The 57,503-nt window shown below is 28.4% G+C and carries 65 protein-coding genes and 3 pseudogenes (1 of these 68 running past the window's edge); 61 read left to right on the top strand and 7 right to left on the bottom strand.

Annotated elements, in window-relative coordinates; genetic code table 11:
* From clpX to IBJ83_RS08415, 4 genes and pseudogenes are all read left to right on the top strand, one after another.
* A protein-coding gene (gene clpX, locus IBJ83_RS05265; protein WP_201275645.1) for an ATP-dependent Clp protease ATP-binding subunit ClpX crosses the window boundary here: on the top strand, positions 1-269 show its 3' end. The gene continues 955 nt to the left of window position 1, outside the view; 269 of the gene's 1,224 nt are visible here — the last part of the coding sequence; the start codon falls outside the window, past its left edge; the stop codon is at positions 267-269.
* A 12-nt stretch (positions 270-281) separates the two neighbouring features.
* The gene (gene lon / locus IBJ83_RS05260) at positions 282-2,627 is read left to right on the top strand and encodes an endopeptidase La (protein WP_201275644.1); all 2,346 of its coding nucleotides are present in this window, start codon (positions 282-284) and stop codon (positions 2,625-2,627) included.
* A 1-nt stretch (position 2,628) separates the two neighbouring features.
* Positions 2,629-3,219, top strand: a complete 591-nt coding sequence (yihA, locus tag IBJ83_RS05255) for a ribosome biogenesis GTP-binding protein YihA/YsxC (RefSeq protein ID WP_068473783.1) — start codon at positions 2,629-2,631, stop codon at positions 3,217-3,219.
* 52 nt (positions 3,220-3,271) lie between these two features.
* Positions 3,272-3,466 (top strand): annotated as a pseudogene (locus IBJ83_RS08415) (transposase); the annotation flags it as partial.
* 96 nt (positions 3,467-3,562) lie between these two features.
* Here the strand turns inward: IBJ83_RS08415 and IBJ83_RS05245 are convergent.
* The 3 genes from IBJ83_RS05245 to IBJ83_RS05235 form a co-directional block, all read right to left on the bottom strand.
* Positions 3,563-4,087, bottom strand: a complete 525-nt coding sequence (locus IBJ83_RS05245; protein ID WP_201275642.1) for a hypothetical protein — start codon at positions 4,085-4,087, stop codon at positions 3,563-3,565.
* A gap of 432 nt (positions 4,088-4,519) precedes the next feature.
* Positions 4,520-4,687, bottom strand: coding sequence for a hypothetical protein (locus tag IBJ83_RS05240; protein WP_201275641.1), 168 nt, complete (start codon positions 4,685-4,687; stop codon positions 4,520-4,522).
* Between the two features lie 584 nt (positions 4,688-5,271).
* The gene (locus IBJ83_RS05235) at positions 5,272-5,637 is read right to left on the bottom strand and encodes a hypothetical protein (protein WP_068473776.1); all 366 of its coding nucleotides are present in this window, start codon (positions 5,635-5,637) and stop codon (positions 5,272-5,274) included.
* Between the two features lie 247 nt (positions 5,638-5,884).
* On the opposite strand from IBJ83_RS05235, the gene IBJ83_RS05230 reads away from it, so the two are divergent.
* Together IBJ83_RS05230 and IBJ83_RS05225 are read left to right on the top strand one after the other, a co-directional pair.
* A complete protein-coding gene (locus tag IBJ83_RS05230) occupies positions 5,885-7,216 on the top strand; it encodes a C1 family peptidase (protein WP_068473773.1) in 1,332 nt (443 codons plus the stop codon).
* 115 nt (positions 7,217-7,331) lie between these two features.
* Positions 7,332-9,044, top strand: a complete 1,713-nt coding sequence (locus tag IBJ83_RS05225) for a M3 family oligoendopeptidase (RefSeq protein ID WP_201275640.1) — start codon at positions 7,332-7,334, stop codon at positions 9,042-9,044.
* 42 nt (positions 9,045-9,086) lie between these two features.
* Here the strand turns inward: IBJ83_RS05225 and purB are convergent, their stop codons facing one another.
* Positions 9,087-10,517, bottom strand: coding sequence for an adenylosuccinate lyase (gene purB / locus IBJ83_RS05220; RefSeq protein ID WP_068473767.1), 1,431 nt, complete (start codon positions 10,515-10,517; stop codon positions 9,087-9,089).
* 175 nt (positions 10,518-10,692) lie between these two features.
* On the opposite strand from purB, the gene IBJ83_RS05215 reads away from it, so the two are divergent.
* The 36 genes from IBJ83_RS05215 (at position 10,693) to IBJ83_RS05040 (ending at position 30,856) form a co-directional block, all read left to right on the top strand.
* Positions 10,693-11,685, top strand: a complete 993-nt coding sequence (locus tag IBJ83_RS05215; protein ID WP_201275639.1) for a polysaccharide deacetylase family protein — start codon at positions 10,693-10,695, stop codon at positions 11,683-11,685.
* Positions 11,686-11,692: 7 nt separating this feature from the next.
* Positions 11,693-12,904 (top strand): DNA recombination protein RmuC, encoded by a 1,212-nt coding sequence (locus IBJ83_RS05210; RefSeq protein WP_201275638.1) that lies wholly within the window; start codon positions 11,693-11,695, stop codon positions 12,902-12,904.
* A gap of 419 nt (positions 12,905-13,323) precedes the next feature.
* A complete protein-coding gene (rpsJ, locus tag IBJ83_RS05205) occupies positions 13,324-13,635 on the top strand; it encodes a 30S ribosomal protein S10 (protein WP_269902522.1) in 312 nt (103 codons plus the stop codon).
* Positions 13,636-13,687: 52 nt separating this feature from the next.
* A complete protein-coding gene (gene rplC, locus IBJ83_RS05200; protein ID WP_068473758.1) occupies positions 13,688-14,314 on the top strand; it encodes a 50S ribosomal protein L3 in 627 nt (208 codons plus the stop codon).
* A gap of 17 nt (positions 14,315-14,331) precedes the next feature.
* Positions 14,332-14,955: a 50S ribosomal protein L4 gene (gene rplD / locus IBJ83_RS05195; RefSeq protein WP_068473755.1), complete on the top strand. Its 624-nt coding sequence runs from the start codon at positions 14,332-14,334 to the stop codon at positions 14,953-14,955.
* Positions 14,952-15,242: a 50S ribosomal protein L23 gene (gene rplW, locus IBJ83_RS05190; protein WP_197415927.1), complete on the top strand. Its 291-nt coding sequence runs from the start codon at positions 14,952-14,954 to the stop codon at positions 15,240-15,242. Before rplD ends, rplW begins: the two co-directional genes overlap by 4 nt.
* Positions 15,243-15,259: 17 nt before the next feature.
* Positions 15,260-16,093, top strand: a complete 834-nt coding sequence (gene rplB, locus IBJ83_RS05185) for a 50S ribosomal protein L2 (protein WP_068473749.1) — start codon at positions 15,260-15,262, stop codon at positions 16,091-16,093.
* 16 nt (positions 16,094-16,109) lie between these two features.
* Positions 16,110-16,394, top strand: coding sequence for a 30S ribosomal protein S19 (rpsS, locus tag IBJ83_RS05180; RefSeq protein WP_009372520.1), 285 nt, complete (start codon positions 16,110-16,112; stop codon positions 16,392-16,394).
* A 19-nt stretch (positions 16,395-16,413) separates the two neighbouring features.
* A complete protein-coding gene (gene rplV / locus IBJ83_RS05175; RefSeq protein WP_068473746.1) occupies positions 16,414-16,746 on the top strand; it encodes a 50S ribosomal protein L22 in 333 nt (110 codons plus the stop codon).
* A gap of 17 nt (positions 16,747-16,763) precedes the next feature.
* Entirely contained in the window at positions 16,764-17,498 is a 735-nt protein-coding gene (gene rpsC, locus IBJ83_RS05170) for a 30S ribosomal protein S3 (RefSeq protein WP_068473744.1), read from the top strand.
* A 23-nt stretch (positions 17,499-17,521) separates the two neighbouring features.
* On the top strand, positions 17,522-17,956 hold the full coding sequence (gene rplP, locus IBJ83_RS05165) for a 50S ribosomal protein L16 (protein WP_004833615.1): 435 nt from the start codon (positions 17,522-17,524) through the stop codon (positions 17,954-17,956).
* A complete protein-coding gene (gene rpmC, locus IBJ83_RS05160; RefSeq protein WP_009448199.1) occupies positions 17,946-18,152 on the top strand; it encodes a 50S ribosomal protein L29 in 207 nt (68 codons plus the stop codon). The genes rplP and rpmC overlap by 11 nt, the downstream gene beginning before the upstream one ends.
* Positions 18,153-18,158: 6 nt before the next feature.
* Complete coding sequence (gene rpsQ / locus IBJ83_RS05155; RefSeq protein WP_004833613.1) at positions 18,159-18,413, top strand: 30S ribosomal protein S17; 255 nt, start codon at positions 18,159-18,161, stop codon at positions 18,411-18,413.
* A 24-nt stretch (positions 18,414-18,437) separates the two neighbouring features.
* Positions 18,438-18,806 (top strand): 50S ribosomal protein L14, encoded by a 369-nt coding sequence (gene rplN, locus IBJ83_RS05150; RefSeq protein WP_068473741.1) that lies wholly within the window; start codon positions 18,438-18,440, stop codon positions 18,804-18,806.
* Between the two features lie 14 nt (positions 18,807-18,820).
* On the top strand, positions 18,821-19,132 hold the full coding sequence (rplX, locus tag IBJ83_RS05145; RefSeq protein WP_068473735.1) for a 50S ribosomal protein L24: 312 nt from the start codon (positions 18,821-18,823) through the stop codon (positions 19,130-19,132).
* Between the two features lie 19 nt (positions 19,133-19,151).
* On the top strand, positions 19,152-19,694 hold the full coding sequence (gene rplE, locus IBJ83_RS05140; RefSeq protein WP_082713912.1) for a 50S ribosomal protein L5: 543 nt from the start codon (positions 19,152-19,154) through the stop codon (positions 19,692-19,694).
* Positions 19,695-19,709: 15 nt separating this feature from the next.
* The gene (gene rpsN, locus IBJ83_RS05135; protein WP_004833609.1) at positions 19,710-19,979 is read left to right on the top strand and encodes a 30S ribosomal protein S14; all 270 of its coding nucleotides are present in this window, start codon (positions 19,710-19,712) and stop codon (positions 19,977-19,979) included.
* Positions 19,980-20,004: 25 nt separating this feature from the next.
* The gene (gene rpsH / locus IBJ83_RS05130) at positions 20,005-20,400 is read left to right on the top strand and encodes a 30S ribosomal protein S8 (RefSeq protein ID WP_068473732.1); all 396 of its coding nucleotides are present in this window, start codon (positions 20,005-20,007) and stop codon (positions 20,398-20,400) included.
* 34 nt (positions 20,401-20,434) lie between these two features.
* Positions 20,435-20,974 carry a 50S ribosomal protein L6 gene (gene rplF / locus IBJ83_RS05125; RefSeq protein ID WP_068473728.1) on the top strand — a complete coding sequence of 180 codons (540 nt, stop codon included), beginning with the start codon at positions 20,435-20,437 and terminating at the stop codon, positions 20,972-20,974.
* Positions 20,975-20,990: 16 nt separating this feature from the next.
* Positions 20,991-21,356 (top strand): 50S ribosomal protein L18, encoded by a 366-nt coding sequence (gene rplR, locus IBJ83_RS05120; RefSeq protein WP_068473725.1) that lies wholly within the window; start codon positions 20,991-20,993, stop codon positions 21,354-21,356.
* A 17-nt stretch (positions 21,357-21,373) separates the two neighbouring features.
* A complete protein-coding gene (rpsE, locus tag IBJ83_RS05115; protein ID WP_068473721.1) occupies positions 21,374-21,880 on the top strand; it encodes a 30S ribosomal protein S5 in 507 nt (168 codons plus the stop codon).
* Positions 21,881-21,894: 14 nt separating this feature from the next.
* Positions 21,895-22,074, top strand: a complete 180-nt coding sequence (rpmD, locus tag IBJ83_RS05110; RefSeq protein ID WP_068473718.1) for a 50S ribosomal protein L30 — start codon at positions 21,895-21,897, stop codon at positions 22,072-22,074.
* 13 nt (positions 22,075-22,087) lie between these two features.
* On the top strand, positions 22,088-22,537 hold the full coding sequence (rplO, locus tag IBJ83_RS05105; RefSeq protein ID WP_068473713.1) for a 50S ribosomal protein L15: 450 nt from the start codon (positions 22,088-22,090) through the stop codon (positions 22,535-22,537).
* Between the two features lies 1 nt (position 22,538).
* Entirely contained in the window at positions 22,539-23,816 is a 1,278-nt protein-coding gene (gene secY, locus IBJ83_RS05100; RefSeq protein WP_201275636.1) for a preprotein translocase subunit SecY, read from the top strand.
* A 17-nt stretch (positions 23,817-23,833) separates the two neighbouring features.
* Positions 23,834-24,475: an adenylate kinase gene (locus IBJ83_RS05095; protein WP_201275635.1), complete on the top strand. Its 642-nt coding sequence runs from the start codon at positions 23,834-23,836 to the stop codon at positions 24,473-24,475.
* A 27-nt stretch (positions 24,476-24,502) separates the two neighbouring features.
* Positions 24,503-24,784 carry a KOW domain-containing RNA-binding protein gene (locus IBJ83_RS05090; RefSeq protein WP_068473705.1) on the top strand — a complete coding sequence of 94 codons (282 nt, stop codon included), beginning with the start codon at positions 24,503-24,505 and terminating at the stop codon, positions 24,782-24,784.
* A 12-nt stretch (positions 24,785-24,796) separates the two neighbouring features.
* A complete protein-coding gene (gene infA, locus IBJ83_RS05085; RefSeq protein WP_004833593.1) occupies positions 24,797-25,015 on the top strand; it encodes a translation initiation factor IF-1 in 219 nt (72 codons plus the stop codon).
* 16 nt (positions 25,016-25,031) lie between these two features.
* The gene (rpmJ, locus tag IBJ83_RS05080) at positions 25,032-25,145 is read left to right on the top strand and encodes a 50S ribosomal protein L36 (RefSeq protein WP_011026314.1); all 114 of its coding nucleotides are present in this window, start codon (positions 25,032-25,034) and stop codon (positions 25,143-25,145) included.
* Positions 25,146-25,168: 23 nt separating this feature from the next.
* On the top strand, positions 25,169-25,537 hold the full coding sequence (gene rpsM / locus IBJ83_RS05075; RefSeq protein ID WP_068473703.1) for a 30S ribosomal protein S13: 369 nt from the start codon (positions 25,169-25,171) through the stop codon (positions 25,535-25,537).
* Between the two features lie 13 nt (positions 25,538-25,550).
* Entirely contained in the window at positions 25,551-25,946 is a 396-nt protein-coding gene (rpsK, locus tag IBJ83_RS05070) for a 30S ribosomal protein S11 (RefSeq protein WP_068473700.1), read from the top strand.
* Between the two features lie 62 nt (positions 25,947-26,008).
* On the top strand, positions 26,009-26,950 hold the full coding sequence (locus tag IBJ83_RS05065) for a DNA-directed RNA polymerase subunit alpha (protein ID WP_201275634.1): 942 nt from the start codon (positions 26,009-26,011) through the stop codon (positions 26,948-26,950).
* 17 nt (positions 26,951-26,967) lie between these two features.
* Positions 26,968-27,312 (top strand): 50S ribosomal protein L17, encoded by a 345-nt coding sequence (rplQ, locus tag IBJ83_RS05060; RefSeq protein ID WP_009372580.1) that lies wholly within the window; start codon positions 26,968-26,970, stop codon positions 27,310-27,312.
* 166 nt (positions 27,313-27,478) lie between these two features.
* On the top strand, positions 27,479-28,411 hold the full coding sequence (locus tag IBJ83_RS05055; RefSeq protein WP_201275633.1) for a phosphate ABC transporter substrate-binding protein: 933 nt from the start codon (positions 27,479-27,481) through the stop codon (positions 28,409-28,411).
* Positions 28,412-28,511: 100 nt separating this feature from the next.
* On the top strand, positions 28,512-29,375 hold the full coding sequence (gene pstC, locus IBJ83_RS05050) for a phosphate ABC transporter permease subunit PstC (protein WP_201275632.1): 864 nt from the start codon (positions 28,512-28,514) through the stop codon (positions 29,373-29,375).
* Positions 29,362-30,219: a PstA family ABC transporter permease gene (locus tag IBJ83_RS05045; protein WP_201275631.1), complete on the top strand. Its 858-nt coding sequence runs from the start codon at positions 29,362-29,364 to the stop codon at positions 30,217-30,219. Before pstC ends, IBJ83_RS05045 begins: the two co-directional genes overlap by 14 nt.
* Positions 30,191-30,856 (top strand): phosphate ABC transporter ATP-binding protein, encoded by a 666-nt coding sequence (locus IBJ83_RS05040; RefSeq protein WP_201275630.1) that lies wholly within the window; start codon positions 30,191-30,193, stop codon positions 30,854-30,856. Before IBJ83_RS05045 ends, IBJ83_RS05040 begins: the two co-directional genes overlap by 29 nt.
* A gap of 1 nt (position 30,857) precedes the next feature.
* Here IBJ83_RS05040 and IBJ83_RS05035 read toward each other — a convergent pair whose 3' ends face one another.
* A complete protein-coding gene (locus tag IBJ83_RS05035; protein WP_201275629.1) occupies positions 30,858-31,298 on the bottom strand; it encodes a helix-turn-helix domain-containing protein in 441 nt (146 codons plus the stop codon).
* A gap of 252 nt (positions 31,299-31,550) precedes the next feature.
* On the opposite strand from IBJ83_RS05035, the gene IBJ83_RS05030 reads away from it, so the two are divergent.
* From IBJ83_RS05030 to IBJ83_RS04990, 9 genes are all read left to right on the top strand, one after another.
* Complete coding sequence (locus IBJ83_RS05030) at positions 31,551-34,538, top strand: DUF1542 domain-containing protein (RefSeq protein WP_201275628.1); 2,988 nt, start codon at positions 31,551-31,553, stop codon at positions 34,536-34,538.
* A gap of 101 nt (positions 34,539-34,639) precedes the next feature.
* On the top strand, positions 34,640-34,789 hold the full coding sequence (locus tag IBJ83_RS05025) for a hypothetical protein (protein WP_201275627.1): 150 nt from the start codon (positions 34,640-34,642) through the stop codon (positions 34,787-34,789).
* 104 nt (positions 34,790-34,893) lie between these two features.
* Positions 34,894-36,024, top strand: coding sequence for an N-acetylmuramoyl-L-alanine amidase family protein (locus IBJ83_RS05020; RefSeq protein WP_201275626.1), 1,131 nt, complete (start codon positions 34,894-34,896; stop codon positions 36,022-36,024).
* Complete coding sequence (locus IBJ83_RS05015) at positions 36,011-36,910, top strand: hypothetical protein (protein WP_201275625.1); 900 nt, start codon at positions 36,011-36,013, stop codon at positions 36,908-36,910. Before IBJ83_RS05020 ends, IBJ83_RS05015 begins: the two co-directional genes overlap by 14 nt.
* A 57-nt stretch (positions 36,911-36,967) precedes the next feature.
* Positions 36,968-37,282, top strand: coding sequence for a hypothetical protein (locus IBJ83_RS05010; RefSeq protein WP_201275624.1), 315 nt, complete (start codon positions 36,968-36,970; stop codon positions 37,280-37,282).
* A 90-nt stretch (positions 37,283-37,372) separates the two neighbouring features.
* Positions 37,373-40,831: a helicase-exonuclease AddAB subunit AddB gene (gene addB / locus IBJ83_RS05005; protein WP_201275623.1), complete on the top strand. Its 3,459-nt coding sequence runs from the start codon at positions 37,373-37,375 to the stop codon at positions 40,829-40,831.
* Positions 40,831-44,616, top strand: coding sequence for a helicase-exonuclease AddAB subunit AddA (addA, locus tag IBJ83_RS05000; protein ID WP_201275622.1), 3,786 nt, complete (start codon positions 40,831-40,833; stop codon positions 44,614-44,616). Before addB ends, addA begins: the two co-directional genes overlap by 1 nt.
* Before the next feature lie 106 nt (positions 44,617-44,722).
* Positions 44,723-46,279: an N-acetylmuramoyl-L-alanine amidase family protein gene (locus IBJ83_RS04995; RefSeq protein ID WP_201275621.1), complete on the top strand. Its 1,557-nt coding sequence runs from the start codon at positions 44,723-44,725 to the stop codon at positions 46,277-46,279.
* Positions 46,257-46,739, top strand: coding sequence for a hypothetical protein (locus IBJ83_RS04990; protein ID WP_231698873.1), 483 nt, complete (start codon positions 46,257-46,259; stop codon positions 46,737-46,739). The genes IBJ83_RS04995 and IBJ83_RS04990 overlap by 23 nt, the downstream gene beginning before the upstream one ends.
* A 35-nt stretch (positions 46,740-46,774) precedes the next feature.
* Here IBJ83_RS04990 and IBJ83_RS08615 read toward each other — a convergent pair.
* Positions 46,775-46,936, bottom strand: a pseudogene (locus tag IBJ83_RS08615) (IS30 family transposase); the annotation flags it as partial.
* 5 nt (positions 46,937-46,941) lie between these two features.
* Positions 46,942-47,112, bottom strand: a pseudogene (locus IBJ83_RS04985) (helix-turn-helix domain-containing protein); the annotation flags it as partial.
* A gap of 404 nt (positions 47,113-47,516) precedes the next feature.
* On the opposite strand from IBJ83_RS04985, the gene IBJ83_RS04980 reads away from it, so the two are divergent.
* The 10 genes from IBJ83_RS04980 to IBJ83_RS04935 all read left to right on the top strand — a co-directional run bounded on the left by IBJ83_RS04980 (position 47,517) and on the right by IBJ83_RS04935 (position 57,004).
* On the top strand, positions 47,517-47,843 hold the full coding sequence (locus IBJ83_RS04980) for a hypothetical protein (RefSeq protein ID WP_068473665.1): 327 nt from the start codon (positions 47,517-47,519) through the stop codon (positions 47,841-47,843).
* Entirely contained in the window at positions 47,833-48,873 is a 1,041-nt protein-coding gene (locus tag IBJ83_RS04975) for a V-type ATPase subunit (protein ID WP_201275619.1), read from the top strand. Before IBJ83_RS04980 ends, IBJ83_RS04975 begins: the two co-directional genes overlap by 11 nt.
* A gap of 18 nt (positions 48,874-48,891) precedes the next feature.
* Entirely contained in the window at positions 48,892-50,877 is a 1,986-nt protein-coding gene (locus IBJ83_RS04970) for a V-type ATP synthase subunit I (protein ID WP_201275618.1), read from the top strand.
* Positions 50,878-50,887: 10 nt separating this feature from the next.
* Positions 50,888-51,310: an ATP synthase subunit C gene (locus IBJ83_RS04965; protein WP_068473656.1), complete on the top strand. Its 423-nt coding sequence runs from the start codon at positions 50,888-50,890 to the stop codon at positions 51,308-51,310.
* A gap of 9 nt (positions 51,311-51,319) precedes the next feature.
* On the top strand, positions 51,320-51,628 hold the full coding sequence (locus IBJ83_RS04960; protein ID WP_068473652.1) for a V-type ATP synthase subunit F: 309 nt from the start codon (positions 51,320-51,322) through the stop codon (positions 51,626-51,628).
* Between the two features lie 10 nt (positions 51,629-51,638).
* A complete protein-coding gene (locus IBJ83_RS04955; protein WP_201275617.1) occupies positions 51,639-52,241 on the top strand; it encodes a V-type ATP synthase subunit E in 603 nt (200 codons plus the stop codon).
* 18 nt (positions 52,242-52,259) lie between these two features.
* Entirely contained in the window at positions 52,260-54,035 is a 1,776-nt protein-coding gene (locus IBJ83_RS04950; RefSeq protein WP_068473647.1) for a V-type ATP synthase subunit A, read from the top strand.
* A gap of 9 nt (positions 54,036-54,044) precedes the next feature.
* Positions 54,045-55,415: a V-type ATP synthase subunit B gene (locus IBJ83_RS04945; RefSeq protein ID WP_068474027.1), complete on the top strand. Its 1,371-nt coding sequence runs from the start codon at positions 54,045-54,047 to the stop codon at positions 55,413-55,415.
* 1 nt (position 55,416) lies between these two features.
* Positions 55,417-56,034 carry a V-type ATP synthase subunit D gene (locus IBJ83_RS04940; RefSeq protein WP_201275616.1) on the top strand — a complete coding sequence of 206 codons (618 nt, stop codon included), beginning with the start codon at positions 55,417-55,419 and terminating at the stop codon, positions 56,032-56,034.
* 169 nt (positions 56,035-56,203) lie between these two features.
* Positions 56,204-57,004 (top strand): NAD(+)/NADH kinase, encoded by an 801-nt coding sequence (locus IBJ83_RS04935; protein ID WP_068473640.1) that lies wholly within the window; start codon positions 56,204-56,206, stop codon positions 57,002-57,004.
* The last annotated feature ends 499 nt before the right edge of the window (positions 57,005-57,503 follow it).

Raw genomic sequence — 57,503 nt, 5'->3', positions numbered from 1 at the left:
AAAATGCGCTTATTAAACAATATAAAGAGCTTTTCTCAATGGACAATGTAAAACTTGATTTTGAACAAGAGGCTATAAAAGAGATTGCAAGGATTGCTCTTGAAAGAAAAACAGGAGCAAGAGGACTTCGTGCTGTTATAGAAAATTCTCTTTTAGATACTATGTTCAACTTGCCTTCTGAAAAAGATGTTGAGAAATGTACTGTTACAAAAGAAGTTATTTTAGGAGAATCAAAGCCTGTTTTAGCTTTTAAAGAAAGTAAAGAATAAAGGAAAATATTTATGAGCAATATAAATTTTAATATTGAAGAAAAATTAAATAGACCTGTACTTGCACTTAGAGGTCTTTGGATTTACCCATATTCTGTTGTTCATTTTGATGCTGGAAGAAAAAAATCTATTGATGCGATAGAAACTGCATTGAAAAAAGATTCTATTCTAGTTGTTTTTACTCAAAAAGATATTAGAACTGAGGACCCTAAAGCTGAAGATTTATATGAAATGGGAACAGTTGTTATCGTTAAGCAAATTTTGAAGATGAATAACGGTGTTACTAGAGTCTTAGCTGAGGGTATTTGCAGATGTAAGGCAAAGAAAATTTATGATGACGGTAGATTTTTAAGAGCAGATGTTGAAGAATATTATTACAATGAAGTTGAGAGTGAAGATGCTGAATTATTAACTCTTAGAAATATGGTTGAAGGTGCTTTTGAAGACTACACAACTAAGAAAAGACATTTAGATGTTGATACGGAAGTTAGTGTTCAAGTTTCTTTAAATATGGATAAATTCACAAATAATGTTGCAAGTTATATAATGGGATTGTCTGATGATGAGCATTTTGAAAATTTCAAAATTTTTGATATGCGTCAAAGGCTTGAAAAACTTTATGAAATTTTACAAAATTCAATAGAGTTATCTTTCCTTGAAGAAAAATTGTCAAGAAAGGTTTCATCAAGACTTAATAAAAATCAAAGGGAATATTATTTAAGAGAACAACTAAATGTAATAAAAGAAGAACTTGGGGATGGAGAAGATTTAAGCTCAGAGCTTGATGAATATGCAAATGCAATAATGAGCTTTGGTTTTGACGAAAATATTGAGGAAATGTTATTTAAAGAAATTAGAAAACTTTCAGAAATTCCGTCAGGTTCTCCCGAAGGAAATGTAATTAGAAATTATCTTGATAAGATAGTGGCGCTTCCTTGGAAAAAATCAAAAAAAGAAAAATTAGATGTTAATTATACTAGAAAAATTTTAGATAAGGAACATTTTGGACTTAAAGATGTTAAGGATAGAATTGTTGAGTCGATAGCTTTAAGACAGATTTCAAACAATCAAAAAGGTTCAATTATTTGTTTAGTTGGCCCTCCGGGAGTTGGTAAAACTTCTATCGCAAAATCCATTGCAAAGTCTTTGAATAGAGAATTTGTTTCTATGAGGCTTGGTGGACTGCATGATGAAAGTGAGATAAGAGGTCATAGAAGAACTTATGTCGGAGCAATGCCGGGCAAAATTTTGAATTTGTTAGAACAATGTAAAGTAAATAATCCTGTATTGTTGCTTGATGAAATAGACAAAGTTTCAAATGATTTTAGAGGCGACCCTTCAAGCGCATTACTTGAAGTTCTTGACCCTGAGCAAAATAATAAATTTACAGATAACTATATAAATATTCCTTTTGATTTGTCAAAAGTTATGTTCATTACTACTGCAAATACAACTTCTACAATTCCATCACCATTGCTTGATAGAATGGAAGTTATACCCGTTTCAAGTTACACTTATGACGAAAAGGAAAAAATTGCTATCGACCATTTAATTCCGAAGGCATTTAAAAACTTTTCTATAACTAAGAGAATGCTTGATATAAAAGTTGATGCAGTTAGAGATATGATTCGTTATTATACTAGGGAATCAGGAGTTAGAAACTTAGAAAGACTGATAGAAAAAGTTATAAGAAAATCGGCTGTACTTTTGGTTTCAGAGAAGACTAAAAAAGTTACAGTGAATTCTAAAAATCTTGTTGATTTCTTAGGAAAGAAAAAATATCACGATGACGTTTTGGAAAAAGAAGATAAAGTTGGACTTGTAAATGGTTTAGCTTGGACAGAAGTCGGAGGAGAACTTTTAACAATAGAAACAGATATTGTTAAAGGCACCGGAAAGATACAACTTACCGGACAACTTGGTGATGTTATGAAAGAATCAGCGATGACTGCAATTTCATTTGTAAGAAGTAAAGCTGATAAATTTAATATCAATGAGGACTTTTATAAAGAAAAAGACATTCACATTCACGTTCCTGAAGGTGCTGTACCGAAAGACGGTCCATCTGCAGGGATAACAATGACAACTGCAATCGTAAGTGCTCTTACAAACAGAAAAGTTAATAGACAATTTGCGATGACAGGAGAAGTTACTTTAAGAGGTAGAGTTCTTGCTATTGGTGGTCTTAAAGAAAAAATTCTTGCTGGAAATAGATATGGAATAAAAAATATAATTATTCCAAAGGAAAATGAAGTAGATATCGAAGAAATTCCTGAAGATATTAGAGAAACTTTAAATATCTATCCTGTTTCTGATGTTTGTGAAGTGTTAGACTTAGTTTTAGAAAAAGAGGTGTAAAGTGAAAATAATTTCAAGTGAATTAGAACAAATAGCTGCGATTATTTCACAATATCCTAACTCTGATTTGAAAGAAGTCGCATTTGCCGGAAGAAGTAATGTAGGAAAATCAAGTTTTATAAATGCTTTTATAAATAGAAAAAACTTAGCTAGAACAAGTTCTAAGCCCGGAAAAACAAGAACGGTAAATTTTTACAAAATAAATGATGAGTTTAGATTGGTCGATTTACCCGGTTATGGATATGCACAAGTTTCAAAAAGTGAAAAGGAAAAATGGGGAACAATTATTGAAACTTATCTTTCAAACAGAGAAAATTTGTGTGAAGTTATACTTGTTGTAGATATCAGACATGCACCGAGCAAGGAAGATGTAATGATGTATAATTGGCTTTTAGAATATGGTTTCAGTGGTTATGTTATTGCGACAAAAGCCGATAAGATTTCAAGAGGTCAATGGAATAAACATTTAAAAATTGTTAGAGAAACTTTAGGTGTAAAAGATATGAATCTGGTTATACCTTTTAGTTCTGATTCTAAAGCTAATTTAGATTTAGTTCATAACAAAATAGAAGAAATACTAAGCTGTGAGTAATCACAGCTTCAGACTGATGACAAAGGTGTCAATGAGAAATCATTGGCGCTTTTTTAGTTATGATTTAATAGAAGATAAATATTGTTTAGATAATGAGACCAAGTATGACCCAATAGTGCTTTTTAAAATAATATTTTTAAAATATATTTTTGAAATAAAAAGTATGTGTCAAACAATAAGAAAAATAGAGGTAAATGTAGCATACAGATGGTTTTTAGGATATGATTTTTATGATAAGATACCACATTCGGAAAAGAAATAATAAAAAAAGCACAGACAAAACTAATGCTTTGTCTGCGCTCTGAAATGATGTTCTATGTGAACATCGTTTTTTTTAAAAAAACTAATTTTTTATTTTTTTTATTGAGTTTTTTATATTATATATAATTTTATTTTTTGGAATTGTATCGTGTTTTTTAAATATTGGTTTTGAACGTTCCCATTCTTCTTCTTTTTCAAAACTTAATTCATATATACCATTTTTTAATAACATATTATTTAATTCGTCATCAAAATATCCTTGTGAAATTTGGTATGTCAATTTATTTTCTTTTTTTATAATTAAAATTTTTCCAATACTTTTTCCATTTTGTAAAATTAAAAACGAAAAATGTTTTTCTTTTATAGAATAAGGTTCAGATAATATTAAATCGCTATTATTGTCTTTTTTTATTGTATCAAGATTTTCTTTAGTAAACAAATCTTTTGCATAATCTACCACTTTTTTTGGAACCGGATTACTTATAATATAAAATCCGGTTTCATTTAAATTTTTATCAGATATAAATGTTTTATCATTTTTTATACTACTACAAGAACATAGAATTAAAATAGAAAACAAGAATATCCTTTTGAATGGACTTTTCATAATAAAACCCTCCTAACTAAATTTATTTAGTTTAATAAAGTGTATCAAAAAAATAGTTTAATGTCAACATAAAAACGTTGTATATTTTAAAATTTTTTAAATTTATTTTCCTTTTGTACATTTGTAAAATTAAGTTAGGTATAAAAATTTTTTTAAATTATATTTTTTCATTTTATTACTTGCTCTTAAATGTATTTTTAGAAAAAGGAATATTTACAATAAGTGTTAGACATAAAGTTTCTATCAAAGAGTATTTTAAACTATTACACAATACAAAATAATTAAATACAAACACCATTGAACTTGACGCTATTATAATTTTAATAGGATTTGTTATCAGCTTAAATTTTCTGATTAATAATAACATAACAATGATGTAAATTATACTTAATTTTGGTAGTATAAAGTTTTTTAAAAATTCTATATCCATAATTAATCATCACCCCAATCAGATTCTCTAAGCATAATAATATGTTTTTGCTTATTTTTTTCTAAAACGATTTCTTCTTTGGTTAAATTTGTCTCTTTTGCTAAGATTAAGCTTGAACTTGTAGCAAAAGTTGATGCAATTAACAATGGTGCTATGAATTTCTTTTTCATAGTAAATCTCCTAAAATAAAATATTATAAGAAAAAATTAGTTAATAAAATTTCTTACGATAGAATTGTAACATACAAAACGGGATTAGTAAATATTTTTTTTGATATTTGTACTAGTATAAAAATATAATTTTTTCTAATAATACAAACGATTGATAAAAAATATCAATTAATTCTATTAACTTGTTTACAGATATTTTTTGTATATATAAATTTTCTTTTTGATTTTGTTGAGTATTTTGTGTTTCGTGATTTTTACAACTTGAAATACAAAATAAAAATAAAAAGCAAACTAATATAGTATTAAAAGTTTTAATTATCTTCTTTATTCTTTTCATTTTTACTTGACTTTTCACATATATATCTAACAGCGAAAAACAGAACGGTAGAGTATATATAATATATAATTAATGATTTTAAAGTCATAAATTTACCAAAATAATTAATTGTAAAACAAAATATTGAAAAAATTAAGTATTTAATATAGATATTTTTAATATTATTTTTTTTTCTGATTATAAATGCTAGAAATAATGTTATACAGATAATACATATTCTTTTTAAAATTAAATAGTCCATATTAATTTACCCAAATAAGCATGAGCCTAAAGCTATAACAGCTTTAATTCCTAAATAATATATTGCTGAACCTGTAGCTAACATTCCTAACACTTCTTGAACAGAAAAGTCTATTCCCAAAAGTGCCATTTTTTTTAACATACAAGCTGTTACTTTTTTGTAATTTTCAGGGTGTTTTGCTATTTCTTTCCAATTTCCATAATTTTCTTCACCCCAATCGGATTCTCTTCTCAACACAATTACTGGTTCTTTGTTTTCTTTTTCTACAACAGTTTCTTCTTTGACTAGATTGACTTCGTTGGCTGAAGTTAAATTTGTACTTACAGCGATGCTAGATACAACTAATAATAGTGCTATGAATTTCTTTTTCATAGTAAACCTCCTAAAATAAAATATTATAAGAAAAAATTAGTTAATAAAATTTCTTACGATAGAATTGTAACATATAAAACGACATTAGTAAATATTTTTTTTGATATTTGTATTATAAAAATATAATTTTTTCTAATAATACAAATAATCGATAAAAAATATCAATTAATTCTAGAAATCTATTGAAATAATGATTTTGTTGTGCTATTATAGTTGTGTTAAAAATATAAAATATGGAGGGAATAAAATGGTAACAAATGAAATGATGAAAAATTTTAAAAATCGTTTTGAAAATGATGCTACAAGTAGAGTTATTTCAAATGCGATTGCTAGAACTGGAATTCAAGAAAGTTCTCTTAATAATGACGTTTTAAGATTTCATAATTTTAAATTTTCAGATAGTGTAAAGAAAGCTGAAATAACAAATCAAAAGAAATCAGGCCGTTGTTGGATGTTCTCAGGACTTAATGTTTTGAGATTAAAAGTTATGGAAAAATTAAATTTAAAAACTTTTGAATTTTCACAAGTTTATCTTTTCTTTATGGATAAAATGGAAAAATCAAACAACTTCTTAGAACTTATGATTGAACATATAGATGAACCACTTGGAACAAGACTTATGGATTGTTTGTTAGACCTTGGTGCAGATGATGGAAACTTTTTTGAATGTTTTGATGATTTAATTTCAAAATATGGTATTGTTCCTAAATCAGTTATGCCTGAAACTTTCAGCTCATCAAATTCAGAGGCTTTTGTTGAACAAATCAATGTTAGACTAAAGAGAACTGCTATGAATATGAGAAAAGCTCATTTAAATGGTGCAACTGTTGAGGAGTTAAGAAAATTAAAAGAAGAAACTCTTTATGAAGTTTATAACATTTGTACAAAAGTTTTAGGGAAATTACCGGAAACTTTTGACTTTGAATATATGGATAAAGATGATAAATTCCAAAAGATTACAAATCTTACTGCGATGAAATTTTATGAAGAATATGTTGGTGATTACTTTGCAACTAAGGTTGACTTAATCGAAGACCCAAGAGGAAAATATCCATTTGGTAAAAAGATTGAGTTAAAATATTTCAAATCAGTTAGGGAAGGAAATCCTGTTGCATCACTAAATGTTCCACAAGAAGAAATTAAAAAAGCAATTATAGCATCACTTAAAGCTGGAGAGGCTGTTTGGTTTGCTTGTGATGTTATGAAAAATTGTGATAGAAAATTAGGAATAATGGATAAAGACTTATTCAACTATGATGAAACTTTAACAGAACTTGGAGAGTTTTCAAAAGCAGACAGAATTGATTACAGATATACAGATTTAACTCATGCAATGACTTTTGTTGGAGTTGATTTAGACGAAAATGGAAATCCAATAAAATGGCAAGTTGAAAACTCTTGGGGAGATGAAATTGGAGATAAAGGAATTTTCTCAATGAGCGACTCTTGGTTTACAAATGAAAATATTTCAGCAATAGTTGATAAAAAATTCGTTGATGAAAAATGGTTAAAAGGCTTAGAAGAAGAATCAATCAAAATTGACCCTTGGGAACCATACGCAATGATGTTAAAAAGATAAATTTAAAAGGAATTACGCTTGTAATTCCTTTTTTAATTTAAATCTTTATGAGACTATTTTTTATACTTAAAATGTGTTAGAATATTATTGTTGATTAATTATTTAGGAGGGAAGTATGAATAAAGAAAATTTAGATTTAAAATTTGGCGATTATAATTATGTTCGTCCTGATTTTGAAAAGCTTATAGCTGATATTAGAGCTTTGACTCAAAGACTTGTAAATGCTAATACAAGTGAGCAAGCTGTTGCAACTTATAATGAACTTAATGAAGTTAGCGGAACTACTGATAGTATGATGACTTTAGCAAATATAAAAAATTCTATTGATACTAAAGATGAATTTTTTGATAAGGAAATGCAATTTATTCAAGAAAATTATCCAAGAGTTCAAGAGGCTGAAGTTGAATATGTTAGAGCTTTTGTTAATAGTAAATTTAGAAAAGAATTAGAAGAAGAGTTTGGTGTTTATTTATTCCAAAAATATGAAAATTATTTATTAACTTTTAATCCTTCAATTATGGAAGATTTAGTTGAAGAATCAAAAGTTGTTATGGAATATCAAAAACTTTTATCTGCTTGTTCAAAAGAATGGAATGGAGAACAATTAAATATTGTTCAACTTAGCAAATATTCTCAAGATTCAGATGCTGAAACTAGAAGAAAAGCTACAAATCTTATTTCAGAAATTTATGAAGAACAAACTGAAAAGTTAGACGAAATTTATGATAAGATTGTTAAGATAAGAGATAGAATGGCTAAAAAACTTGGCTATAAAAACTTTATCGAGCTTGGTTACAAAAAAATGGGAAGAGTTGACTATAATGCTAAAGATGTTGAAGGTTATAGAAAACAAATTTTAGAAACTATTGTTCCTATTTGTAATAAGTTAAGAGAAGAACAAAGCAAGAGAATTGGTGTTGATAAGTTGACTTTCTATGATGAACCAATTTTCTTTAAAACAGGAAATCCTGCTCCACATGGGGAAGAAAAATGGTTAGTTGAAAGAGCAGAAAAAATGTATAGTGAACTTTCTCCTGAAACAAAAGAATTTTTTGACTTTATGAAAACAAAAGATTTATTTGACTTGGATTCAAAGGGAACAAAGGCTGCTGGTGGATATTGTACTTACTTAAGAAATTGGAGAAGTCCTTTTATCTTTGCTAATTTCAATGGTACAACTCATGATGTTGAAGTTTTGACTCACGAGGCAGGACATGCTTTCCAAGTTTTTTCATCAAGGGATTATATTCCTGAATATACTTGGCCAGGAATGGAATCAGCTGAAATTCATTCAATGAGTATGGAATTTTTTACTTGGCCTTGGATGGATTTATTCTTTGAAGAAGAGGCTGACAAGTTTAGATATAATCATATTGCTCATTGTCTAATGTTCTTACCTTATGGTGCGTTAGTTGATGAATTCCAACATATCGTTTATGAAAACCCTGAACTTTCTCCAAAGGAAAGACGTGAAAAATATAGAGAATTGGAAAAGAAATATCTACCATATAGAGATTATGCAGGAATAAAAGTTCTTGAAGAAGGTGGATTCTGGTTTAGACAAAGACATATTTACCAAATGCCATTTTACTATATAGATTATACTTTGGCTCAAGTTTGTGCTTTCCAATTCTGGAATAAGGATAGAAAAGACCACAAATTTGCTTTTGCTGATTATTTAAGACTTTGCAAAACAGGTGGAACAAAACCATTCTTACAATTACTTGAAGTTGCAAACTTAGAAAACCCATTTATTGACGGAACTATCAAAAAAGCTGTTGAACCAATAGAAGAATACTTAAATTCTGTTGATGCAAGTAAGTTTTAGAGATATTATTGAAAATTAAAAACGCTCCGAGTGGAGCGTTTTTTAAATTTCTATTTCTTTTATTTCTTCAATTAAATTTTTGTTGTTTTCTAATACGGGATTGACTTCATTTTCTATAAATTCATCAACTTGTGATGGGCATCTTCCGATGTATTTTGAAGGGTCTAAGACTTCTTCAAGTTCATCTTCGTTTATGTCAAAAAATTCATCATCTTTTATTAATTCTAATAAATTATTTTCAAGTCCTTTTTCTTTTACATTTTTACCTGCTATTTGTGAAAGTTCTCTAATTCTTTCGTGAAGTTCTTGTCTGTCTCCACCTTTTTTAACTTGGTTCATCATTATGTTTTCACTTGCCATAAAAGGTAATTCAGCCATTAAATGTTTTTCGATTACTTTTTCATAAACTACCATTCCGTCAACTACATTTGCATAGAGTTCTAATATTCCGTCTATCGCTAAGAATCCTTGAGAGATTGAAAGTCTTTTGTTTGCACTGTCGTCTAAAGTCCTTTCAAACCATTGTGTAGCGAAAGTCATAGAAGGGTTTATTACATTTGAAATTACAAAGTTTGATAATGCACCGATTCTTTCTGATTTCATTGGATTTCTTTTATAAGGCATAGCTGATGAGCCGATTTGATTTTTTCCAAAAGGTTCTTCTATTTCTTTTAAATGTTGTAAAAGTCTTAAATCGTTTGAAAATTTGTGAGCAGATTGTGCTATATTTGATAGTAAAAATAAAATTTTACTGTCGATTTTTCTTGTGTATGTTTGACTTGAAACTGCAAAAACTCCTTTGAAATTCATTTCTTGTGCTATGAAATTATCAAGTTTTTTAACTTTTTCTTCGTCATTATCGAAAAGTTCCATAAAAGATGCTTGACTTCCTGTTGTTCCTTTTGCTCCACGAAGTTTTAGATTTTCTAAGATGAAATTCAATTCTTCAAGGTCTATAAGTAAATCTTGCATATATAATGTTAATCTTTTTCCAACTGTTGTAGGTTGTGCAGGTTGAAAGTGAGTATATGCTAGAGTAGGAATTTTTTTATATTTTAAGGCATTTGTTTTTAATAAATTTAAAACATTTATAATTTTTTTCTTAACAACCAAAAGAGCCTCTTTCATAACAATAAGTTCTGTATTATCTCCAACGAAACAACTTGTTGCTCCAAGGTGGATAATTCCTTTTGCATTAGGGCATTGAACTCCATAAGCATAAACATGACTCATAACATCGTGCTTTACAATTTTTTCTCTTTCTAAAGCAACTTCAAAATTTATATCATCTTTAAAAGATTCAAGTTCTTTGATTTGCTCATCTGTAATATTTAATCCTAAGCTCTTTTCTCCTTTTGCAAGAGTTATCCATAATTTTCTCCAAGTTTTAAATTTGAATTCATCTGAAAAGATATAACTCATTTCTTTGCTTGCGTATCTGTTTGTAAGTGGATTTGAATAAATGTTTCTCATAAAAACTCCTTTAATTTATTTTTTTAAACTAAATTTTTAGTTCGTCATATATTTTATTATATCATAATTTCATTCTGAAAAAAACTGTTAAACAATGTTAATTGAGTTTACAACTTAATTGTAAATGTGATATACTTATAGATAATAACAATATGGCGGTTAGGAGGTAATTTTAATGATAGATAATGAAGAAAGAACAAGAAGAATGAGAGAGAGAAAGAAGAGAAAGAGAAGAAAAGAAAATTTTGTAATTATATGTGCAGTTTTCTTGGCTCTTTTTTCTTTTTTAGGTGGTAAATATGTTTTAGGAGTTTTAAATCAAAATAAAACACAAAATCAGATTAAAAAAGACGATACTAAAAAATCAGATGATAATGCTACTGAAAAGAAAACTGAAGTTGAAAAAGAACAAGAAAAATCTAATCCAAGTGGAATTGACTTTGCAGAATCTGGAAATCATATAAAATCTGCAGACGCTTATGCTTATGATACTGCTGAAATTAGAGATTATATTATGAGTAAAAAAGAATATACCGGAAAGAAAGTTGTATTCTTGACTTTTGATGATGGTGTAACTCCGGGAATTACTGATAAAGCGTTAGATATATTAAAAGAAAAACAAGTTCCTGCTACATTTTTTATAGTAGGTAAGACTTTGAACGACCAAGCTAAACCATATTTGGAAAGAGAATTAAATGAGGGACATGGAATAGCTATCCATAGTTTTACTCATGACTATAATAAATTATATCCAAAAAGAGTTCCAAATCCTGCTGTAATAAAAGAAGAGGCTGAAAAGACTATGGCAAGATTAAAAGAACTTTTAGGAGATAAGTTCAATACAGGTGTTTGGAGATATCCTGGTGGACATATGTCTTGGAAAGGGCTTGAATCCGGTGGTAATGGAGATGAAACTTTAAAGAGTTTAGGACTTGAATGGATTGACTGGAACAGTTTGTCCGGTGATGCTGAGCCTTTAAAAGTTAGACCTACTAACGAGGCTGAAATGTTAAAATATGTTAAGACATCTTTGAGTTATTGGAAACAACAAAATATTGTAGTTGTTTTAATGCATGATTCTCAAGGAAAAGACTTAACATTAAGAACATTACCTAGTATAATTGACCACTTCAAATCAAATGGTTATGAATTCGGCATTTTGAAATAGGTGAGATATGATTTATTTTTTAATAGGTATTTTAATTATATTAGTTGTTGTTGCAATTGTTTTGATTTTACAAATTTCAAAAAAATCTAATGATGAAGTTATAAAAGATGAAGATATTTTAAAATTAAAACTTAGCTTTTCTGATGAATTCAATAGACTGAATGATAAGCTAAATGTAAATAACGAAAAGATTACTAGTCAACTACTTGAATTTAAAAATTCTACTAATGATAATATTATAAAAGCAGGAAAAGAAAATATTGATTCGATTTTTAATTTTAACGACAAATTAAAATCTGAACTTAAAAGGGATTTTTTGAATCTTACAACTGTTGTTGAGGGAAGACTTGACAAGATAAATGAAAGTGTTGAATTAAAACTTGAAAAAAGTTTTGAAGATACAAAAAAGACTTTTAGTAATGTTATGCAAAGTTTGGGTAGGCTTGATGAGGCTCAAAAGAAAATGGAATTTTTATCCAATAATGTTCAAAATCTAAATAATGTTTTGACGGATAAAAAAACTCGTGGAATTTTTGGAGAGGTACAACTCTATCAAGTTTTATCATCTGCTTTTGGTGATAACAATGAAATTTACCAAAAACAATATAAACTTTCAAATGGAACTTTAGCAGATGCCGTATTGTTTGCGCCTGAGCCTGTTGGAACTATTTGTATAGACAGCAAATTCCCTTTAGAAAATTATAGAAGAATTTTTGAAGATGTAGCTGAAAATAAAGTTGAAAACGAAAAGAGTTTTGAACAAAATTTAAAGAAACATATTGATGATATTTCTTCAAAATATATAATAAAAAACGAAACGACAGATCAAGCGATTTTGTTTTTACCTGCAGAGGCTATATTTGCTTATCTTAATGCTTATATGCCTAAAATTGTTGAGTATGCCTATTCAAAGCGTGTTTGGATTACTTCTCCAACTACGATGATGGCGATACTTACGACAATACAAGCAGTATCTCAAAATTTAAAACAATCTCAATATGCATTGGAAATTCAAAAAGAATTGAATTCTCTTTCTGTTGAGTTTGATAGATATGCCAAGAGATGGGAAACTTTGGAAAAAGATATAAATAAAGTTAGCAAAGATGTTAAAGATATTTTTACAACTTCTACAAAAATTACAAGACGTTTTGACAATATAAAAAATGTTGAAGTTTTTGAAAAAGAAGATATGGAAGAAATTTTAAAAATAGAAGAATAAATTTTAGATAAAAGTGGTACAATTTGTATCACTTTTTCAAATTTTTTCATAAAAAAATTTTATAAAAACAAAAAATATATTAAAAATGTAATTCAAATCACATAATAAAATATTTTTGAAAAAACGCTTAAAAATTCGAAAAAAAACTTAAAAAAATTCAAAAAAAGTATTGCAAAATCTATTTTGTTATTGTATAATATATGAGTGCTTGTGTGCACAAAAAGGCGTTGACGAAATAGGTTGCTCACATTAAACGGCTGTTTTACAGCTTGTGAGGTAATTATTTCTGAGTATGTCGAACTAGATTTCGGCGACGGGTCGCCGTATTTTTTAGAAGTGAAAATGGAACACACGGATGAGTTGATACGGAAGACCTAGTTGCATGATGCCAAAACATGCGAAATAAGGAGGTAAAAAAATTGGCAAACAAACAAAAAATCAGAATTAGATTAAGAGCTTACGATCATGAATTAATCGATAGCTCAGCACAACAAATAGTGGAATCTGCAAAGAGAACTGGTGCAGAAGTATCAGGACCTATTCCACTACCAACAGAAAAGGAAATCATTACAATCTTAAGAGCTGTTCACAAATACAAATATAGTAGAGAACAATTCGAACAAAGAACACATAAAAGACTTATTGATATCCTAAACCCAAATCAAAAGACTTTGGAAAGTTTAAAGAAATTAAATCTTCCAAGTGGGGTAGATATCGAAATTAAGTTATAAATCTTAGAATGATTGTAAATCAATCCGCTGTAAGTAATAGGAGGTGTACTCAATGAAGAGTATTTTAGGTAAAAAAATTGGAATGACTCAAATTTTTACTGAAGATGGAGCAGTTGTTCCTGTAACAGTTGTTGAAGCGGGCCCAATGTTCGTTATACAAGTTAAAACTGTTGAAACTGATGGTTATAATGCAATCCAATGTGGATATGTGGACAAAAAAGAAAAGAAGGTTACAAAACCTCTTAAAGGACATTTTGACAAAGTAAGTGTTGGATATAAGAGATTTGTAAGAGAATTTAGATTAAACGAAGGCGAAACTTTTGAAACTGGACAAGAAATTAAAGTTGACTTATTTGCTGAAGGAGATAAGGTTGATGTTATCGGAACTTCTAAAGGTAAAGGTACTCAAGGTGCTATCAAGAGATGGAACTACGGAAGAGGACCAGAAGGTCACGGTTCGAAATCTCACAGAGTAGCCGGTGCTAGAAGTGCTGGTACTTATCCAGGTAGAGTACTTAAAGGTAGAAAAGCAAGTGGAAAAATGGGAAATGAAAAAAGTACTGTTCAAAATCTTGTTGTTGTAAAAGTTGACGTTGAAAAGAACCTAATTCTTGTAAAAGGTGCTATTCCAGGACCTAAAGGTGGTTTAGTAACAATTAGAGAAGCGGTTAAGAGATAGTTTAAGGAGGATAAATAATGCCTAAGGTTAATGTTTATAACCAACTTGGAGAAGTTGTTGGTGATATAGAATTAAACGAAGCTATTTTTGGTGTTGAAGTTAATGAACATGTTGTTTATGAAGTAGTAAAGAACCATTTAGCTAATAGAAGACAAGGCACTCAATCTGCTAAAACTCGTGCAGAAGTACGTGGAGGCGGAAGAAAGCCTTGGAGACAAAAAGGTACTGGTCGTGCTAGACAAGGTAGTATAAGAGCTCCTCAATGGAAAGGTGGCGGGGTTGTATTCGCACCAAAGCCAAGAAGCTACAGATACTCAGTTCCTAAGAAAGTAAGAAGACTTGCTATGAAGTCAGTTCTTTCTTCAAAAGTTCTTGAAGGAGAATTAAGAATTTTAGATGCTTTAACAGTAGATGCATTCAGCACTAAGAAAGCAAAAGAAATATTAAGAAACTTAAATTTAGAAACAAAGACTATGATAGTTTTACCAGAAGGAAATGATATGATTATTAAATCATTCGCTAACCTTCCAAAGATTGAAACTGTTGTTGTAGATTATATGAATGTTTATGATTTAATGAGATTTGATAATCTTGTAATCGTAAAAGATGCCTTATCAAAAATTGAGGAGGTGTATGCATAATGACAGCATATGATATTATTATTAAACCAGTTGTAACTGAACGTTCAATGGAAAATATGGAATCAAAAAGATACACTTTCAAAGTTGATACTAAGGCTAACAAATCAGAAATTAAAAAAGCCGTAGAAACAATTTTCGGTGTAAAAGTTAAACAAGTAAACACAATGAATATTACTGGTAAGAAAAAAAGAATGGGAGCTAATGTTGGCAAAAGATCTGATTGGAAAAAAGCCATTGTTACTCTTACAGAAGATTCTAAAGAAATTGAATTTTTCGAAAGTATTTAATATAGGAGGTAATATTAATGGCTATTAGAAAGTATAAACCAACTTCTGCTGGTGTACGTGGAATGAGCGTTTTAACTTTTGATGAGATAACTAAGACTCAACCTGAAAAGTCTTTAGTAGTTTCTTTATCAAAATCAGGCGGAAGAAATTCATTAGGTAGAGTTACCGTTAGACATAGAGGTGGCGGTGCTAAGAGAAAATATAGAATAATAGATTTTAAAAGAAATAAAGATGGAGTACCTGGAAAGGTTGCATCTATCGAATACGATCCAAACAGAACAGCTAACATAGCATTAATTCATTATCTAGACGGAGAAAAAAGATATATCTTAGCTCCAGAAGGATTAAAAGTTGGAGCTATGATAGAATCTGGAGAAAATGCAGATATCGTAATCGGTAATGCTTTAAAATTAAAAGACATTCCAGTAGGTACAAATGTTCATAATATTGAATTAAAACCTGGAAAAGGTGGACAATTAGTAAGAAGTGCAGGTTCTGAAGCTCAATTAATGGGTAAAGAAGGAAGATTTGCACAATTAAGATTACCTTCAGGTGAATTTAGATTAATTCATTTAGAATGTAGAGCAACTGTTGGACAAGTTGGTAACTTAAGTCACGAACTTGTAACAGTAGGTAAAGCAGGAAGATCAAGACATATGGGCAAAAGACCTCACGTTAGAGGATCTGCAATGAACCCAGTAGATCACCCTCACGGTGGTGGGGAAGGTAGAACTCCTGTTGGACGTCCAGCACCTTCAACTCCTTGGGGTAAACCAGCTTTAGGACTTAAGACTAGAAAGAAAAACAAAAAGTCTAATAAGTTCATAGTAAGAAGAAGAACTAAAAACTAATTAAGGAGGAGAACAAATGGGTAGATCTCTTAAAAAAGGACCATTTTGTGATGATCATCTTTTAAAGAAAATAGATGCATTAAACAGTGCAGATGAAAAGAAAGTTGTAAAAACTTGGTCAAGAAGAAGTACAATTTTTCCACAATTCGTTGGACACACAATAGCTGTTCATGATGGAAGAAAGCACTTACCAATTTATATTACTGATGATATGGTAGGACATAAACTTGGAGAGTTCGTTTTAACTAGAACTTACAAGGGACATGTTGGAAAGAACGAAAAAAATAGTAAAGTAAGATAATAGATAAGGAGGGAATAACATGCAAGCTAAAGCAATTGCAAAATATCAAAGAATTTCACCTCTTAAAGTAAACTTTATTTGTAGAGAAATAAGAGGAAAGCATGTAGATGAAGCTTTATCTATTCTAAGATTCACTCCAAAAGCGGGTGCTAGATTATTAGAAAAGGTATTAAAATCAGCTGTCGCTAATGCGGAAAACAATCATAATTTAGATAGAAAAGACCTTTATGTATTAGAAGCTTATGCAAATGATGCTCCAGTTATGAAAAGATGGAGACCAAAGGCTAAAGGTTCAGCTTACCCAATTTTGAAAAGATCAAGTCATATTGGTGTAACAGTAGCAGAAAAATAGTGTAAGGAGGATAAAAAATGGGTCAAAAAGTTAATCCTCATGGGTTAAGAGTTGGAATAATCAAAGATTGGGACTCAAGATGGTTTGCCGACAAAAAAGAATTCGGTAATTTATTAGTAGAAGACCACAATATTCGTAAACTTGTTAAAAAAGAGGTAGCTCTTTCAGGAGTACCTAAAGTTGAAATAGAAAGATCAGCAAATAGAGTAAAGGTTACAATTTTCACTGCTAAACCAGGAATGGTAATCGGAAAATCAGGAGCTGGCGTTGAAGAATTAAGAGTTAAGATTGAAAAATTAACTGGTAAAAAAGTAATTGTTAATGTTGAAGAAGTTAAAAGACCTGACTTAAGTGCTCAATTAGTTGCTGAAAACATTGCAGGACAATTAGAAAGACGTGTATCTTTTAGACGTGCTATGAAACAAGCTATGCAAAGATCATTAAAATCTGGAGCAAAAGGTATTAAAACTGCTGTTTCAGGAAGACTTGGTGGAGCTGATATGGCTAGAACTGAAGGATATTCTGAAGGAACAATTCCTCTACAAACTTTAAGAGCTGACATTGAATATGGATTCGCTGAAGCTGATACAACTTATGGAAAATTAGGTGTAAAAGTTTGGTTATACAAAGGAGAAGTTCTTCCAGGAATGAAAGCTGCTGTTATTGAAGAAAGACCAGCTAAAAAAGACAGAAGAAACAAGAAAGACAATAAGAAAAGATTTAATAAAACTGGCGCTAAGAAAGAAGCTTAGTTGCCGGAAGGAGGAAAGAGTCTATGTTAATGCCTAAGAGAGTAAAATATCGTAGAGTTCATAGAGGCAGAATGACTGGTAAAGCTCTAAGAGGAAATACAATTTCTTACGGAGATTATGCAATTCAAGCATTAGAACCTTGCTGGATGACTGCAAACCAAATCGAATCTGCAAGACGTGCGATGACAAGATATATAAAAAGAGGCGGTAAAATTTGGATTAAAGTGTTCCCTGATAAGCCTGTTACTAAAAAACCTGCTGAAGTAAGAATGGGTTCTGGTAAAGGGGCTCCTGAATATTGGGTAGCAGTTGTTAAACCAGGTAGAGTGTTATTCGAAATGAGTGGAGTTCCTGTTGATGTAGCTAGAGAAGCTATGAGACTTGCTGCTCATAAATTACCTGTAAAGACTAAATTTATAACTCGTGAGATGAAGGAAGGTGAAGCTAATGAAAATTAAAGAAATTCGCCAAATGAACGATAGTGATTTACAAGCAAAATTAAAAGATTTAAAAGTAGAATTATTTAATCTACGTTTTCAATTAGCCACTGGACAGTTAGAAAATCCTATGAGAATTGGTGGCATTAGAAAAGATATAGCTCGTGTTAAAACTATTATCAGAGAACGTGAGCTTAATGCTGGAAAGGAGGCTTAATACTATATGGAAAGAAATAGTAGAAAAGTCATAATAGGAAATGTAGTTTCTAATAAGATGGATAAGACAATAGTTGTAGAAGTTGCAACTTTCGTTTCTCACCCACTTTATAAAAAACAAATGAAAAAAACTACAAAATTTAAAGCACATGATGAAAATAATGAATGTTTAATTGGTGATAGAGTTAAAATTATGGAAACAAGACCTCTTTCAAGAGAAAAGAGATGGAGACTTGTTGAGATACTTGAAAGAGTAAAATAATTTTCATCTGGAAAGGAGTATCGTATGATTCAAACAGAAAGTCGTTTAAAAGTTGCTGACAACTCTGGCGCTAAAGAACTTCTTGTTATTAGAGTACTAGGTGGTACTAATAAGAAATATGCAAAAGTTGGCGATATAGTAGTATGTGCTGTTAAAAGTGCTGCACCAGGTGGAGTTGTTAAGAAAAGCGACGTTGTAAAGGCGGTAATCGTTAGAACAACAAATAGTATAAAAAGAAATGATGGAAGCTACATTAGATTCGATGATAATGCAGCAGTAATTATAAAAGATGATAAAAACCCAGTTGGTACAAGAATTTTCGGTTCAGTTACAAGAGAGCTAAGAGCTGGTAACTTTATGAAGATTATATCTCTTGCACCTGAAGTATTATAATAGGAGGTGTTAGAATGAAAATTAAATCTGGAGATACTGTTATTGTAATTGCAGGAAAAGATAAAGGTAAGACTGGTAAAGTAGTTAAAACTTTAGCTAAAGAAAATAGAGTAATAGTTGAAGGAGTAAACGTTCAAACTAAACACAAAAAAGCTAAAAGCCCTAAAGATGAAGCTGGTTTAATCAAAGTTGAAGGAAGTATTGATGCTTCTAACGTAATGTACTTTGATACAAAGGTAAATAAGCCTTCTAAAATTGGTTACACTCTTGAAGGAGATAAAAAAGTTAGAATCAGTAAAAAAAGTGGTTCAAAAATAGATAAATAGTTGAAAGGAGGCAATCTCGGTGACTTCCAGAATGCAAGTTAAATATAAAGAAGAAATAGTTTCTGCTTTAATGGAACGTTTTAAATATAGAAATATTATGGAGGTTCCTAAACTAGATAAGATTGTTATCAACATCGGTTTAGGTTCAGCTAAAGATAATCCAAAAGCTTTAGAAAGCGCTTTAAGAGATTTGGAAATTATTTCAGGTCAAAAACCTGTAATAACTACTGCTAAAAAATCAATTGCTAACTTCAAATTAAGAGAAGGTATGAAAATTGGTACTAAGGTAACTCTTAGAGGAGAAAAAATGTATGATTTCCTAGATAGATTAGTTAATATAGCTCTTCCACGTGTAAGAGACTTTAGAGGTGTTAGCGCTTCAAGTTTCGATGGTAGAGGAAATTATGCATTAGGTATAAAAGAACAATTAATATTCCCAGAAATCGTATATGATATGATTGATCAAATAAGAGGAATGGATATTATAATAGTTACTACTGCTAAGACTGACGAAGAGTCTAAAGCACTTTTAGAGCTATTAGGAATGCCTTTTAAAAAGTAGTAGGAGGGAAATTTAATGGCTAAAAAATCAATGGTACAACGTGAATTAAAACGTCAAAAGTTAGTTGAAAAATATGCTGCAAAACGTGCAGAATTAAAAGCCAAAGGGGACTATGTTGGTTTAAGCAAATTACCAAGAAATGCATCACCAACTCGTTTACACAACCGTTGTAAAATCACTGGACGTCCTCATGGATATATTGGAAAATATGGAATCAGCCGTATTGTATTCCGTGAATTAGCTTACAAGGGAGAAATTCCTGGCGTTAAAAAGGCTAGTTGGTAATATTTAGATAAAGGAGGAAGCTTATATGATGACTGATCCTATAGCAGATATGCTTACAAGAATTAGAAACGGAAATAATGCAAGACATTCATCTGTTGAAATACCTGCATCTAAAATGAAAAAGAATCTTGTACAAATTTTATTAGATGAAGGTTTTATTGAAGGATATAACGTAACTGAAGATGACAAACAAGGTATCATCACAGTTGACTTAAAATATGGAAAAAATAACGAAAAAGTTATCTCAGGACTTAAGAGAATTTCAAAACCTGGTTTAAGAGTTTACGCTAGAAGCCACGAAATTCCAAAAGTTTTAGGAGGACTTGGAATCGCAATTATCTCAACATCAAAAGGAGTTGTAACTGATAAAGTTGCTAGAAAAGAAGGTATTGGTGGAGAGGTTCTTTGTTACGTTTGGTAACAGACTTAAGGATTAAAACTAAGGAGGTAAACCAATGTCAAGAATTGGATTAAAACCAATTGTTGTTCCTGCTGGAGTTGAGGTAATCTTGGGAGAAGAAAACTTTGTTGAAGTAAAAGGACCTAAGGGAGTATTAACTCAACAATTAAGCAGAGAAATGAACATTAAAATGGAAGGCGATACAATAAATGTAGAACGTCCTTCTGAAATAAAAAGACATAAATCACTTCATGGATTAACAAGAACTTTACTTGCTAACATGATTGAAGGTGTTTCAAAGGGATTTACTAAAACTTTGATTATAGAAGGAACTGGATATAGAGCAGCTAAAGCTGGAAATAAATTAACTTTAAACTTAGGATATTCTCATCCAATTGAAGTTTTAGATCCAGAAGGAATTACTGTTGAAGTTCCTGAACCAAATAAGATAGTAATCAATGGTATTGATAAACAAAAACTTGGAAACTTTGCAGCGAATATTCGTTCTCATAGAAGACCTGAACCATATAAAGGAAAAGGTGTTAGATATGAAGGAGAATACATCAGACGTAAAGTTGGTAAGACTGGTAAATAGGAAGGAGTGAAATTTAATGTTAAAGCAAATTAACAAAAATGAAAATAGAAAAGCAAGACATGCTAGAGTAAGAAAAAAAGTTTCTGGAACTCCTGAAAAACCAAGATTAAATTTATATAGAAGTAATACTAATATATATGCTCAAATTATAGACGATACTAAAGGTGTAACTTTGGTTTCAGCTTCAACTTTAGATAAAGAATTTGCTTCATTAGAATCAAAATCAAACAAAGAAGCTGCTAAAGCTGTTGGTCTTGCAATTGGTAAAAAAGCAATTGAAAAAGGCATTACAGAAGTAGTTTTTGATAGAAGTGGTTACTTATACCATGGAAAAGTTAAAGAATTAGCTGATGGAGCCAGAGAAGCTGGACTTAAATTTTAGTATCAGGAGGGTAATTAATGGAACTTTTAATTAAAGAAGTAGAAAAATTAGAATTAGAAGAAAGAGTAGTTGCCATCAACCGTGTTACTAAAGTAGTAAAAGGTGGTAGAAACTTTAGATTTAGCGCTCTTGTTGTTGTTGGTGATGGAAACGGACACGTTGGTGTTGGTATTGGTAAAGCACTTGAAGTTCCTGAAGCTATTAGAAAAGGCGTTCAAGATGCTAAGAAACACGTAATTAGAGTACCTCTTGTAAATACTACAATTCCTCATGAAGTTGTTGGAGTTTTCGGAGCAGGTAGAGTTTTATTAAAACCTGCCGGAGCTGGTACTGGAGTTATCGCTGGTGGTCCTGTTCGTGCGGTTTGCGAACTTGCTGGAATTAAAGATGTAAGAAGTAAATCTTTAGGAACTACTAACGCTAGGAATATAGTTAACGCAACTATGGAAGGATTAAAGAATCTTAAGAGAGCAGAAGATATTGCTAGATTAAGAGGAAAATCCGTAGAAGAAATATTAGGTTAAGGGGGGCTTTTAAAATGGCAAAGCTCAAAATAACACTTAAAAAGAGTAAAATTGGTAGAATAGAAAAACATATTAAAAATGTTGAAGCTTTAGGTTTAAAAAAAGTTGGTCAAACAGTTGTTAAAGAAGACACTCCATCAATTAGAGGTATGATCAATCAAATTAGTTTTATGCTTGAAGTTGAAGAAATTTAAGGAGGTATAAAGCGTGAAGTTACATGATTTAAGACCTGCTGAAGGTGGAGGCTCAAAAGCAAGAAAGAGACTTGGTAGAGGTTACGGTTCTGGACTTGGTAAGTACGGTGGTAAAGGACGTGACGGTCAAAACTCAAGATCTGGCGGTGGAGTAAGACCTGGATTCGAAGGTGGACAAATGCCACTATTTAGAAGACTTCCAAAGAGAGGTTTTACTAACATTTTCGCTAAAGCATACGCAGAAGTAAATGTAGAACAATTAAATATTTTTGAAGACGGTACAGAAGTTACTGAAGAATTAATATTTGAAGTTAATTTAGCTAAAAGAGCTAAAGCAAAAGATGGAGTTAAAATTTTAGGAAATGGAGAATTAACTAAAAAATTAACAGTTTCTTGTAGCAAGTTTACTAAAAGCGCTATCGAAAAGATAGAAAGCATTGGAGGAAAGGTAGAGGTGATCTAATATGTTCAAAACTCTATCTAATGCATGGAGAATAAAAGAAATCAGAAGTAAAATGATTTTCACATTATTGATGATTGTTGTTTATAGACTTGGTAACATCATTCCTATTCCATTTATGGATAAGAATGTTGTTAACCAACTTATGAACGGTAACTCAGGTGGTTTAGTAAATTTACTAGACTTACTTGCTGGGGGTAGTTTAAAGCAAATGAGTGTTTTTGCTCTTAGTATCTATCCTTATATCACAGCATCAATAGTTGTCCAACTTCTTACAATTGCATTCCCAAGACTTGGAGAAATTGCAAGAGATGGAGAAATGGGCAGAAAAAAAGTTGCAAAATATACAAAAATAGGTGCAGTAATTCTTGGAATATTCGAAGCAATGGCAATAGCAAATGGATTATTTGCTAAAGCGATAGTTGCAAAAGGATATATTCAATCAGGATTAATTATTACATCTTTACTAGCAGGCTCAATGTTCTTAGTTTGGTTGGGAGAAATAATTACTGAAAAAGGAATTGGTAATGGTATTTCAATCATCATCTTCCTTGGTATAGTTTCAAACCTACCAACACAAATCGGAACATTTGCTTACGGAATTATGACTGGAACAGTTGGAATTTTGACAATAATAGGTGTTGTACTAGCAGCTATTGCAATAGTTGTAATCGTTGTGCTTATCAACGAAGGTGAAAGAAAAATAACAGTACAATATGCTAAAAAAGTTGTAGGAAGAAAAATGTATGGTGGACAAGCTACTCACATTCCTGTTAAGGTTAATATGAGTGGTGTAATGCCTGTAATCTTTGCATCATCTTTATTAGCTATGCCACAAACTCTTTCATTATTATTTGCTGGTGGAACTCCAAGTTGGATTAGCTCTTATTTAACAGTTGAAGGTTCAGTTGGTGTATATGTATATTCAATATTAAACTTTATATTGATTATATTATTTGCATTCTTTTATTCATCAATTCAATTCAACACTGTTGAATATGCAAAAAATTTACAACAATATGGTGGGTTTATTCCAGGAATTAGACCAGGAAAGCCTACTGGAGAATATTTACAAAAAATATCAAATAGAATTACTTTCTCAGGTTCTATTATATTAGCTTTAGTTGCTTCAGCACCAATAGTCCTTTCACGTTTAAGTGGAATGAGAATAAACTTTGGTGGAACATCAGTTATAATCATAGTTGGTGTTGTAATTGAAACAATGAAACAAATAGAATCTATGATGTTAATGAGACACTATAAAGGTTTTTTAAATAAATAGTTTATAGGAGATAAAATATGAGACTAATTTTGTTAGGACCCCCAGGAGCTGGGAAGGGAACTCAAGCGTCAAGTATCGTTTCTGAATATGGAATAACACATATTTCAACAGGAGATATTTTTAGACATAATATAAAAAATGAAACAGAACTTGGAAAAAAAGTTAAATCTTACTTAGATAACGGTCAATTAGTACCAGATGAACTTACTATTGACTTAGTTTGGGACAGACTTTCAAAAGATGACTGTAAAAATGGATTTTTACTAGACGGTTTTCCAAGAACAATTAATCAAGCAGAAGCTTTACAAAAAGGCTTAGAAGAAAGAGGACTTAAATTAGATAGAGTTGTGAACATTGAAGTTGACAAAAATATCTTAGTAAAAAGACTTTCTGGAAGAAGAGTTTGTAAAGACTGTGGAACTCCTTATCATGTAGATGTAAACCCAACTAAAGAAGAAGGTGTTTGCGATAAATGCTCAGGTGAAGTTATTCAAAGAGCTGATGATAATGAAAAAACTGTATTGGATCGTATAGAAGTTTATGAAAATCAAACTTTTCCTCTAATTGAATTTTATACGAATTTAGGCTTGATTTTAACTGTTGATGGTACTTTACCTATTGAGGATGTCTTTTCACAAATTAAGGAGTCTCTTTCTTAAAATGTCTAACATTTGGGAGAGTGTACTATGGATCTAAATTTTGATTTTAAAGTAGGTCAGGTTGTAAAATCACTTAAGGGCCGTGACAAGGGCGAAGTAATGATCGTAGTTGAGGTAATAAGTTCATCATTAGTAAAGGTTGCTAATGGTAGTAACAGACCTCTTTCTAAACCTAAACTTAAAAAGTCAAAGCATTTGCAAATTTATAATGACGTGCTTAAAGATTTTAGTTTGAATCCATTATCATTTAATGATTCTAATGTGAGAAAACTATTAAAATCATATATACAAGATAATGTAGAAAAATAGGAGGTTCTTTAAATGTCCAAAAAGGATGTTATAGAAGTTGAAGGAACTGTTATTGATGCTATGCCGAATACTATATTCAAGGTTAAACTTGCAAATGGTCATGAAATAACAGCTCATATATCAGGAAAATTAAGAATGAATTATATAAGAATTCTTCCGGGAGATAAGGTATTAGTTGAACTTTCACCTTATGACTTAACAAAAGGAAGAATAACTTGGCGAAACAAGTAGCATAGGAGGGACTTAAATGAAAGTAAGACCATCAGTAAAGAAAATGTGCGAAAAATGTAAAATCATCAAGAGAAAAGGTAGAGTAATGGTGATTTGTGAAAATCCAAAGCACAAACAAAAACAAGGTTAAGAAAGATGGAGGTGTAGGTAACAGTGGCAAGAATTGTAGGTGTCGACTTACCAAGAGAAAAAAGAGTAGAAATTGGTTTAACTTATATCTATGGTATAGGTAAAAAAACTTCAAATGATATTCTTAGAAATGCTGGAATTAATCCAGATACAAGAGTTAAAGATTTAACTGAAGCTGAAGTTGCTTTAATAAGAGCTGAAATAGATAAATATCTTGTTGAAGGTGATTTACGTAGAGAAATCGCTATGAATATTAAGAGATTAAGAGAAATAAACTGTTACAGAGGAATCAGACATAGAAGAGGATTACCTGTAAGAGGACAAAATACTAAAAATAATGCCAGAACAAGAAAAGGTCCAAAGAAAGTTTCTGGTACTAAAAAAGGTAAATAAGGAGGGGATTTAATTGGCAGTTAAGAAACAAAAAGCTCGTATAAAAAGAAGAGAGCGTAAAAACATTGAAAAAGGACAAGCTCATATCGTTTCTTCATTTAACAACACTATGGTAACTCTTAGTGATTTGAACGGTAATGTAATTTCTTGGGCAAGTGCTGGACAATTAGGTTTTAGAGGTTCAAGAAAATCTACTCCATTTGCTGCACAACAAGCTGCTGAAGAAGCTGCAAAAAAAGCTATGGAACATGGACTAAAAGTTGTAGAAGTTTACGTTAAAGGACCTGGGTCAGGTAGAGAAGCTGCTATCAGATCATTACAAGCTACTGGACTTGAAGTTAGTTTAATTAAAGATGTTACTCCAATCCCACATAATGGTTGCAGACCACCAAAGAGAAGAAGAGTGTAATTGCAGACTTTTAAAGGTATTTAAAAGTTTCGATATGAATTAGACTAAGGAGGATAAAGTCTATGACAGAAGATTTAAATACAAGTATTGAAGTTTTAGATATAGATCTTGAAAAAAACTATGGTAAATTTGCTATAATGCCTCTTGATAGAGGATATGGTACTACGCTAGGTAATTCTATGAGAAGAGTTCTTTTAGGTTCTCTTCCTGGCTCTGCCATAGCAACTGTTAAAATTGACGGTGTTGGACATGAGTTTACAACAATTAAAGGCTCAATCGCTGACGTTCCTGAAATTTTAATAAATATTAAGGGAATTGCATTAAGGAAATTTAATGAAGAACCTGTAGTATTAGAATTAAATGTAAAAGGACCAAAAGTAGTAACAGCTGGAGATATTTCTGAAAATCAAAATGTTGAAATAGCTAATAAAGACCACTATATAACAACTCTTAACGAAGAGGGAGAAATCAGAATGGATCTTTTAGTTTTAAATGGTAAAGGATATAGAGTTAGCGATTTGAATAAAGAATATTGCGATATTAATTCAATAGCAGTTGATTCTTCATTTTCTCCTGTAAAGAAAGTAAACTTTACAGTAGGAAATACTAGAGTTGGACAAAGTATAGATTTTGACAAACTTGAAATTGAAGTTTGGACAGATGGAACTATAACTCCACAAGAAGCTCTTTCAACAGGTGCTGGAATCTTTATAGATTATTTAAGTCTATTTAGAGCATTACCAGACATTAATCTTGATAATTCAAGTATAAAAGATGGTAAAAATTTAGATGCTAATAGTGTTTTATCTAAGAGTGTTGAAGAATTAGATTTATCCCTTAGAAGTTTTAACTGTTTGAAAAGAGCAAACCTTGATACAGTTAAAGATATTATTTCACAAGATATAGAACAACTAAAGAAGATTAAAAACTTTGGTAAAAAATCTGTAGAAGAAGTAATAGATAAAATGCACGAATTAGGTTTAAAATTTTTAGATGAAGAATAAAAAGAGGAGGTAGTACTTTGGCTAATTTAAGAAAACTTGGACGTAGAGCTGACCATAGAGATGCAATGCTTAGAAATCAAGTTCAATCTCTTATTGAAAATGGTAAGATTGAAACTACGTTAACAAGAGCAAAAGAAACTAGAAGAGTAGCTGAAAAAATGATAACTCTTGGTAAAAAAGGCGATCTTCACGCAAGAAGACAAGCTTTAGCTTATATTTACAAGACTGAAACAGTTCATAAGCTATTTGAAGAAATTGCTCCACTTTACAAAGAAAGAAACGGTGGATATACAAGAATATTAAAGCTAGGACCTAGACAAGGGGACGCAGCTGAAATGGCAATTTTAGAGTTAGTAAAATAATTTACTTAATATAAAATCAAGGCACTGAGAAATCAGTGCTTTTTTTGTAAAAAATTATTTATAATAAATTCTTATGAATAGTTTTTATCTATTAGTAAAATTTATTTTACATTATACTAACTTTGATGTAGAATATAAGTATATATTTATTTTTTAGGAGGATATTATGAAAAAATATTTTAAAAAATTAACTGCGCTTTTAGCTGTTTGCGTTTTACTTACAGCTTGTGCTGGTCAAAAACAAAATACTGAAAAGAAAGAAGAAACTAAAACGGCAGAAAAGAAGTCTGATACTGTAAATGCACAAATCAGTTTTAGTGGTTCTTCAACTTTAGCTCCGGTAATCAACAAGATTTCTACTGATTTTATTGAAAAACATACTACTTGGGATAAGGTTGATTCTTCATTGCCAAAGGAAAATATAACTATTTTCGTATCTGCCGGTGGTTCAGGTGCAGGTGTTAAGGCTGTTCTTGATAAGGTAGCAAATTTTGGTATGCTTGCTCGTGATATAAAAGATAGTGAAAAAGAAAAAGTTAAAGATTTAGAATCATTTACTTTAGGAATTGACGCTCTTTGTCTTTGTGTTCACCCTGAAAATAATATTATAAAAGCTAAGAATGGAAATTTAACTAAAGAAGAAATTATAAAGATTTTCTCAGGAGAATATAAAACTTGGAAACAAGTTGACCCATCATTGCCTGATGAAGAGATTGTAGTTGTTACTCGTGATTTAAGTGGTGGAGCTCATGAAGTTTTCCAAAAGAAAATAATGAAAGAAACAAAGGTTAAACAAGATGCAATTCAAGCTCCTTCAATGGGTGCATTAGTTTCAAAAATCATTGAAAATAAAAATGCTATCGGTTATGCATCATTTGGTATAACTAATCAAAATAAAGGAAAATTAATTCCATTAAAGGTTGATAATGTTGAGCCTACTGAAGAAAATATTTTGAATAAGAGTTACTATATTTCAAGACCTTTAATCATTATGAAGAGTGGAAAACTTACTGCAACAGAAAAAGTATTTGTTGATTTACTTCAATCAGAAGAAGGAAAGAAAACTATAAAAAATATGGGATTCATTCCAAGTAAATAATAGGTTAGTGGCTAAAGATATGGAGTTTTTTCCTTTCTTGCTATTTAAGATTACAAATTTTTAGGAATACTTTTTGGTATTCCTATTTTTTGGAGTTGTTATGAAAAATAAAATTTTTAAACATACGATATATTTTTTTACATTATTTACTATTTTGCTTTTATTAACTTTGATAGTATTTTTGTATAATCAGTCCTATCCTTTTTTTATAAAGAATGATTTTATAAAATTCATTTTTAATAAAACTTGGGATGCAAGTGAGTTTTCTGGAAGTTTTGGAATTTTTAATATTTTACTTGCGAGTATTTTTATATCCATACTTGCTTGTGTGATTTCACTTCCAATTGCTTTTGGAACTTCACTTTTTATATGTTTTTATTGTAAGAAATCTAAGACAATTTTAATGTGGCTTATAAATATTTTGGCAGGTATTCCGTCAATTATTTATGGTTTTTTCGGAATGTTTATAATCGTAAAAAATATAGAAAAAATATTTAAAGTTTCGGCAGGAGAAAGTGTGCTTGCCGGTAGTATTATTTTATCAATTATGATTTTACCTTATTTTGTTTCAAATTTAATTGAAACTATTGAACTTATAAAAAATAAATATAAAAGAGATTCTGACGCTTTGGGAATTAGCAAGGAATTTTTTATAAGAAAAATTGTTTTGAAAAAGTTAAATTTTTCAATTTTAACCGGTTTTATGATTTCATTTTCAAGGGCTATTGGAGAAACTATGGCAGTTATGATGGTGATTGGAAATGCTCCAATTTTTCCAAAGCTATTGTCAAAGGCTCAAACAATTCCTTCACTTATTGCTCTTGAGATAGGAATGAGTGAGGTTTATAGTGAGCATTATTATGCGCTTTTTGCAAGTGGTTTTGTGCTTTTGATTTTGGTTTTAATCATAAATATTTTGTTGTTTTTGATTAACAGAAAGAGAGATAATTATGATAAGATTTAAGGATAATTTAATTAAAATTTTTGCATATTTTTCAATTTTCGTGGTTATGATTGCAATTTTTTCAATTTTTTCTTTTATATTTTTCAATGGCTTTTCAGAGATAAGTTTAAAATTCTTAATGGAAAATCCTAAGGGATTACCTATAGGTGTTGACGGTGGAATAAAAAATGCGATAATAGGTTCGTTTTTGCTTATGTTGTTATCAATGATTTTTTCAACGGTTTTGGGAGTTTGCTTTGCGATTTATAATAAAATTTTTTGTAAATCAAGATTTTTAAAAACTGTTTTAAGTTTTGTTGTTCAATGTGTTTCATCAATTCCGTCTATAATTATCGGACTTTTTGTTTATGGTTTTTTTATTGTAACTTTAAACATTCCAAAGAGCTTATTTACTGCAAGTATTGCTCTTTCTCTTATGGTTTTTCCATTCGTTGAGTTAAATGTGGAAAAGCTACTTGCGGAGTTTGATAGGCAATGTATAAGAGATAGTTATGCTCTTGGAATTGATAAGTTGTATATGTGTAGAAAATTAATTTTACCAACTATTTCAAACAAAATAGTTTCAATTTCAATTTTGGCAGGTAGTTATGCAATCGGAGCTACTGCTCCATTGCTTTTGACCGGTGTTGTTTTTATGGCAAAACCGAATGGACTTTTAAGTCCGGTTATGGCTTTACCATTCCATTTGCATATGTTGCTTAGTCAATCCTTTGGAACTCAAAAGGCTTATGCAACAGCTTTGGTTTTGATTGGGATTTTGATTATTTTGAATTTGTTGTCTGAAATTATAATGAGAAATATTGGAGGTAAAGTAGTTGAATATATTAGAAATAAGAAATCTTAGCATTTTTTATAAGGAAAAAGAAATTTTGAAAAATGTTAATTTGGATATTAAAGAAAATGAAATAATTTGCATTATGGGAAGTTCAGGCTCAGGTAAATCTACTTTGCTTTCCTGTTTAAATGGATTTTTAGTTGAAAATGGTGGAAATTATACGGGTGATGTATTTTTAAAAGGAAAAAATATAAGAGATATAAAGCCGATAGATTTGAAACGGAAGATGTCAACTCTTTTTCAAGATTCAAAGCCTTTTGACTTTTCAATAGAAAAAAATCTTACCTATGCAATGGAGTTCTATGAGGGAAAGATTAAGAACAAAAAAGAAAGAGTTAAAAATCTACTTGAAAGTGTAAATTTGTATGATGAAGTAAAGGATAATTTAAATATTTCTCCTTCAAAATTATCAGGAGGACAAAGACAAAGACTTTGTATTGCAAGGATGCTTACAACTTGCCCAGAAGTTTTGATTTTTGATGAACCTTGTTCTTCTTTAGATGAGAAAAATTCTATAATAATTGAATCTCTAATAAAAGAACTTTCAAAAAAATACACTATAATAATTTCAACTCATAACGAAAAACAAGTGAACAGACTTGCAGATAGAATAATTAGAATTGAAAATTACAAATTGCAAGAATAAGTTAGCCAATTGAAAAAACTTCAAAAGGTGTTCTATAGTTAAATAGTTTTTTAGGATAATTATTTATCCAATTTTTAATAAATGCTACTCTTTTCTGAGTAGTATTTTTTGTTCCTTTTGGTAAAAATCTTCTTATGAGTCTGTTGTGGTTTTCGTTGCTTCCTCTTTCATAACTGCTATATGGATGTGCATAATATATTTTTTCATAGTAAAATACTTCATATAATCTTGCAAACTCTGCTTTATACACTTTTTTAAATTTTCCATAACATGTTCTTTGAATTACTAATCCTCTTTTTATTTCATTATTTATTATTTGAGGACTTTTTCCTAAAAGTCTTACTATTTCTCTATTACTTTTTCTTTCTTTTTTCCATTTTTCTATTAATTTTCTTAAATCTATTGTTAAATGCTTATGTTTTATGTTACAATTATTGTGCATCTCATTGAGGTTCCTTTCTTAGTTTTTTGTCAATTACTATTATACCTCTTTGAGATGTTTTTTTCTATTCTTACTGGCTAACTTAATTTTACAATATGGGTTACAATATACGTTAATAAGTCATAGATAAAAAATGTAAAAAACTATTGACAATATATATATATATAATATAATTGTAAAAGAATGAAAAAAAGTTTTTTTTATAAGAAAAATGAAAGATTAAAAAAATTATATAAAAAGAGAGGGGTTAAAATGAAAAAATTAAGTAAAAAAAGAGTTGTAAGTACTTTACTTTTAGCAGTTATGGTTTCTCCTTTAACTAGTGTTACAAATTTACAAACTGTTATAAAAGCACAAACTCAAACAGAAGTAACTATTAAAGATAAGGCGTTAGAAAATGCTTTAAAAAAAGCGATAGCAGATAAAAAACATCAAAATGTAAGTAGTATAACTAAAATTTATAAAGAAGATTTAGAAATATTAGATTTTAGTTTAGAGTTAAATGATGAAAATATTAAAAGTTTAGAAGGGGTAGAAAATTGCAAAAATTTAAAAAAACTTTATTTTAAAAATTTAAATGTAACAGACTTTTCTAAAATTAAAGCTTTAACGAACGTTAAAGAAATTTATTTTGAAAATTTAAATAAAGATGCTGATATATCGGCAATTTCTAGCTTAACTAATCTTGAAAAAATTAGCTTTGAAAATTTAAAATTAAAAACTTATCCTAATTCTTTATCAAATTTAACTAAACTAAAAGAAATTACAATGAGAAATACTAATTTTAAAAATGTAAGTTCTTTAAAAAATTTAACTAATTTAGAAACGTTAATAATTACAGGTCAAGGTTTAAGTGAACCACATAACGAGAAAGAAGAACAATTAACAGATGAAAATATTAAAGATTTATCTACTCTTACAGGATTAACTTGGCTTGGTTTATCGGATAATCAAATAACTGATTTATCTTCTATAAAAAACTTAACAAAATTAGAACATTTAAATTTAAATGATAATAATAATTTAGAAAGTTTAGATCCGATAAAGGATTTAACAAAATTAGAAGATTTAAGTTTTTCTCTTACTAAAGTTAATAACTTAAAACCATTAGAAAATTTAAAAAATCTTAAACAACTTAGATTTATTAGATTAAATCAATATGGACCAGAAAATATTGATTTAACTCCATTAACAAATTTAACAAAATTAAATTATTTTGATGCACCACATGCAAATATATCAGATGTAACAGCACTAAAGGGAAAGACATTTGAAGAATTAAATATAAATGATAATAAAATTAAAGATTTTTCTGTTATAAAAGATGAACTAGAAAAATTTAAAAAATTAAAAAATTATCAAGAAAATCAAATAGTAGATGACTTTAAAGATCAATGGATATATCATGAATTAAAAAACGTTAATGATAAAGTTGATTTAACATTAAAAGATGAAAATGGAACAGTTGAACAAATTACAAATGATAATTTAAAGAAAAATGAAGATGGAACATATTCTTTAAAAACATTAAAAACTACTCAGTTTAAAGTTGGTAAATATTGGACTGTAAGGATAGATGCAAGAGAACTTATAAGAAAAGAAAAAATTGATCAAGTAAATAAAGTATATGATGATATAATAAACAATATAGAAAATGATAATTCTTTAGTTCAAGAAGAAAAAGACAAGTTAAAAAAAGATTTAGAAAAATATTCAAAAAATATGCGTGATAAAATATTACAAAAGATAAAAGATGAATGGAACGAAGATGAAATAATAAAAGTAGCAGATGGCTTTAGTGCAGCAGTCTATAAGCCTGAAATTATCGAAAAAAATAAAGAAAAAACAAAAGCAAAATCTGAAATAGAACAAAAAGCAAAAGAAAAAACAGATGCTATTAACACGGATAAAAGCTTAACAGATGAAGAAAAAGATGAGCTAAAGAAAAAGGTAGAAACAAAAAAAGAAGAAATTAAAAATTCTATATCTAAAAAAGGTACAAAAGCTGAAGTAACTTCAGAAAAAGAAAACGGACTAAAAGCTCTAGATGAAATAAAAATAGAAGAAAAAGATAAGAAAAAAACAAAAGCGAAAGAAGAAATAGAAAATCTTAAAAATTTAAGTGAAGATGAAAAGAAAGAATATAACGTACAAATAGACTCATCTACAAAAAATTCAAATATAGATACTGTAATAGAAGATGCAAAAAAGAAAGATTCTGAAAAGTTAGAAGCGAAAAAACAATCTGTAAATGATAAAATAGATAAAGAATTTACATCATTAAAAGAAGAAGAAAAAACATCATTAAAAGAAGAAGTAAAAAATGCAACTACATTAAAAGATTTAGATATAATCTTAGAAAAAGCACAAGCTTTAAACGAAGGAAACTTAGAAAAATATAAAGAAAGTGTAAAGAAACAAATAGAAGAACTTAAAAACTTATCTAAAGAAGAAAAAGATAAGCTTATAAATAGCTTAACACCATTAGATAGTAAAGAAAAAGTAGATGAAGTTTTAACAAAAGCAAAAGAAAAAGATAAAGAAAATCTAAATTTCGAAAAAACAAAAGCAAAAGAAGAAATAGATAAGTTAGACAACTTAAGTAAAGAAGAAAAAGACAGCTTTAAAACTAGAATCGATAATGCTACAAATAAAGATGACATTAATAAAGTACTAGAAGAAGCGAAAGCGAAAAATGAAGAAAACAAAAAGCCAAAAGTAAATCTAGATGCTGAAAAACAAAAGGCAAAAGAAGAAGTAGATAAGTTAGACAACTTAAGTAAAGAAGAAAAAGACGGCTTTAAAACTAGAATCGATAATGCTACAAATAAAGATGACATTAATAAAGTAGTAGAAGAAGCGAAAGCGAAAAATGAAGAAAACAAAAAGCCAAAAGTAAATCTAGATGCTGAAAAACAAAAAGCAAAAGAAGAACTAGATAAAAAAGTAAAAGAAAAGATAAAAGAAATTAAAAATTCTACTTTAAGTAAAGAAGAAAAAGAAAAGCTAATATCGAAAATTTTACAAAAGCAAAAAGAATTAGAAGAAAAAATAGAAAAAGGAAACTCAAAAGAAGAAATAGAAAAAGTTTTAGAAAAAGTAAAAGAGAAAATCGAAAATATAAATGTTAAAAAAGGTAAAAAAGAAAAATTACCAAAAACATCTATTTCTACAATAGGAATATCTTTAACAGCTTTAAGTTTACTTGGATCTATAGTTTCTAAAAAGAAAAAAAGATAATTTAAAAACACCTACCGTCTATAAAAGGTAGGTGTTTTTTGTTATGGTAGAGAATTAAAACTTGATTTATATTATTAATTATGTTATAACAGTAAAAGAGGATGGTACTTAATACGAATACAAAAGAGAAGCTTCTAAAAATTAAAAAAATTTTAGAAATGGGAACTCACGATGAATTGATTGAAAAACAAGGAAGATATTATGAGTTATACATGGGAAATTTGAATTGGATTAAGAGTATAAATATTTAGTGAAAATCAAAGTCTGTAATTTGACTTTGATTTTTTTATGATATATAATATATATATATATATATTTATGATATATATAATATTTTTACAATGGGAGGATTAAAATGAAATTGAGAAAATTGTTTGTTGGTTGTGCATTAGTATTTGCAATAATTTTATCTAATAGTAGGATAGATAATAAATTTGTTTTAAGAAAAGAAATCGTTTCTGCTGATGCAAGTGGAACTTGGAAAAAAAGTAATGATGGTAGATGGTGGTTTGCATATTCTTCTGGAGGTTATGCAGTAGGATGGGAAATAATAGGAGGTAAATGGCATCATTTTAATTCTTCTGGTTGGATGGAAACAGGATGGCTTGAATTGGAAGGTAAATGGTATTATCTTGATAGCTCTGGAGTTATGGAAACAGGATGGCTATATTTAGGTGATAAAACATACTATTTGTTTGGTACAGGAGAAATGGCCGTAGGTGTTACAGTTATTAATAAAATTGAATATTTTTTTGATGGAGATGGAGAATTATCACAAAATGATAAAGCTTGGAGTGTTGGTATTAATTATGCAGACTTTTCATTATCAAATTTTTTTCCGATTGATACAACGAGAGATGCAGTAGAAGCATATAATTTTTACAAACAAATGGGTTATGATGCAGATTGTCATACACTTCCGACATATGAAGTTTTAAGTTCAAAAGCTTCAAATAATATGCCTAGACTTTCAAGTGCAATCCAAATGTATTCTGGTCATGGTTCTAGTGAAGGAATGATATTTTATTCTAATGAATTATTAGGAGCAAAGTGTAAAACTGGAATACGAAGAAAAAATTCTAAATCTGTAAAAGGATTTGATTTTGTAAGATTATCAGAAGAAGATATGAAAAATGTAAGGTTAATAGTATTTGCTGGTTGTAATACAGCAAATGGTTTTTATAATATAGCAAGCGAAGCTTATGAAAGAGGAGCAAAAACTTTAATTGGCTATACTGTAAGTGTAGTTGATGGAAGAATAAGTGTTTTTAAAAATGACGAAAAATTTGATATAAATGAAAATAATACGGTAGAAAAAGATTCGAAGACAAATATAGAAAATAAACTTCGTAGTAAATCTCTAGGAGAATATAAAATTATAAACTCGGAATGTATTTATCAAGATGGAAAATTTTATACTTTGCATTCTGTAGAACATTCAATAAATAATTCAAAGATGGTGCTTGATATTTATGAAAAAGAATAATTTTAGTTTAGATTTTAGTTTGGAAAATAGAATATATCGTAAGACTTTTAAAAAAATAATTAAGATAATATTAATATATTTAATTTTTAAGTTGATATTAAGTCTATATTTTATGTTTAATGTGTATATGTTTAAACAAGAATTTTTATATGGCAAAAAATTGGAATTTATAGTCGATGAAATAGGATATAAAATAGATACTCTTGAAGAAAAAAAAGAAATTATTAACCTGATAACTGATTTTTCTAATAAAAGTTCAAAAGTTAATATACTATCTTATAAATGCTTACCTAGAGTAGAAATTTTTACAGATAGTTATTATGTAAATGCTTATGAATGCTATGATTATTATTTTAAATTTATGTTAAGAGATTTTTCTGTTGGAGGAAGATTTTTAAAAGAAGAGTCATTAAATAAGTTGTTTGAAAAATATGGGAAAAAAGATTTTTATGGTCTTGAGGGTGATTTTACAAATATTTCTGATGTTTATAAACAAATAAGGGAAAATTATAGAAGTTTTGATGTCAATTCATATATAGAAGATAAAGAGGATATTGACGGAAAAATAATTTACCATTTATATGAAAAATATAAAGGTGCAAAATTATTAGATGGTTACGAAATAGTCGTTAAAGATAATAAATTTAAAGTTACAAAAGTTGAGAATAAAAAATTTGATATAAAAGTTGATGATGCTCTTTCAAAATTGGGAATAGATAGATATTTAAAGTATAGAGAAGATAAAACCGGAGAAAAATTGAAAGTAATTAAAACTGAATTTATTCATCAAGACTATAAATTTTATAATCGTTATGAAATAGAGCGTACTTTTGATGGGAAAAAATCTATAATTTTTCTATATGAAGAAAAATATATAGGAAAATAATTTTGTAAAGATAAAAAATTTATTATATTCAATTAAAAAAATTAAAGGAGACAAACTATGAAAAATAAACCCTTTAAGTTGTTATTAATATTATTATTTTTGTTTTTAGTTTCAATACTTTCTTATAATCATTTTAAAGTTGAAGTGGATGAAGAAATTTCAAAAACAGAATCTGTAATATTAGAAAAAGAAAAGACTATTAAAGAATATGTTGATAATGCTAATAAAGATGTAAAAGATAAAAAATTGGTAGTTGTTTCTCACAAAAAAGTTAAAGATACAAATGGAGTGTTATATACAAGATATGATATGCAAATTGAAAATGCTAGTGGAACAAAATCAAAAATTTTTTGTATTTATAAAAAAGAGTAAAATTTACAAAGAGTTACTTAAAAGGTAACTCTTTTTTGTTGTGTAAAAATATGATAAAATATTCATATCAGATTGAAAGAGGTAATTATTGTGGCAGTTGGTTTTATAACGGGAAGATTTGGAGCTGATAGGACAAAAAAACTTTTGGAGCTTTGTTTTGAAGAGGCAAGGCGTGATGATAGAAAGCCTATTTTTATTTTAGTTCCGGAAAAATTTACATACGAAATGGAAAAAAGACTTAGTGAAATGTTTGAAGATGAGAAGAATATCGACCCTAATTTTAGGATTAGAGTTGTTAGTTTTTCTACTTTAAGTAAAATAATTTTCACAAGTGTTGGAGGTCTTAAAGAGAGAAAACTTACAACAAGCGCAAGAAGTCTTTTAACTTTTAAGGCAATAAATAAGGTTTCAAAAGATTTAGTTACTTTTAAGTCTAATGATTTGAAAATGGGTTTTGTAAATAATGTTATGGATATGATAATAGAGTTTAAGCAAAATGATTTTTCTGTCTTAGATGTTTTTGCTATGTCAGAAAATATAGAGAATGAGTCATTAAAAGTAAAGATGAGTGATTTACATAAAATTTATAATTCTTATGAGAGTTTAATTGAAAAAAAATATTTAGATACAGAAGATACATTAAATATTTTTGCAAGAAAGCTTGACGATTTTGAAAGCATAAAAGGTGCAACAATTTTTGTTGACGAATATATGGATTTTACTCCTGCGCAATATTTAGTTATTGAAAAACTTATTACTTTTTCAAAAAATATTTATTTTTCTCTTTTAACTGATTTTAGAAATTTGAATTCAAAAATGAATATGTTTCAAAGGAGTAATTCAACATTTTTGAATATTAAGTCTATTTGTGAAAAAAATAATATTCCTTTGATTGATAATATTTTTATTTCTAATGAAAAATATTATGATGCAAAAGATTTGGCATTTTTAGAAAAAAATATTGGAGGTTTTTCTCCAAAAACTTATTCTGAGATTTCAGAAAATATTAGAATTTTACAATTTAAAAATATATATGAAGAAGTTTCTTTTATTGCAGAGGAAATTTTGAAGTTAATAAGAACTGGAAATTTTAGATATAATGATATAACTTTATGTATGAGAAATTTAGATGATTATTCATATATAATAAAAAGAGTTTTTGAAGATTACAGGATAGATTATTTCTTGGATAAAAAAATTTCTGTTATGGAAAATCCTATTATGATTTTGATTTTATCCATTTTAGATATGAAAGATAAAAATTATTCATACGATTCAATTTTTAGATATTTAAAGAGTGGTCTTACAGGAATTTCAGATGAAGATATTTTTCTTTTAGAGAATTATGTTATAGCAAATGGAATAAAAGGAAGTCAATGGTTTGATGAAACTTGGGATAAGCCGATTCTCCATAGTTTTGAAGAAGATAGCGATGATGAAAAACTTGCAAAGATAAATGAAATAAAAAATTTGGTTGTAACACCGATAAAAAATTTACACGAAAAGTTAAAAGGAAGAAATACTGTAAAGGAAATCTGTAAATATTTATATGAATTTACTTTAGAGATTGAACTTTTTGAGAGAATAAATGAATTTGTTAAAAATTTTCAAAATGAAGGAAATTTATATAAGGCTAAGGAATATTCACAAGTTTGGGGAAGTTTTATTTCAGTTTTAGATGAGTTGGTTGAATTTATGGGTGATGATAAAATTGCTTATTCAAAATTTATAAATTTAATTAAGACAGAGCTTGAAAATATTGAACTTGGAATTATTCCTCCTTCAAAGGACGAGGTTTTTGTTACAACTGTTGACAGGATGAAAAAGCCTTCTACAAAAATAGCTTTTGTATTGGGCGTTAATGACGGAAATTTTCCGAAAAATATAGTAGATAATGATTTAATCAGCGAAAATGAAAAAGAAAGTTTAAAAACTTTGGGCTTTAATTTTTCTAATAACAATTTACTAAAAACTACTGATGAACAATTTTTAAGTTATAAGACTTTCAGCATTGCAAAAGAAAAATTGTATATAACTTTTCCAATTTCCGATTTAGAGGGAAAGAGCCTTTTAGTTTCAAGATTTGTGAAAAAAATTAAATTCATTTTTGAAAATTTGAAAGTTGTAAGTATAGATTATTTAAAAGATTTTTCTATTATGGATATTTTTGAAACTTTTTCTAAAGAGAGATTGTATCAAATTTTAGTTTCCAATATTGAGGCTTTAAATTCAAATAAATTGAGCGAAAATGATAAATTCAATTTTAGAGAAATAATTGATTTCTTAATTGAGGATGAAGATTATAAATATAAAATTGAAATTTTAAAGGATAAATTAAATTATAAAAAAGAAACTGAAAATATAAAAGATTATACTTCATTTCTTTATGAAAGTGGAAATGTAAGTATTTCAAAACTTGAAAACTTTATGCGTTGTCCTTTTTCATATTTTATAAATTATGGACTTAGAGCGAAGGAAAGAGAAGTTTATGACTTTTCCCCTGCGGATTACGGAACTTATTGTCATAAGATTTTTGACGACTTTTTTAAGGGAGTTTTTGAAAATAATATTGATTGGAATACAATTGATAGAGAATTTATCCAAATGGAAGTAGAAAAATTAACGAAAAAAATGTCTGAAAAGTCTAATTTTATTCTTGAAAGCTCTCCAAAATATAAGTATTTTTCAAGTATTACACAAAAAAATATTGTTGAAAGCATAGAAATTATGGCTGAACAAGTAAGACGTGGAAACTTTGTTCCAACAGGTTTTGAAACAGAATTTGGAGATAAGTCAATAAAACCTATCACCTATACTTTAAAGAATGGGAAAGAAATTAAATTAGTTGGTAAGATTGACAGAATTGATGTTTTTAAAGGAGAAAATTTTGACTTTTTAAGAATTATTGATTATAAATCTTCAAAAAGAGATATTGACTTAAATCAAGTCTATGCAGGACTACAACTACAACTTTTTGTCTATATGAATGCAATTTTATCTTCCAATAAAGAAAGATATAAACCTGCAGGACTATTTTATAGTGATTTTACAACAAATTTTGTCGGATTTGAAACTTATTCCAAAATGCTTGATATGAACGACGAAAGTTATCATAGTGAAAAACTTAAGAAAAATAAACTTACAGGATTTGTTATAAAGGATATGGAACTTTTGAAGAATTTGGATAGGACATTGGATGCGGATAATTTAACTTCTGAAATACTGCCTATTAAATTAAAGTCAAAAGGTCAAGAAATCGGAGCAAGTACATTGGGCTTAACTACTGATGAATTTGATATTGTAAATGAATTTGTTTTAAATAAGACTAAGGATATTTGTGAAGAAATTTATTCAGGAAATATTGATATAAGGCCTTTCAGATATAAGAATAAAAAGCCTTGTGATTATTGTAAATATAAATCCATTTGTAGATTTGATATTAAGCATAATAAATATAATAATGTCAAGAATTTATTGACTAAAGATAGACCTAATGAAGTTTTTGAGTTGATGAATTCTGAAAATAAAGAGAAAAGAGGTGAGAAATAGTGAGTGAAGTAAAGTGGACTAAAGAGCAAAGACAGGTAATAGATAGTAGAAATACGAATTTACTTGTATCTGCAGCAGCAGGTTCCGGGAAAACAGCCGTACTTATCGAAAGAATTATAGAGCTCGTTTTAGATGAAGAAAATCCGATTGATATCAACAAATTACTTGTTGTAACTTTTACAAAATTAGCTGCATCTGAAATGAGAGAAAGAGTAAGTAAGGCTATTGAAAAAAAACTTGAAGAAAATCCGGAAAATGAACATCTTCAAAAACAATTACTGCTCCTTAGCGGTGCTGACATCACAACTATTGACTCTTTTTGTAAGGATGTTTTGATATCTTATGCTCATTTGGTAAATTTGGATAGCAATATAAAAGTTATAGATCCTAGCGAAAATGAAGTTTTAGCCAAAGAAGTTATGCAAGAATTATTTGAAGAGCTGTATGAAAATAATGATGAGAACTTTTTGAGACTAGTTGACTGGTATGCCAAGAAAAATACGGATGAAGGACTTTTACAACTTTTATTGAATGTAAATAATTTTGTGAACTCTCATCCTTTTCCAAAAATTTGGTTAAATGAAAAGGCAGAATTTTTTAATACAAATACAAAGGATGATGATTTTTATTTAGAAAATTACATCTTGGATATTGCAAAAGATGTAGATATGGATTTAGAATTTTTTGAACTTAGTATTAAAAATAATTTGAAAAAAATAGAAAATTATCCTGAACTTGAAAAATATATAGATATTTATAATATTTTGTTAGATGCTCTATCTGTCGTAAAGGAAAATTTAAAGAAATTTTTAAAAGACAATACGAAGTTTGATGAGCTTAAAATATCAACTAATGAATTCTTAAATTCAAGCTTTGGAAGTTTTAGAATTTCAAAATGTGATGAAGAAGTAAAAGAAATATACAATAAAGTAAAAAAAGAATTGGATAGTATAAAGTCGGAAATTTCAGAGTCTCTTAAAACTTTAAATTTAGATATAGAAAATATAAAGAGAGAAAGTGATTTAATTTATCCTTATGTTCGTTCAATTTCCGATGTTGTAATCAAATTTAAGGAAAAATTTTGGGAGAGAAAACAAAAATTTAACTATGTAGATTTTGCAGATATTGAACATTTGGCATTAGAGATACTTGTAGATATTGATGAAGACGGAAATATTAAACCGTCTAAAACGGCTTTAGAATATCAAGAAAAATATTCCGAAGTCTTTATTGATGAATATCAAGATAGTAACCTAGTTCAAGAAATTCTTTTATCAGCAGTAGCAAAAGAAAATAACAGATTTATGGTGGGAGATGTTAAACAGAGTATTTATAGATTTAGACAGGCAGATCCGAGTATTTTTATGGAAAAATATGAAAATTATAATAGAATAGAGGAAGATATTGAAAGTTTTAATCGAAAGATAATGCTTTATGCGAATTTTAGAAGTAGAAAGGAAATTCTTGAGGGAACAAATCTGGTTTTTTCAAAAATAATGAAAAAAGAAACAGGAGAACTTGACTATACTGTTGACGAAAGATTAAATCCTATGGCAAGTTTTAAAGAAAGTGATGAAAATGTCGGCGGTGCAGTTGAAATTCTTTTAGTTGATGAAAAATCTGATGAAGAGTATGAAGACGAGATAATTTTAACTGATGAGTATTCAGAAGATTTTGAGGAGATGAAGTCTTTTAAACTTGAATGTATAAAAATTGCAAATACAATTTACAATATGATGAACAATAAAGAAAATCCTTTTAAGGTTTATGATAAAAATTTGGATGATTATAGGAAAGTTGAGTACAAAGATATTGTTATTTTGATGCGTTCTCCAAGCAGTAATACAAAAATTTTAGAAGAAGTATTTTTAGAATATAATATTCCGATTTATGCAGAGAGTACGGGTGGATATTTTGATACTTTTGAAGTTGATACTATAATTAACTTACTTAAGATTATAGATAATCCTATGCAAGATATTCCTTTAATTTCTGTAATGTATTCTCCAATTTATAATTTTACGTCAACAGAATTAAGCGAAATAAGACTTGTAGATAGAAAATTAAAAATTTATGAGCTTTTAATAAAAATTTTAGAAGATGAAGACATAGAAATTAGAATAAGTTTAAAGGAAAAAATTGCAAAATTTATTTCCGATTTAAAATTATTTATACAAAAAAAATCTTTAGTTTCAGCAGATGAATTAATTTGGTTTTTATATAAATATACAGGATATTATAATTATGTCGGACTTTTGGATATGGGAGAGCAGAGAAAAACAAATCTGATGTTACTTTTTGAAAAGGCTAAAAATTATGAAAAAAATTCTTATAAGGGATTGTTTAATTTTGTAAATTATATTCAAAAAATCAGTTTAAAAAGTGATGTTTCAGAGGCGAAATTAATTTCTGAAGATGCGAATGTAGTTAGAATTATGAGTATTCATAAGAGCAAGGGCTTGGAATTTCCTATTGTATTTCTCGCAAATACGAATAAAAAATTTAATTTCAGAGCTGACGATAGCAATTTAGTTTTACATCAAAAACTTGGTTTCGGTGCAATTGTTTATGATATGGATAAAAAAACTTCTTTCAACAGTATTATGAAGAAAAAAATTGAAAAATTCAAGAAAAATGAACAAATTGCAGAAGAAATGAGACTCCTTTATGTTGCAATGACAAGGGCAAAGGAAAAACTTATAATAACCGGAAGAGTAAAAGATTATGAGAATTTAAGAGAAGAAATAAGCTCCGGAATTGATGAAAGAGGCAATATAAGTAATTATAAAATTCTAAAAATAAATAATTATCTTGATTGGATATTAAGCTCTATTGATAATCTTAGTGTTTATGGAAAGAGTTTGAATTGTTTAGGAAGAGAAGAAAACTTTTTAGGTAATGAAGACTTAAAATTTCAATTAAATGTAAATACTAAAACAGAGGAATTTATAGAATATCAAAGAATTAAAGAAGAAGTTAAAACAAATAAAATTATTTCAGATAACGACTCTTTAGAAATTAAAAAAGAAATGCGAACTGTTAAAGAATTTTTGGAAGATAGATTTAACAAAGAATATATTTATAAAAATGTTTTGAATAAGCCTTCAAGTATTACCGTTTCTGAAGTGAAAAAGATGATACAGGAAGATGAAGAAGATAAGCATCAAAAATATTATAGTGAAAATTTAGTTTTAAAAACTCCGTCATTTATTCATCAAGGAGAGGAAAAAGTCGGATTTAATTCTGCAGAAAAAGGAACAATTTTCCACTTGGCTATGCAACTTTTAGATTTTTTAAAATTTGATATGGAAGATGTTTCCAAAATCAAAGAAGAAATAAAAAGACAGATAAATTCATTTGTAGAAAAAAATATTATGACAGTGGAAGAATCAAATACAATAAATATAAATTGGATTGTAAAGTTCGTTCAGTCGGATATTTTTAAAGAGATTTACATTTCAAACAAATTTGGAAAATTATATAAAGAAAAAGCCATTGACTACAACTTGAAGCTCAAAAATCTTTACAAAGATGAAAATATTTCGGAAGATGAAAAAATTATGGTGGTAGGAATAATTGACCTTTTCTTTGAAAATGAAAAAGGAGAAATAATCTTACTTGACTACAAGACAGACTATGTAACAAAAGAAAATCTGGAAGAGGTAAAAAATAGATATAAAATACAATTAGACTTATACAAATCGGCGATCGAAGAAATCTCCGGAAAAAAAGTAGTAAAAAAAGGACTATATCTATTTGGCATAAATGAATATGTGGAAGTTTAAAAGCAAAGTCAGTTGACTTTGCTTTTTTACTTTGATATAATTTAAATATATGTTATTTAATTTAGAATTAATACATACAATATTTTTTATTAATAGGAGGAATAAAATGAAATTGAGAAAATTGTTTGTTGGTTGTGCATTAGTATTTGCAATAATTTTATCTAATAGTAGGATAGATAACAATTTAGTTTTAAGAAAAAAAATCGTTTCTGCGGATGCAAGTGGAACTTGGAAAAAAAGCGATGATGGTAGATGGTGGTTTGAATATTCTTCTGGAGGGTATGCAGTAGGATGGGAAATAATAGGAGGTAAGTGGTATCACTTTGATTCTTCTGGATGGATGGAGACAGGATGGCTTGAATTGGAAGGTAAACGTTACTATCTTAATGATTCTGGAGCTATGGAGACAGGATGGCTTGAATTGGGTGGTAAATGGTATTATCTCGATAGTTCAGGAGTTATGAAAACAGGATGGCTATATTTAGGTGATAAAACATACTATTTGTTTGATAAAGGGGAAATGGCCGTAGGTGTTACTGTTATTGGTAAAATTGAATATTTTTTTGATGGAGATGGAGAATTATCACAAAATAATAAAGCGTGGAGTGTAGGCACGGATTACAATGATAAACATCATATTAATACTACAGAAGATGCTATTTATGCTAGTATATTTTATAAAAAATTAGGATATGATTCTGAGTATAATATAATGCCGACATATTCAAAATTAAAAGGTTATTCTTCAAATAATATGCCAAGATTATCAAGTGCTATTCAAATGTATTCTGGACATGGTAGTGAAAAAGGTATAGTTTTTTGTTATAATCAAAATGACGGAGAATATAAAACGGGAATAAGAGTATATAATGATTCTGGTAGTAGTGATTATAAATATTTAAGATTATATGATTCAGATATGAAAAATGTTAAGATGATAATATTTGCAGGTTGTGAAACAGCAAAAGGGGGAGAAAATATAACTTGTGAAGCACGAAAGAAAGGTGCAAAAACTTCAATTGGATGGTTTACATCTGTTTCAGGGAAAGCACATAGTTTGTGGTTATATAGATTTAATGAATCTATATCAAAATATTATTCTATAAGAGAATCTTTATTATTTGCTGATAGTTTTAGTTATGATGATCCTAGAGTAAAAAATTATTATGTATATGGCGATAAAGATGGCTTTTTAGGAATGGGATCATGCTACAGAAACAAACAAACAAATAAATTAGATAATCGATATTTAGTTAAAAGTAGTAATTTAAATATATACGATGAAATAAAAAAAATTAATCCTAAATTTAGTACATTTGATTATAAAGAAGAAGTTATTGAAAATGAAAACGGAAAATATCATGAATTTTACAAACTGAGAAGTGGAGCTAAAACGGGACAGTGTTATGTAGTACATGTTAATAATGAAGAAATTAAAGTATATGAAAATAATATAAAGTTTGATATAAATATAAATAACACTTTTAATAAGAGTTCTACACTTGAAATCGAAAATATATTGAACAATAAGTTTAATGGAAAATCAAAAATAATAAAAACAGAAACGGTATATCAAGATGGAAAATTTTATAAAAAACATTTTGTAGAAAATATAATTGATGGAGAATTTAAGACAGAATATGATATTTATGAAAAAGAATAGAATTTTAAAAATAATATTAATAATTTTAGGTATAACTTTAATTTCTATATTAATTAGATATAACTATGAAGTGATTACATTGAAAAATGATATTTTATCAAGTGAAAAAGTGAAAATTTATTTTGAAGGAAATGGTCATACCATTAACTTAAAAACAGTTGAAGAAAGAAATGAGCTTATAGATTTGATTACCAATTATAAAATTAAATTTTTTTCTAAAATTGAAGATGTAGAAAAAACTCCTCCAGCTATAAGTTTATCTTTTGATGGTAAAGAAATAGATTTTTTTATATATGAAAAAAATTCTATAATGGATTTTCATAAAAATAAAAGTAAATATTTTTTGATTAACTTTTTGAGTGATAATATTTATGAAAAAAGTTTAATTAAAATTTATGAAAAGTTTTGTGAAAATTACAAAAAAGATTCTTATTATATTAAATTAAAAAGTAGAAATTAAATTAAAATTTATGGAGTATAAATTGCAAGAATAAATTAGCCACATAAAAATACCTCTATAGGCGTTTTGTAATTGAATATTTTTTTAGGATAATCATTTACCCAGTTTTCAATAAATGCTACTCTTTGATGAGTAGTATTTTTTGTTCCCTTAGGCAAAAATCTTCTTATTAGTCTATTATGATTTTCATTAGTTCCTCAGAAGTTCTTTGAATAACTAAATCTCTTTTAATTTCATTATTTATTGTTTGAGGACTTTTTCCTAAAAGTCTTGCTATTTCTCTATTACTTTTTCTTTCCTTCTTCTGTTTTTCTGTTAATTTTCTTAAATCTATTGTTAAATGTTTGTGTTTTGTGTTACAATTATTATACATCTCATTGAGGTTTTTTCTTAGTTTTTTTGTCAATTACTATTATACCTCTTTGAGATGTTTTTTCTATTCTTACTGGCCAACTTAATTTTACAACATTGGATTTTTAAAAAATTTTAAATTTTGTGATTTAAATGCTTGATTTTATAAAAAATTAGGAGTATAATATATTTGTTTTAGAAGAGATGAAAATAGTTATTGAAAAGTGAGTTTAACTATATTGTAATTTTAACAATTTAATAAAAAGTTATTGAAAGTATAATTTATTATTGCAAATTTGAAAGTGCATTTTTACGAATGCACTTTTGTTGTGGAACAAAAAGTTTGTTGGATAAAAAAGTTATACTTTCTTTTAATGGAGAAAATTTACTTTTCTACTTTAAACTTTTTGGAAAGGAGGGTTTTAAATGGAAAATTTTATTCAAAAAATATTTGATATTGATGAAAATGCTGAAAATTATCAAAGGGATTTGGAAATAAAAAAGCAAAAGCTACTTAATGATAGAAAAGAAAAACTTAAATGTATTGATGATGAATATTTTAAGGTTTTAGAGGAAGAAAAAGAAAACTTAAGTTTACGTTTGGAATCGATAGAAAAAGAAGATTTAAAAAAACTTGAAAGTTATAATAGAAAGTCTATTGAAACTAAAAATATTTTTATGGATAAAAAGGAAACTTTGGTTAAAAATTTTGCTAATTCTATTTTAGAAAGTGGTGAGCTTTATGGGGAATAATTTTCATTCAATTAATGCTAAGATTGGCGTTTTGAGAAAGGGAATTTTAAAAGAATCTGATTATGAAAAAATTTTGTCTTTTGAACAAAGGCACGAAATAGTTGATTATTTAAAAAACAATCCTCTATATAAATATGAAATTCCTTTGTATGAAGAAAGATCTATGAGAAACAGATACGATACGGAATTTATGCTCAATAAGATCGAGGCTGATTTGCTTGGAAAACTTAAATATTTTCTTTTTAGCGATGATAAGAAGATTATTGAAGTTATGCTTATGAAATATGAATTTAAGGATATTAAGATAATTCTTAGAAGTATCGTTGAAAATGAGAAAATAGATTTGGAAAGAGATACGATAATGTATAAGAAAAGTAAACATATTGACTATGACAAACTTGTAAATTGTGAAACTTTTCATCAGGCTTTAGAGATTTTAAAGGGTACGATTTACAAAAAGACTATTGCATCTTTAACTGATGAAGATGTTTTTAGACTGCATTTTCATGTTGAGATGAAACTTGATAGTTTGTACTTTTTATCTATGAAAAAATCTATTGATAAGTTATCGAAGTCCAGTCAAAATATTTTAAATGATTATTTTTCGGCTTTGATAGATACGATTAATCTTCAATGGATAATTAGGGCTAAGAAGTATTATAATCTTTCGAATGAAGAAATTTACAGTTATAGTTTAAGGTTTGGGAATTATATTAAGGGAGATTTTTTAAAGGATTTAATTTACAGTGATAGTATTGATGCTATTGTTGAGAAGATAAAGAAAACAAAATTAAGATATACTCTTGAAGATGAAAATGGAAATGCTATTGTTTCAAATAGGAATATTAAAGAGTATGTTTATAATAGGCATTTGAAAAAACTTAAAGATTATGATAATTCTATTTCTACTTTGCTTAAATTTATCATTCAATTAAATGTTCAAAATGAAAATTTAATTAGAATTGCAGAGGCTAATAAATATCAACTTGGTAAAAATGAAGTTAAAAAATATTTGATTAATATTCATTAATGGTTAGGGGGTGCAAAATTGGCTGTTGAAAAAATGAAGATGATGAATCTTGTTGCACTAAAACAAGATACTCATAGCATACTTAGAGAAATTGTTTTAAACGGTTCAATTCATATTACAAATTCCGGAAATTCTGAAAATTTCACAATGAAGTATATGGACTCACAAATTGGTATTTTCAATGACATGGGAGTTGCGGTTGATAAAATTAGACCATATCATAGAGAGAAAGTTTTTAAAAAGAGAAAGTATAAAGAGCTTTTAGACCAAATATTCAGCTTTTTTGATATTAAGGAAGAAGAAGTTACATTAGATGATTTACAAAGTCTTAATTATAGTGAAAAATTGAAATTTTTAGATGATATTTTCGAAAAATCTTCTGCTATTAAGTTAAGAGAAGATGAGAATAGAAAAAAGAGAGCGAGAATTAAAATTTTGTTAAATGCTGTTGAATATTTTTCTGATAGTGATATGAAACTTTCTGAGTTTTATAGTTTGAAACATATTAATTTTGATATGGGACAAATTTCTAAAAACTCTTGGATAAAGTTAAAGGCTAATTATGAAAATATAAATGGTTTGGTTGCTCACTTAGGAAGTAACAGTTATGGAGAAACTGTTATAATCTTTACTCCGTCAGTTTATGCAAAGGATATGAAATATTTTATTCGTTCTTTGTCTTTTGATATGATTGAACTTCCAAACTTAGATATTTCTTTTAAGGAATTTATTGTAAATAAAAAGTCTGAATTAGAGCTTTTAGAAAAAGAACAAGATGAAATTTTAAAAGAAAAGTCAGCTTTTAGAAAAAAATATTTACAAGATATTTTAGCTATGTATTATAGATATAAAATTATTGAAAAGATTGAAGAGCTTGAAGGGCATATTGCAGAGAGCAAAAATTTTATTTTGTTAAGTGCTTTCGTTCCTGAGTCAAAGGTTGAAAGTGTAAAAAATTCGGTTGAAAAAGCATCGGAAAGTTCTGCAATTTATTTTGAAGATGATACTAAAATACCTTCAAAATTTAAGATACCGACAAAGTTAAAGAATAATTTTATTTTAAAACCTTTCGAGGCTTTGGTAAAAATGTATTCAATTCCGGATTATAAGGAAACAGACCCTACACCGTTTTTTGCAATAACTTATTTGCTTTTATTTGGAATGATGTTTGGTGATGTTGGTCAAGGATTGATTTTTGTTTTAGCTGGAATGATGTTATCTAAGAAGATTGGTTCGATTGCTAAAATCATTCAAAGAATTGGATTTTCTTCTATATTTTTCGGTTTTATGTATGGTAGTGTTTTTGGAATTGAAGATTTAATTCCGGCATTTGTGATAAGACCTATGGAAGATATTGATACGATACTTGTTGCTACTATTGGAATTGGTATTTTGATGATTTTAATTGCATATTTTATCAATTTTAGAAATTTAAAAATGAGAAAAGAATTTGGAAAATTATTTTTTGATAAAAATGGTTTATCAGGATTTTTATTCTATATTTCATTTATAGCTCTTGTTTTAAATACTGTTTTATTGGAAAAATATGTAAGTATTAATGTATCATCTATGATTACAATAATAAGTGTTGCAGTTTTGATTATAACTTCAACTTTGATGTTTATGAAACCAAAACTTGCTCCAATGGTTAATAAGTCTGAAAAAAAAGAGGAATTTTCTCCAGTTGAAAGTGGTTTTGAAATGTTTGAAACTGTAATGGGATTTTTCTCTAACACTCTTTCATTCATAAGAGTTGGAGCATTTGCTATTAACCATGTTGGGCTTTTTATGGCTTTTCATGCTTTGGGTCAAATGTTAGGCTCAAGTATCGGAAATATATTTATGATTATTTTAGGAAATATATTCATCGTGTGTCTTGAAGGACTTATAGTTTTTATTCAAGCAATAAGATTGGAATATTATGAATTATTTAGTAAGTATTTTAACGGCGAAGGTATTAGTTATGAGCCGTTAAGAGTTGAATTACAAGGAAAAGAAATTTAGGAGGCAAATTATGAAAACAACTTTATTATTAATAACTTTAGGAATAGGAACAACAATTTTAACAGGAATTTCTTATTTAAGAAAAGGAAAGAAAACAACAAAGTCAGGATTAAAAAAGGCAATAGCGATTAATGTTTGTTCAATTTTAGCTTTATTTTTAATGGGACTTGTTCCAGATGTAGCATTTGCAGCTGAAACTGCTCAAAAGTCAACAAATTCAGCAAGTGGTTTAGGATATTTAGCGGCTGCTTTATCAACAGGTCTTGCAGCTATCGGTACAGGTATTGGTGTAGGACAAGCCGGTTCAGCAGCAATTGGTGCAGTTTCAGAAGATTCTTCAATTTTAGGAAAAACACTTATTATTCTTGGACTTGCAGAAGGTATTGCAATCTATGGTCTTATCATTTCAATAATGATTTTACAAAGAGTTTAGGAGATTTTTATGATAAGTTATCTTATATCAGATAATACAGATACACTTGTAGGAATGAGATTGGCAGGGATAACTGGAGTTGTTTTAAAGAGTAGAAAAGAGGCATTAGAAGAGTTTAACGACTGCTTGAACAATAAGGAAATTGGAATTTTGATTTTGACAGAAAAGATTTTTGACTTGATTAGTGAAGAGGTTATGGAAGTTAAATTAAAGAAAAAATTTCCTCTTATTGTTGAAATACCGGATAGAACCGGTTTGAAAAGAGATGCAAATTTCATTACTAAGTATATAAATGAATCGATAGGAATTAATATATAAGGAGCGTCTTATGATAACAATTGAAGATAAGATAGAATCTTTTAAAAGAATACTAAATGAAGAAATTTACGAAAGATACGATGAAGAATTAGAAAAAATTTCTTTAGAAACAGAAAAGCTGATTACAGAATATAAAGCTAAAAAGTATGAAGAAATTGAAAGATTAAAAAGAGATTATAGAGTAAAATTAGAAAATAAGACAGATAAAATTCATTCAAAAACTCTAAAAGAAGGTCAAGACATTATTTTAAATACAAATAAAGAAATTTATGATGAATTTTTTAAATTATTAAAAGAAGAGTTGATGTTTTCTTATGTTGATGAAAAAGGCGAAGTGTATTTAAAAAATGCTCTGGAAAATGTAAAAAAAGATGTAAAAGAAAGTGATGTTGTTTATGTCTTTGAAAAAACTTTTGAAAGAGATAAAAATATTGTTAAAGATATTTTAGGAGATATTGAAGTTAAAAAAAGTTTAAATATAAAAATCGGTGGATTTGAAGTTGAAAACGAAGAAAAAACTTATAGATTAAATTATTCGCTTGATTTTCTTTTAAATACGAAATATCAAAAGATTCTATCTGAATTTAAAAAAGAAATAGGTATAAACAATTAATGTAATGGGGTGAAAGATATGTGTAATACACCTAGAATAATTGATATAAATGGTCCTGTTGTTAAAGCTTGTGGTATGGGAATCTATAAAGTTCGTGATATGGTTTTGGTTGGTAGTAAAAAATTGATCGGAGAAATTATATCTATCGATGAAGATATAGCGACTATACAAGTTTATGAAGAAACTCAAGGACTAAAGGTTGGAGAAATTATAGAAAGTACAAATGTTCCTCTATCTGTAACATTGGGGCCGGGAATTATAGGGAATATATTTGATGGTATTCAAAGACCTCTTGAAAAAATATATTCAATGACCGGAGAATTTATTGCAGAGGGGATTGGACTTGTTTCTATTGATGAAGAAAAACTTTGGGAAGTTGAAATGCTTGTAAAAGTTGGAGATAAGATATCTTCAGGACAAGTTTTTGCAACAACTCAAGAAACAAGTTTTATAAAACATAAGATTTTAGTACCACCAACAGTAAGTGGAGAAGTAATAGAAGTTTTAGAGTCAGGGAAATATAATTTAAATACGGACTTAGTAACTATAAAAGATGAAGATGGAGAAATTCATAAATTAAAAATGTATCACAAATGGCCGGTAAGAATTCCACGTCCTGTAAATGTTAGAATGCCAATATCAAAACCTTTGATAACAGGTCAAAGAGTATTGGATATTTTCTTTCCTATAGCAAAGGGAGGAACTTCAGCATTACCTGGTGGCTTTGGTACTGGTAAAACAATGACTCAACATCAACTTGCTAAGTGGTCTGATGCTGATATTATAGTTTATATTGGTTGTGGAGAACGTGGAAATGAGATGACTGATGTTCTTGAAGAGTTTCCAAAGTTAATTGACCCAAGAACCGGTAAACCTCTTATGGAAAGGACAATTCTTATAGCAAATACTTCCAATATGCCGGTTGCTGCTCGTGAAGCATCGGTTTATACCGGAATTACTATTGCAGAATATTATAGAGATATGGGCTACCATGTTGCTATAATGGCTGATTCAACTTCAAGATGGGCAGAGGCTTTAAGAGAAATTTCAGGCCGTCTTGAAGAAATGCCTGCTGAAGAAGGTTACCCTGCATATCTTCCTTCAAGAATTGCACAATTTTATGAAAGAGCAGGTTATGTAAGAACTCTTTCAAAAGAGGAAGGTTCAATTACTGTAATTGGTGCTGTTTCTCCTCCAGGTGGAGATTTTTCAGAACCTGTAACTGAAAATACTAAGAGATTTGTTTCTGCTTTTATAGGGCTTGATAAGAATTTGGCATATATAAGACATTATCCTGCTGTTAATTATCTTACAAGTTATAGTGGATATATTAAGTTGATTAAGGATTATTATGATGAAAGTGTATCTCCAAAACTTTTGGAATTAAGGGCAAAGATGATGGAGCTTTTATCAGAAGATGATAAGTTAAATCAAATTGTTCAATTAGTTGGAGAGGACGTTTTGCCTAATGACCAAAGAGTTGTTATAGAAATTGCAAAAGTTTTAAAAAAGGGATTTTTGCAACAAAATGCAATGCATGAAACAGATTCCTATGTTCCGTTGAAAAAACAATTTGAAATGTTAAAGGTAATAGATAATTTGTATAGTAATTCAATTTTGGCAGTAAAGGAACAAGTTGCACTTGCTAAAATAAAAAATGATGATTTGTTTGAAGAAGTTATAAAGATGAAATACAATATTCCAAATGAAAATTATGAAAAAGCATTTGAAATTTTAAATTCAAAAATAAATAATTATTATACTGCTTTGATAGAAGAAAATCAGGGAGAGTAGGTGAGAATTATGCAAAGACAATATTTAAAACTTGAAAAAATAGATGGTCCTTTGATTGTACTTAAAGGGGTTGATAATGTTAGTTATGATGAGATGATGGAAATTGTAATTGATGGGAAAGAAAAGAGGAGAGCTAAAGTTGTTCGTATTCAAGGAGATAAAGTTATAGCTCAAGTTTTTGAAGGAACAACAGGTATTTCAACTCAAAATTCAGCAGTTACTTTTACAGGAACACCACTTGAAATTTCTTTAAGCAAAGAAATCTTAGGAAGAACTTTTAATGGAGTTGGAGAACCTATTGACAACGGAGATGCTATTATTTCAGATAAAAAATATAATGTAAACGGAAGACCGATGAATCCCGTTGCAAGAGAGTATCCAAGAGATTATCTTGAAACCGGTATTTCTGCTATTGATAGCTTAACAACTTTGATTAGAGGGCAAAAATTACCTATTTTTTCTTCTAATGGATTAACACACAATGAATTGGCAGCACAAATAGTTAGACAAGCTAAGCTTAAAAATTCAGATGAAAAATTTGCAATAGTTTTTGCGGGAATGGGAATAAAACATGATGATTATGATTTTTTCAGAACTGCATTTGAAGAATCAGGAGCATCATCAAGAGTTGTTTCATATATAAATTTAGCTGATGCACCGATAGTTGAAAGAATTTCAACTCCAAGAACTGCTTTAACTGCTGCTGAATATCTTGCATTTGAAGAAGGAATGCATATTTTGGTAGTTATGACTGATATTACAAGTTATGCAGAGGCTTTAAGAGAAATTTCTTCTGCAAGAGAAGAAGTTCCAAGTAGAAAGGGCTATCCTGGATATTTGTATTCAGACCTTTCAACTTTATATGAAAGAGCCGGAATGGTAAAAGGAAAAAAAGGTTCAATTACATTGATTCCGATTTTAACAATGCCAAATGATGATATAACTCACCCTATTCCTGACCTTACAGGATTTATTACTGAAGGACAAATTGTTCTTTCAAGAGATTTGTTTCAAAAGAATATTTATCCACCTATAAATATTTTACCTTCATTATCAAGACTTATGAAAGACGGTATAGGTGCAGGTTTTACAAGGGAAGACCACGACCAAGTTCAATCTCAACTATTTGCTCTTTATTCAAGGGTTATTGAAGTTCGTTCATTATCACAAATAATTGGGGAGGACGATTTAACTCAAATAGATAAAATATATATGGAATTCGGTAGACAGTTTGAACAGAGATTTTTAAGTCAAGATTTTGATGAGTCCAGGACTATTGAAGAATCTTTGGATATTGCTTGGGATTTATTTAAATTATTCCCTAAAATTGAGCTTGATAGGTTGGAAAGTAAATATATGGAAAAGTATGGAAGGTGGTAATATGATTCAAAATATTGCACCTACAAAGTCAAATTTGTTAAGGACAAAAGAAAATCTAAAACTTTCTAAAGTTGGATACAATCTTATAGATAAAAAAAGGACTGTATTAATAAAAGAAATGATGCAACAAATTGAAAAGGCAAAAGAAATTCAAGAAGATGTTAGAGTTTTGTTTGAAAAAGCATATTTGGTTTTACAAGAGGCTAACATTACTATGGGAGTTATGAATGTTCAAGATATTTCTTTATCTATAGACAAGTCTGAAAATTTTGAAATTTCTTATAAATCAGTTATGGGACTTGATGTGCCAAGTGTAAAATATGAGCATGGAACATTAAGGCCTCACTATGGAATGTATATGACAAGTCCGGCTATTGATGAGGCAATAAAAATGTTTCAAAAAATAAAAAGACTTACTTACAGACTTGCTGAAACTGAAAATACTGTTTATAAGTTATCTATTGAGATAAAGAAAAATCAAAAAAGAGCAAATGCTCTTGATAAAATTCAAATTCCAAACCTCGAAGAAACTGAAAAATATATTGCAGAAGTTCTTGAAGAAAAAGAAAGAGAAGACTTTTACAGACTTAAAAAAATTAAAAAGAAAAAATGTGTTTAAAATGGAGCGTAAGCTCCTTTTTTCTTGCGAATATATCTCTATTGTGTTAAAATAAATATGAATTTACAATTCTTGTGTAAAAGAATATTTATTTCATCATATTTACCACTTTAAATTTATCAAAATGGAAATATGTTAAAATATTTTTGTAAGGATATAAGGTGAAATTATGAAAAGATTAGTTAATATATTTTTTAATGATAATATAAAATCATTAGAGGTTTTTATTAGGACAAAAGAACTTTTTGAAAAAAAAGGATTTGAAGTTTCCCAAACTTTTAGAGATGATGCAGAGTTAAGTATCTGTATAGGTGGGGACGGTTCGTTTATAAGGGGTGTACATAATTCCAACTTTCCAAAAGTACCTTTTGTTGGGATAAATACAGGTACTCTTGGTTTTTTTCAAGAGATTAGTTTTGATAAAATCGAAAAATTTATAGATGATTATATAGAGAAGAGATATATAGTTGAAAAAATTAGACTTTTAGAATGTAATTTAAAAACAAATGATATGATATTTTCTAATAAATGTTTGAACGATTTTGTTATAAAGTCAAATAATTCAGAAATTATACATTTGGAAGTATATATTGATGGAAATCACTTAGAAACTTTTGCTGGAGATGGACTTATAATTTCCACGCCTTCAGGTAGCACAGCCTATAATATGTCTGCAGGGGGAAGTATAATGTATCCAACTTTAAAGGGATTTCAATTAACTCCTTTAGCGCCGATTTTTTCAAAAGTATATAGGACGATTTCAAACTCAATAGTAATACCGAATACGTCAACATTGAAAATTGTTCCATTAGAAAATCAACATAAGAAAATAAGTTTTGTTGCTGATGGTATTGAAAAAGGATATACAGATGTATCATATTTTGAATTTAAAAAATCACAATCAAAGCTTTACAAATTGGTATTTAATGAAAATTGGTACTGGATAAATATGAAAGACAAGTTCTTATAAGAAAATCTTATAATATCCATAGAAAATTAATATAAGTAAATTATTGATTTATTCTGTAAATATGTTATAATTTATGTATAAAAAGCGAAAGTTAAATGTTGTTTAATGTTTACATATATTTAACAGTGAGTTTATTCAGTTGCTTTTTCATATAATGTTCCGATATAAAACAGAGGAGATGAGCCGTTTATAGCTCGTCTTTTTTGTTATATTAGAAAAAATAATAGATTTAATAAAAGAATTTTAATAAAAAGCATAAAAAAAATAATAAAGGATAAAAAATATGCCAAAAGAGCATTGACGGATAAGGTAAAGGCTGATATAATATTAAGGCACTTGAGGGGAGGCCTTTGAGAGTTATAGAATTAATAACTTGTTAGTAAAACTTTTTAAAAACTTTTTAAAAAGTTAAAAAAACTTTAAAAAAGGTATTGACAAGACAAAAAGTTAGTGATATAATATAGAGGTCGCAATGATAGTGACAACGAACCAAGAAAAG

It is taken from the genome of Parvimonas parva (genome assembly GCF_016552165.1).
Taxonomy (GTDB): domain Bacteria; phylum Bacillota; class Clostridia; order Tissierellales; family Peptoniphilaceae; genus Parvimonas; species Parvimonas parva.
Note: the sequence above shows the minus strand (reverse complement) of the source record. Positions and strands in the feature narration are given on the sequence as shown.

What these genes read in the sequence shown, in the direction of transcription:
- lon (WP_201275644.1), top strand. Translation starts at nt 282, where the DNA reads ATGAGCAATATAAATTTTAATATTGAAGAAAAATTAAATAGACCTGTA.
- IBJ83_RS05245 (WP_201275642.1), bottom strand. Translation starts at nt 4,087, where the DNA reads ATGAAAAGTCCATTCAAAAGGATATTCTTGTTTTCTATTTTAATTCTA.
- IBJ83_RS05240 (WP_201275641.1), bottom strand. Translation starts at nt 4,687, where the DNA reads ATGAAAAAGAAATTCATAGCACCATTGTTAATTGCATCAACTTTTGCT.
- IBJ83_RS05235 (WP_068473776.1), bottom strand. Translation starts at nt 5,637, where the DNA reads ATGAAAAAGAAATTCATAGCACTATTATTAGTTGTATCTAGCATCGCT.
- IBJ83_RS05230 (WP_068473773.1), top strand. Translation starts at nt 5,885, where the DNA reads ATGGTAACAAATGAAATGATGAAAAATTTTAAAAATCGTTTTGAAAAT.
- IBJ83_RS05225 (WP_201275640.1), top strand. Translation starts at nt 7,332, where the DNA reads ATGAATAAAGAAAATTTAGATTTAAAATTTGGCGATTATAATTATGTT.
- purB (WP_068473767.1), bottom strand. Translation starts at nt 10,517, where the DNA reads ATGAGAAACATTTATTCAAATCCACTTACAAACAGATACGCAAGCAAA.
- IBJ83_RS05215 (WP_201275639.1), top strand. Translation starts at nt 10,693, where the DNA reads ATGATAGATAATGAAGAAAGAACAAGAAGAATGAGAGAGAGAAAGAAG.
- IBJ83_RS05210 (WP_201275638.1), top strand. Translation starts at nt 11,693, where the DNA reads ATGATTTATTTTTTAATAGGTATTTTAATTATATTAGTTGTTGTTGCA.
- rplC (WP_068473758.1), top strand. Translation starts at nt 13,688, where the DNA reads ATGAAGAGTATTTTAGGTAAAAAAATTGGAATGACTCAAATTTTTACT.
- rplD (WP_068473755.1), top strand. Translation starts at nt 14,332, where the DNA reads ATGCCTAAGGTTAATGTTTATAACCAACTTGGAGAAGTTGTTGGTGAT.
- rplB (WP_068473749.1), top strand. Translation starts at nt 15,260, where the DNA reads ATGGCTATTAGAAAGTATAAACCAACTTCTGCTGGTGTACGTGGAATG.
- rpsS (WP_009372520.1), top strand. Translation starts at nt 16,110, where the DNA reads ATGGGTAGATCTCTTAAAAAAGGACCATTTTGTGATGATCATCTTTTA.
- rplV (WP_068473746.1), top strand. Translation starts at nt 16,414, where the DNA reads ATGCAAGCTAAAGCAATTGCAAAATATCAAAGAATTTCACCTCTTAAA.
- rpsC (WP_068473744.1), top strand. Translation starts at nt 16,764, where the DNA reads ATGGGTCAAAAAGTTAATCCTCATGGGTTAAGAGTTGGAATAATCAAA.
- rplP (WP_004833615.1), top strand. Translation starts at nt 17,522, where the DNA reads ATGTTAATGCCTAAGAGAGTAAAATATCGTAGAGTTCATAGAGGCAGA.
- rpmC (WP_009448199.1), top strand. Translation starts at nt 17,946, where the DNA reads ATGAAAATTAAAGAAATTCGCCAAATGAACGATAGTGATTTACAAGCA.
- rpsQ (WP_004833613.1), top strand. Translation starts at nt 18,159, where the DNA reads ATGGAAAGAAATAGTAGAAAAGTCATAATAGGAAATGTAGTTTCTAAT.
- rplN (WP_068473741.1), top strand. Translation starts at nt 18,438, where the DNA reads ATGATTCAAACAGAAAGTCGTTTAAAAGTTGCTGACAACTCTGGCGCT.
- rplX (WP_068473735.1), top strand. Translation starts at nt 18,821, where the DNA reads ATGAAAATTAAATCTGGAGATACTGTTATTGTAATTGCAGGAAAAGAT.
- rpsN (WP_004833609.1), top strand. Translation starts at nt 19,710, where the DNA reads ATGGCTAAAAAATCAATGGTACAACGTGAATTAAAACGTCAAAAGTTA.
- rpsH (WP_068473732.1), top strand. Translation starts at nt 20,005, where the DNA reads ATGATGACTGATCCTATAGCAGATATGCTTACAAGAATTAGAAACGGA.
- rplF (WP_068473728.1), top strand. Translation starts at nt 20,435, where the DNA reads ATGTCAAGAATTGGATTAAAACCAATTGTTGTTCCTGCTGGAGTTGAG.
- rplR (WP_068473725.1), top strand. Translation starts at nt 20,991, where the DNA reads ATGTTAAAGCAAATTAACAAAAATGAAAATAGAAAAGCAAGACATGCT.
- rpsE (WP_068473721.1), top strand. Translation starts at nt 21,374, where the DNA reads ATGGAACTTTTAATTAAAGAAGTAGAAAAATTAGAATTAGAAGAAAGA.
- rpmD (WP_068473718.1), top strand. Translation starts at nt 21,895, where the DNA reads ATGGCAAAGCTCAAAATAACACTTAAAAAGAGTAAAATTGGTAGAATA.
- secY (WP_201275636.1), top strand. Translation starts at nt 22,539, where the DNA reads ATGTTCAAAACTCTATCTAATGCATGGAGAATAAAAGAAATCAGAAGT.
- IBJ83_RS05095 (WP_201275635.1), top strand. Translation starts at nt 23,834, where the DNA reads ATGAGACTAATTTTGTTAGGACCCCCAGGAGCTGGGAAGGGAACTCAA.
- IBJ83_RS05090 (WP_068473705.1), top strand. Translation starts at nt 24,503, where the DNA reads ATGGATCTAAATTTTGATTTTAAAGTAGGTCAGGTTGTAAAATCACTT.
- infA (WP_004833593.1), top strand. Translation starts at nt 24,797, where the DNA reads ATGTCCAAAAAGGATGTTATAGAAGTTGAAGGAACTGTTATTGATGCT.
- rpmJ (WP_011026314.1), top strand. Translation starts at nt 25,032, where the DNA reads ATGAAAGTAAGACCATCAGTAAAGAAAATGTGCGAAAAATGTAAAATC.
- IBJ83_RS05065 (WP_201275634.1), top strand. Translation starts at nt 26,009, where the DNA reads ATGACAGAAGATTTAAATACAAGTATTGAAGTTTTAGATATAGATCTT.
- IBJ83_RS05055 (WP_201275633.1), top strand. Translation starts at nt 27,479, where the DNA reads ATGAAAAAATATTTTAAAAAATTAACTGCGCTTTTAGCTGTTTGCGTT.
- pstC (WP_201275632.1), top strand. Translation starts at nt 28,512, where the DNA reads ATGAAAAATAAAATTTTTAAACATACGATATATTTTTTTACATTATTT.
- IBJ83_RS05045 (WP_201275631.1), top strand. Translation starts at nt 29,362, where the DNA reads ATGATAAGATTTAAGGATAATTTAATTAAAATTTTTGCATATTTTTCA.
- IBJ83_RS05035 (WP_201275629.1), bottom strand. Translation starts at nt 31,298, where the DNA reads ATGCACAATAATTGTAACATAAAACATAAGCATTTAACAATAGATTTA.
- IBJ83_RS05030 (WP_201275628.1), top strand. Translation starts at nt 31,551, where the DNA reads ATGAAAAAATTAAGTAAAAAAAGAGTTGTAAGTACTTTACTTTTAGCA.
- IBJ83_RS05025 (WP_201275627.1), top strand. Translation starts at nt 34,640, where the DNA reads ATGGTACTTAATACGAATACAAAAGAGAAGCTTCTAAAAATTAAAAAA.
- IBJ83_RS05020 (WP_201275626.1), top strand. Translation starts at nt 34,894, where the DNA reads ATGAAATTGAGAAAATTGTTTGTTGGTTGTGCATTAGTATTTGCAATA.
- IBJ83_RS05015 (WP_201275625.1), top strand. Translation starts at nt 36,011, where the DNA reads ATGAAAAAGAATAATTTTAGTTTAGATTTTAGTTTGGAAAATAGAATA.
- IBJ83_RS05010 (WP_201275624.1), top strand. Translation starts at nt 36,968, where the DNA reads ATGAAAAATAAACCCTTTAAGTTGTTATTAATATTATTATTTTTGTTT.
- IBJ83_RS04995 (WP_201275621.1), top strand. Translation starts at nt 44,723, where the DNA reads ATGAAATTGAGAAAATTGTTTGTTGGTTGTGCATTAGTATTTGCAATA.
- IBJ83_RS04990 (WP_231698873.1), top strand. Translation starts at nt 46,257, where the DNA reads ATGATATTTATGAAAAAGAATAGAATTTTAAAAATAATATTAATAATT.
- IBJ83_RS04980 (WP_068473665.1), top strand. Translation starts at nt 47,517, where the DNA reads ATGGAAAATTTTATTCAAAAAATATTTGATATTGATGAAAATGCTGAA.
- IBJ83_RS04975 (WP_201275619.1), top strand. Translation starts at nt 47,833, where the DNA reads ATGGGGAATAATTTTCATTCAATTAATGCTAAGATTGGCGTTTTGAGA.
- IBJ83_RS04965 (WP_068473656.1), top strand. Translation starts at nt 50,888, where the DNA reads ATGAAAACAACTTTATTATTAATAACTTTAGGAATAGGAACAACAATT.
- IBJ83_RS04960 (WP_068473652.1), top strand. Translation starts at nt 51,320, where the DNA reads ATGATAAGTTATCTTATATCAGATAATACAGATACACTTGTAGGAATG.
- IBJ83_RS04955 (WP_201275617.1), top strand. Translation starts at nt 51,639, where the DNA reads ATGATAACAATTGAAGATAAGATAGAATCTTTTAAAAGAATACTAAAT.
- IBJ83_RS04950 (WP_068473647.1), top strand. Translation starts at nt 52,260, where the DNA reads ATGTGTAATACACCTAGAATAATTGATATAAATGGTCCTGTTGTTAAA.
- IBJ83_RS04945 (WP_068474027.1), top strand. Translation starts at nt 54,045, where the DNA reads ATGCAAAGACAATATTTAAAACTTGAAAAAATAGATGGTCCTTTGATT.
- IBJ83_RS04940 (WP_201275616.1), top strand. Translation starts at nt 55,417, where the DNA reads ATGATTCAAAATATTGCACCTACAAAGTCAAATTTGTTAAGGACAAAA.
- IBJ83_RS04935 (WP_068473640.1), top strand. Translation starts at nt 56,204, where the DNA reads ATGAAAAGATTAGTTAATATATTTTTTAATGATAATATAAAATCATTA.